We start from the raw sequence: 57,671 nt of genomic DNA on the forward strand, positions 1-57,671 counted from the left end.
CGCCGGACCTTACGAGCCCGATTGGAGTTGGTGGTGGACGGGTGGTGTTGGATTTAGTGGAGGAAGTGGATTTTCTCAAACAGTTACTAGTCTTTCAAATCAATTAGGGCTTACTTATGCTCAATCGCTGTGGTTGCAAAATAACCAATTACGTGCTGATGAGATTTACAACTTTTTACAAACCACTATAAATCCACGTGCAAATAATATTGCAATTGAGCATATAGATAAATTGATGTCAGATTTAGATTACTTAGCCTTTAATCAACAATATTTTTCTAATAGCAATAGTAACAATGTTTGGTGGGAAGATGATAATTGGTTAAACGAACCCAATAATTTTAACTTAGATTTAGATGAAAATCAAAATGGGCAATATGATAGATTAACCGCAGCAGAAAAAGCTTTAGTTAAAAAATATCCGACTCATGCATATATGATAAGTAAAAACAAACCGGTAGCTGAACAAGAGACTGTTGCAATCTTTGGAAAAAATGGCTTAAATGATAAGAGTGATGCTTTTAGACATGCTTTTTTTAATGCCATGAACAGAAGAGACTTAGGTTTAGACCCAATGACACTTGAAAATATTGCTAAACTTTTTTCTGATGCGCACGAAAGTGAAGTATCCCCTCAGCTACAAAAAGAAAAAGATATGGATTTGTGGAACAATGCTGTTGGGCATATGGTTGGAAATGTAATGTTTCCAATTTTTACATCAAATTCAAGTCTTTCATCTGATGTACTAACAAAACTCACAAATGGAGAATTAAGATATTTAAAGCCAGTTGAACCTACACCACCACCAGGAAGTAATGGAATAAATAATGATTTTTGGCATGTCAATGGTAATCCCAAATTAGGCCGACATGGAATTACTTCTGCTACCCAACTCACACCAACAAATCAATGATATATGAAAAACTTGTTAATTTTAATAATTACTATATCCAAATTATTTACTTCTTGTGGAAATCCAGAGATTAAGATTACTATTAAAAATAAGAGCAATGAATCGATTAAACAGCTGATATTTTATGTACAAGGCAATGAGTATAAGGTCGACAAAATAGAAGCGAAAAAATATTCGACAATTAGTATAAATAAAAATAACCTTACTCTAAATAGTCACGATTTTAGGATTGAATCAACAGTTATTTTAAAAAGCGGGAAAATAAATCGTGGCTTTTATTATTCTGATTTATCTAGTAGACCCAACTCAGAATATACAATTGAGGTTTATGATTCTATTTCTGTAATTAAATAGCAAATAGTAAAGTACTGCCTACAATAACTAGCCGTTCATATTGCCCGAAGGGCAAGACATGAACACCTCTGTTGTACGGAACCGGTGAATTAGATTATCTATAAATTTTTTGGGGTGTTGTTATGGAGTACAAAGCAAGCGGAGCGCTAGTTAATGATTATGGACAGGCATTATGCTTTTGCCCAGGTGGTTTTTCTTCCCTTCATTTTTAGTGTAGGGACATAAGGAACACTGCCCGGTTTAGTATAATGGCAAAGCAGGGGCAGCTTTTTTTTCCCGTAAATACTTCCGCGGTGGTCCCCGCTCTGCAAATAATTGTATGGTGATAAGTGTACCTGTTTTGCAGCAGTGACATTTGCGCAACCGGGGTATTAGGTTCTGAGTCCGGTCGCAACTGTAAAATGTGGCAGGAATTGCGTAGCCCCCGCTATACCGCCCGTTGGAAATCGTTGCCTGAGGTGCGTTAAGGCTAAGCCCGCCGCAACCAATTAAATACCCATTCCTTTACTTAAATGTACATTCAATACTGCTTCCGATACATATTCGATAAATGTTTCACTCAACAGTGTTGCACAACGCTGTAAATAGGGATAAGTATTGAAAATGTATACTAAGGAAAGCAGCAAAATGTTTGACGTTTCAAAATGGAAAGAATGTAATAAGTAAAGCAACAGGTTATGGGTAAGAGTTACTTTAGTGTTATACGTAATCCGGCACTGATCTTACAAAATTCAACCAAAACAAGACTTTAATAAAATCTATCATTGTTGTTCGACTAAAATTGGGGTTAAATAAACACCGGCAAAACTTTTAACTTACCCCAACATTAGTAAATTTTTTGTATGGTAACTCCAACTTAACCAATCCGGATGGTTCTAATGAATTTCCCTTTTTATTTATACTTTAGTTGGTCAATAGGCAATGATAGCCCAATTATAATAATATTTATGCCATTTCAAATCAACATAAAAGATAAAAGTGAAACAGGCAAGTTAATTAAGATCACACTGTTTAAGAAGGAGATTAGGAAAACTGAACCACACAAACACAATAATTATTTTGAAATCATTTACCTTTCAAAAGGTAGCGGCACTCATGCTATTGATTACACCAAATACAAAGTACAGCCACCAGTTATTTTCTTTGTGCGTAAGGAACAGGTTCATTATTGGGACTTACGCACGGTGCCTGAAGGGTATGTATTAATTTTAAAAAAAGGTTTTATTGATAAGAGCCTTGATGTAGAACTGAAAGCATTATTGACTAAAGTAAGCAGTTTTTCCAGTTTGCAGGTAAAAGATACCAGCACCATTAATCAACTCTTTCAGTTGCTTACCAAAGAAAACGATACAACCAATGAAAACCGCTTTCCTGTTGTGGAAGGACTGCTAAAAGCGCTGTTAGCAAAAATATTAGAAGTGGCTAAGCCACTTATCAATAACGTGAAAGTAAAGGCAGATCTCTTTCAATCATTCAGGGAACTACTCTCGCAAAACAAGGAAATAAAAAACAATGTAGCATACTATGCAGGCTTGTTAAATACAACTCCGCAAAACCTTAATGCAGTCTGCCGCAAAGCTGTAAATCAGTCCGCAGCAGAAGTACTTGCAGAACACCTAATCAGTGAAGCCAAACGCTTATTGATTTATACCGATAATACCGTTTCTGAAATCTCCTTTGCCTTAGACTTTAACGACCCTTCTCATTTCGTTAAATATTTTAAACGCTATACTGGGTATACTCCACAGGCTTTTCGAAGCCAGTAACCCCAGTACCATAGTATTTTCAAATATACCATACTTAATTAATTTCATGTACCATCTTTGTTAGGGGATAAATTGTTTTTCATACCCTAAAAATCTGAATGAACAATACTTTAAAATATTTATTTTACTTGTATTGTCTGTGGTAAGCAATTCATTTCTCAGATGGCTTGACTAATTTAAAAAATTAAGTTATGGATCGTAGAAAATTTATTAAATCAGCCGGGTTAGCAATGCCCATTGCAAGTAATTTGCCAATGAGTAGCTTAGTACATAGTGAACCTGATAGCCACAAATTTTCCTTAGAAGCAAAGGATGTAACACTACAAGATGAAAAAGCAGATTATACAATTCATATCGGCACAGGGTTGGTAGAGGTAGGCACACAGCATTTCATTTCTACAACCACATACAATGGCGAGTTTCCGGGTCCTTTATTGCGCTTTAAAGAAGGACAAAAAGCAATAGTAGATATTTATAATGATACAGACACACCTGAACAATTGCATTGGCATGGGCAGTTTTTGCCGACTGATGTTGATGGTGCTGCAGAAGAAGGCACCCCTTATATCCCTGCTCATGGGATGCGCCGTGAAGTTTTTGTACCTAAGCCTGCCGGTTTTAGGTTTTACCATACGCACTTGGTAGCTGGAGCTAATTTAAATGTTGGGCAATACTCCGGGCAGGTTGGTCCTGTTTATATTGAACCAAAAAATGAACCTGGCAATTATGATCGTGAAGCATTTATTATACTTAAGGAGTTCGAGCCTTACTTTATGCGGGGCGGCGATATGGCTATGGATGTCCTCACTGGTGAATCAATTCCCAATTTAGCAGCCATACAGGAGAAAGCCGAAAAGGAATCTCTAATTAAAACAAAAGGGTATGAAGTTGGGTATAATATTTTTACTATTAATGGCCGTCAGTTCGGTCATGGTGATCCTATTCGTGTTAAGGAGGGCGAAAGAGTACTATTCCATATACTTAATGGGAGTGCCACTGAAATCAGAAGCCTTGCATTGCCAGGTCATAGTTTTAAAGTGGTGGCTTTGGACGGGAACCCGGTACCAAATCCACGAGAAGTTCCTGTGTTATGGATAGGTACCGCTGAGCGAATATCTGCAATTGTAGAGATGAGAAATCCTGGTATATGGGTTATGGGCGATTTGTCTGATGATGACAGAAGTAACGGTATGGGTATTGTGATAGAATATGCAAACCATACAGGGAAACCACAATGGAAAACACCAGAACCATTTAAATGGGATTATACAATTTTTGGGAATGATTTTGGAATAGTAAGTCAGCCTGATGAGGTAATTAATTTGTTGTTTGCTAAACAAAATGCCGCTGAAAATGGGTTTAACAGATGGACCATAAACGGGGTTGCTTTTAACATGATGGACATGAAGCCTATGTTTCATCTGCAACAAGGCAAGCGGTATCGTTTGCTTATGCGCAATGCTTCAGATGATATTCATCCGATGCATCTCCACCGCCATAGTTTCGAGATTACAAGAATTGGAGGTAAGTCAACAACAGGTATTATAAAAGATGTTGTTATGTTGGGTGGTTTTCAAGAAATGCATCTTGATTTTACAGCAGATAATCCGGGATTAACTTTAATGCATTGCCACATGCAACTTCACATGGATTTTGGTTTTATGTGTTTATTTAATTATAAATAAAATAAATTTTATAACTATGTTATATAAAATCATCCATTCGGATAATGAACCTACTGCAATTATCATCCGGTTAATGGTGGGAGCAGTATTCCTTTCGGAAGGGATACAGAAATTTTTATATGCAGATGCTTTGGGCGCAGGCCGTTTCGCAAAAATAGGCTTACCCAACCCTGATTTTTTAGGTCCTTTTGTGGGCAGTTTCGAAATAATTTGCGGCACACTGGTTTTAATAGGTTTGTTTACAAGGTTGGCAGCTATTCCTTTACTCATTATCATGTTGGTTTCAATTGCAACTACAAAAGCAGAACTTTTACACAATAATGGCTTCTGGTCAATGTTGCATGATAGCCGTACTGACTGGTCAATGTTTTTGGGAAATATTTTCTTAATCATCAAAGGAGGTGGCAAATGGTCGATAGATAAACAAATTGAAAAACAAAAATGGAAATAATTATTTTATCAGTAGCGGCATTTATAATAGCTATACTTACTTTTTTTTCCGGGTTTGGGTTGGGTACTATCCTTACCCCAGTATTTATGATTTTCTTTCCTGCAGAGGTAGCCATTGCATCAGTTGGAATAATTCATTTTTTCAATAATATGCTTATCGCAGGAATGGTTGGTAAAAATGCCGATAAAACAGTTTTGATTCAATTTGGTATCCCTGCAATACTTGTATCATTCGCAGGTGCATGGCTGCTGATGAATATTTCAAATCTTCCTGACCTTTATTCCTATACTATTTCTGAACACCTATTTCAAGTAAAGCCTGTAAAATTCATCATTGCAATTTTGCTTATCGGTTTTACACTGTTCGAGATTATACCAGTTTTAAAGGCAACCCAGTTTAGTAAAAACAAGCTGCCAATTGGTGGTTTACTAAGTGGTTTTTTGGGTGGACTTTCCGGCCTCCAGGGAGCATTAAGAAGTGCTTTTTTAATAAAATCAGGCTTATCAAAAGAAGCATTCATTGCATCTGCGGCAGTGTTATCTGTTTTTGTAGATATCACAAGGCTCTCTGTTTACGCAACGCGATTTTCCGAAACCAGCCGTCATGAAAATTTGAGTTATGTTTTTGCCGCAACACTTGCTGCCTTAACCGGTTCGTTAATTGGTAAAAGAATTTTTAAAAAAATTACCCTAAAGTTTATACAGGTAACCGTAGTTATTATGCTTTTTGTTATTGCCATTGCTTTGGGCACAGGACTTTTTTTATAATTGAAATAAATTAAATATACAATGATAAAATTATATAAAAGTATAAAAATTAGTTATTGTTTGCTATTACTGCTGCTGCACCTGAAAGGTCTTGCACAACAACCACAAACAAAACTGCCGCAATTGTTGCAATTGGCAGAAAAAAACTATCCTTTACTGAAATCAAAAATGCTGGATGTTCAGGCCGCACAAAAAGGTATAAATATAAGCAAGAATACTTTGATTCCTTCTATAGATGCATCCTACCAAATGGACTATGCCACTTACAATAATATTACCGGTATGGCATATCCGCAATTTATAATGCCTATCAGTGGGCCGCCATCTTCCTCTAATAGTATGAGTGGTGTATTTGGCAGTGCTGCGAGCCTTTTACTTAATTGGCAACCCATCACATTCGGTCAAAGAAAAGCTCAGATTGATTTTGCAAAAGCAGGCTTGCAGTACGCCAATGCGGATGCCGAAAATGAAATATTTCAACACAAAATAAAAGTAATCAATGCCTATCTTGATGTAATAACTGCCACTGAGTTGGTAAAAGTGTATCAGAATAATTTACAAAGAACAGAGGTCAATTTACAGGCAGTTCGATCACTTGTTGTAAATGGTATAAGGCCTGGTGTTGATACCGAATTATTCAAGGCCGAAAATTCAAAAGCAAAAGTTGAATTGCTGAACAGTCAAAAATACAAAGAACAAACCCTTATCTATTTAACTCAGCTACTTGCAACAGATAATTATGTTACTGTTGCCGATACTTTTTTCTTTTCCAAACTTCCTGTAACAAATTTTAGTGCCGATTCAGTTAAAAATCCATTGATTCATTTATACAACTCCAATATTGTTATCGGTTTTGCCCGTAAGAAAGTACTTTCAAAAACCACTATGCCAACTTTGGGCACATGGAGCACACTTTATGCAAGAGGTTCTGGTGTTGCATACAATGGTACGGTAAAAGCTACAGATGGCCTGGGCTTTCAAAGTATGAATTATGGTATAGGTTTACAGATAAGTGTACCGCTTTTACAATCTGCAAGAATTCGACCACAGTTACAGCAACAGGACTTTCTGATACAATCAAATCAGGAAAAACTTAACGAAATTCAATTGCAATTGAAAAAACAAAATGCATTGGCCGATACTTCTCTCAATAGTGCATTTGCCATTGTAAAAGAAAGCCCTTTGTTTTTAGAATCTGCCCGGTTTTCATACAGTTCTATGCAATCCCGTTATCAGTCTGGCCTCGCTACAATTTCAGATTTCTTACAGGCCCAATATGCTTTGATAAAAGCAGAAATAGATAACAAGCTTTCATACATGGGCGTTTGGAAAGCTTTCTTGTATAAAGCAGCCGTGAATGGAGACATTAACTTATTTATTAATCAGGCTAACTAAAAACAAATTATGAATTTACTAAAAGGAGCATTACAAAAACCTGTTACTATTATAGTAGTTATTTTAGCTATCCTGTTTTTTTCATATTTGGCTATTAAAAAAATGAGGATCGATATTTTTCCTCAGTTAGGATTGCCAACTGTTTATGTAGCTCAACCTTATGGCGGATTATCACCAGAACAAATGGAAGGTTTTGTTACCTCTTATTACGAATATCATTTTTTATATGTAACCGGCGTTAAGTTTGTAGAATCGAAATCTATTCAGGGAGCAGCGCTTATTAAAATACAGTTTAATGAAGGCACTAATATGAGCCAGGCAATGGCAGAAGTGGTAGGGTATGTAAATAGGGCAAAAGCTTTTATGCCACCAGGAACTGTGCCGCCATTTATTACTCGTTTTGATGCAGGAAGTGTGCCGGTTGGAGAATTGGTCTTTACTTCTAAAACCAGAACATTAGGTGAGATATCTGATCTTGCACTATTCAGGGTACGACCCATGTTTGCTACTCTTCCGGGAGTATCTGCCCCACCTCCGTTTGGCGGCAATCAGAAAACTGTTATAGTAAATGTTGACCCAAATAAAGTAAGGGCATACAATCTTTCACCTGATGAGATAGTTCAGGCATTAGTGAAAGCAAATAGCATTACCCCTGCTGGTAATATAAGAGAGGGAGACCAAACTTTGATTACGTCTCAGAATGCAGTTGTTAATAATGTGCAGGAATTGGCAAATGTGCCCATTAGAATAGGCCCAGGGCCAACTGTTTACATTCGGGATATTTCCAGTGTAAATATTGGTTCAGATATAACTACAAGTTATGCTTTGGTAAATGGCAAACGTTCCGTTTATATCCCTGTTACCAAGCGCTCAGACGCTTCTACGTGGGATGTGGTGCAAAGAGTAAAAGCGGCTCTGCCAGATATGCAGGCAGCAGTACCAAGCGATATCAAAGTGGCTTATGAATTTGACCAGTCTGGTTATGTAATTAACTCAGTAAAGAGTCTTTCATTTGAAGGGGCTCTTGGAGCCGTCCTAACAGGGTTAATGGTATTACTTTTTTTAGGCGACCAAAGAAGTGCCTTAATTGTTGTGCTAACTATTCCTATGTCAATTCTGTCAGCGATTATATTGTTGAACTTGTTTGGTCAAACTATCAATATAATGACGTTGGGAGGGTTGGCGTTAGCTGTTGGTATTCTGGTGGATGAGGGAACGGTGACAATTGAAAACATTCACCGGCATTTGGAGATGGGTAAATCTAAATCTAAAGCTATTCTTGATGGTTGCAGGGAAATTTTTATACCCAAACTGCTAATTCTGCTTTGCATTCTTTCTGTATTTGTACCATCACTTTTTATGAGTGGGGTTCCTGAAGGAATGTTCCTTCCTTTGTCTTTGTCAGTTGGCTTTGCGATGATTTCCTCATTTCTTATTTCAAATACAATAATTCCCGTATTCTCGAATTGGATATTAAGAGGCAATCAGTTTAATCATTCAGGTAGCCACAAAGAAAGTCGTTTTGAAATATTTCGCCATAAGTATATTGTTTGGCTGGAACAATTTATTAAAGGAGCAAAATGGAAATCCCTGGCTTATGTTTTAGGTTCAATTGTTTTAGTAGTAATATTATTTTCATTAATAGGTACGGATATATTTCCAAAAGTAGATGCGGGGCAGGCACAAGTTAGGTTGAGAATGCCAACCGGAACCCGAATAGAAAGAACCGAAGGTGCTACACAAAAACTTTTGCATTTAGCCGATAGTATAACAAAAGGGAATATAGAAGCTAGTTCAGCTTTTATTGGCACACAACCTTCTAGTTTTCCTATTAACCTTGTTTACTTATGGACAAGCGGCCCGCAGGAATCTGTAATTAAATTCAACCTTAATAAAGAGGCAGGTATTGGTATTGAAAATTTTAAAGAACAAATGAGAAAAGCAGTGCACCAATCACTTCCTGATGCAACAATATCTTTTGAACCAGGCGATTTAGTAGAGCAAGTTTTAAACTTAGGTTCCAGTAACCCAATAGAAATTGCAGTATTGGGCAGAGACCTTTCTCAATCAAGATTAGTTGCGGAAAAATTAAATAATAAATTGAAAAGTATTACTTATTTAAGAGATGTTCAAATTGCAACACCATTAGATTACCCGGAAATTAAAATAGATATTGATAGAGTGAAAGCAGGCCAATTAGGGTTAACTGTTGATCAAATCAGCAAATCAACAGTAGCAGCCACTTCATCAAGCCGGTTTACGCAACCCAATTATTGGTTAGATAAAAATTCGGGGATAGCTTATCAGGTGCAGATAGAATATCCGCAATACAAAATAAACAGTAATGAACAACTGGGACTGGTACCTGTTTCGGGCAATGTTGGTAACCCGGTTTATTTAAGAGATGCTGCTTCCATGCAAAGAATTACTACACCTGGTGAATATGACCGCATTAATCAGCAACGCTTCATTACTATTACTGCCAATATTCATAATAAAGACTTAGGTACAGCCCTTAAAGAAGTAAATGTTAAAATAGCCTCTCTAAGTCAGCTTCCACAAGGTGTAAAAATAATGGTAAGGGGCCAGTCAGAATTACTCCATGAAACCATGAGTGAACTACAATCAGGGTTATTGATTGCTATTATAGTAATTCTTTTAATGTTAGCCGTAAACTTTCAGTCATTTAAACTTTCACTTACTATTCTTTCCATCATACCAACTGTAGTAGCGGGATCTATATTGTTGTTATTGTTAACTGGAAAAACGTTAAACATACAATCCTATATGGGTACTATAATGGCTGTTGGTGTAGCAGTAGCCAACGCAATTTTGTTTGTTACAAATGCAGAGCTCCACCGTAAACGAGATTTTTCATCCGGCTTTACTATCATTGCTACGTTTAACCGCTTGCGACCTATATTAATGACAAATATTGCTATGATAGCAGGGATGATACCTATGTCTTTGGGCATAGGAGAAGGTGGCGATCAGTCTGCCCCTTTGGCGATAGCAGTAATTGGGGGCTTGATATTCTCTGCTGTTAGTACACTCATATTCTTACCAATGATCTATTCTTATGTAGTTGGAAATCAACCCTACAAAAATCCTTCGTTTGACCCCGAAGACGAGAATAGTATTTATTATGAAGCAGGCAATACAAATAATTCATCTTTATAAACCAGCATTAGCATGAAAAATATTAAAGGCATATTGATTTTTACCATTGCATCTTTTACACTTGCAATGGGTTGTAAAAACAAAGAAAACAGATTGCAAATGCCAAGAGCTACAACAGATTCAGTTGCAGCTTTTATTTTGAAAAAAGAAACCTTCAACAAGGAAGTTTCCTTCCCCGGTGAATTTCTTCCATTAGAGAAGGCCGAGATATATACTAAAGTACCCGGTTATATTAAAACCCTGAAAGTAGATATTGGGGATTGGGTTCAGGAAGGACAAGTTTTAGCGGTTTTGGAAGCACCTGAAATAATTGCCAATTATGCACAAAATCATTCGGATGTTCAAACAGCAAGGTCAAAATATATGGGAAGTTTGGATGCATACAATCGTATCTTGAATGCAGCAAAAGTAGAGGGTACCATTGCAGCAGGGGAAATAGAAAGAATCAAAAGTCAGATGTTGGCAGATAGTGCCACATTAGAAGCTGCAAAATACAGGCTTAATGCTTATGCACAATTAAAAGATTACCTGATAATCCGTGCTCCCTTCAACGGTATAGTAACCCAACGAAATGTTGACCCTGGCACCTTGGTGGGAACAGGAAACACCAATCCTATTTTGATAGTAGAAAATAATAGTATCCTTCGTTTACGCTTGCCAGTACCGGAGGCTTATGTCTCAGCTAATGTAAAAGGTGCCTCTGTTAAGTTTACTGTTGATGCTTATCCAGATGTTTTATTCAAGGCTAAATTATCCAGAAAAGCAGGAGCTTTAAATCTTACTAATAGAACTGAAATCTGGGAATTTCTTTATGTAAACAAAGGAAATCAATTAAAACCAGGCATGTTTGCAAATGCTAACTTAACATTTTACAGGTCAACGCCTTCTTTTATGGTACCTTCTACTGCAATTGTAACCAATCAGGAAAAACGTTTTGTTATCCGATTGAAAGATGGGAAAACAGAATGGGTGGAAGTTCGCAATGGGATTTCTGTAGATAATAAAACGGAAATTTTCGGTAACTTATCGGAAGGTGATACTTTATTAGTTAACGGAACAGATCAACTAAATACAGGAACTAACTTGAATCCAAAATTTCAATAAAAAATATAAATAACGTGTTGTGCTATTAAAATCTGTTTTCGTTTGAAACTCATTGCCTAATGGTGTTTCAGTAAACTCTGTATAACTAATGGATGTTGAGCCAAGTTTATTGAAACTTATGCCTAGTAAGCCTTTCAGAGCGTAATAGCACAATGCGTTATAAATAATGATTTAGTGTTTGTTTAGAAAAAATAGATGTTTGAATAATGTATTAATTTCATTCGTTTATAGAGTTCGACAGATTGCCAAATAAATAGGCGTTTCTGTTTTTGTTAAAATGAATCATGTATATCTAATAGGTGTTAATTGCCATTCAAAACTATAAACCTACCATATTAGCCGGTACTACCCATTCATCAAACTGTTCAGGAGTAACATAGCCTAATGTAACGGCCATTTCTTTTAAAGTAGTACCTTCTTTATGTGCCTTTTGTGCAATTTCAGCGGCTTTGTAATAACCAATTTTGGTGTTTAAAGCAGTAACAAGCATCAACGAATTGTCTACATGCTTTTTAATATTGGCTTCAATAGGCTCAATACCCGTAGCACATTTATCATTAAAACTTACACAGCCTTCGCCAATTAAACGGGCACTGTGTAAAAAGTTGTATACCATCATGGGTTTAAATACATTCAATTCAAAATGACCGGTAGCCCCGCCAATATTAATGGCCACATCATTCCCCATAACCTGCGCCGCAATCATGGTTAAAGCCTCACATTGGGTCGGGTTCACTTTCCCGGGCATGATAGAAGAACCGGGTTCATTGTCGGGAATATGAATTTCGCCAATGCCACTCCGTGGGCCCGATGATAACATGCGGATATCATTGGCAATTTTCATTAAACTTACGGCTACTGTTTTTAAAGCGCCATGTGCTTCCACAATGGCATCGTGAGCAGCTAAGGCTTCAAATTTATTAGTGGCTGTAACAAAGGGTAATCCGGTTAGTTCTGCAATTTTTTTAGCTACCAACACATCATACCCTTTTGGGGTATTAATACCTGTGCCTACTGCTGTGCCGCCCAAAGCTAACTCGCTTAAATGCGATAAACTGTTTTGAATGGCTTTTAAACCATGCGTTAGTTGTGCTACATAACCGCTAAATTCCTGGCCCAATGTTAATGGTGTAGCATCCATAAAATGGGTACGGCCAATTTTAACCACATGCATAAATGCTTTGCTTTTTTCAGCCAGGGTATCTCTCAGTTTGGTGATACCGGGAATGGTAGTTTCCATCAGCATTTTGTAAGCTGCAATGTGCATGGCTGTTGGAAAGGTATCGTTGGAAGATTGCGATTTATTCACATCATCATTCGGGTGTAAAAATTTTTCTTTATCGGTTAATTGTCCACCTTTTAATACATGAGCCCTGTATGCAATTACTTCGTTTACGTTCATATTACTTTGTGTGCCGCTTCCCGTTTGCCATACTACCAGCGGAAATTGCTCATCTAATTTTCCGGCTAAAATTTCATCGCAAACGGTAGCAATGGCCTTGCATTTTTCTTCCGATAAAACACCCAATTCAAAATTGGCTAAAGCAGCAGCTTTTTTTAAATAAGCAAATGCCTGTATAATGGGTTTGGGCATTTGATTAATATCTCTTGCAATCTTAAAATTTTCTACACTTCTTTCTGTTTGTGCACCCCAGTATACATGTGCGGGTACTTTTACCTCGCCCATGGTATCTTTTTCAATTCTGTATTCCATGCTGTATGTTTTTTAGGATAATAAAATAACTTTTTGAAGACGGCGCAAAGTTATGACTAAGTTTTATTTGGGTTTAAAAATGTAGGATTTGTTGAAGCAAGGAAGATATTAACGTAATATTGGTATGGCTAAATGAAAATGTATTATGTTTAAAATATACTTATTCGTTTTTTTATTTGTTTTTTCAACAGTTGGCATGTCACAAACCGGTGCAAATGGTTTACAAATATTACCACTTCCTTCAAAAGCGCAGTTGGTATGGCAGGATCAGTCGTTTTACCTGTTTGTTCATTTTGGTCCCAATACATTTACCAATAAAGAATGGGGTTTGGGTGATGAGCCGGAAAATGTTTTTAACCCAACAGCATTAGATTGTAATCAATGGGCACGTATTGCCAAAGCGGCCGGTGCCAAAGGCATTATACTTACGGCCAAACACCATGATGGTTTTTGTTTATGGCCCAGTAAATTCAGTACACATACGGTGGCCCAAAGTAAATGGCAAAATGGTAGGGGAGATGTTTTAAAAGCCTGTGCTGAAGCCTGTAAAGCAAATGGTTTAAAGTTTGGGGTGTATTTATCGCCTTGGGATAGGAACCATCCTCAATATGGCACCCTGGCTTATAATACTGTATTTGTAAATATGTTGAAAGAAGTTTTTACAAATTATGGGCATATAACCGAATTGTGGTGGGATGGTGCCAATGGGGAAGGGCCTAATGGGAAAAAACAAATGTATGATTGGCCATTGTTTGAAAAAACGGTACGTCAACTTTCGCCTGAAACCCTTATTATTAGTGATATTGGCCCAGATATTCGATGGGTGGGCAATGAAAAAGGTATTGCAGGAACTACCAATTGGAACATTTTAGATACCGCCGGATTTATCCGTGGCATAGGTGCACCGCCTTCAGATACTTTACAATCGGGTAATTACAATGGTTGTTGTTTTATACCTGCAGCGTGTGATGTTAGCATCAGGCCTGGTTGGTTTTATCATGCAAAAGAAGATAGTTTGATAAAAACGCCCCAGCAATTGTTTGGTTTGTATGCAAAAAGTATTGGCAGGGGTGCTAATTTATTACTCAATGTGCCACCCAACCGGCAAGGGCGGTTTAGTACACCCGATTCAGCAGCTTTAATAGGTTTTAAAGCGTTGCTTGAAAGGGCTTTTAAAACAGAACTGCTAACAGATAATGCAATGATGAATACGGTTCATTTAAGCAAAAAATCTGTAAAAAGAAGATATCCGGGATACAACTATATTTTTAAAAAACCGGTTATGCTGAATTGTATGGTGTTAGAAGAAGACATAACAAGGGGCCAGGCCATTAGCAGTCTTAAAATTACCGTTAGTTTGCATGGTGTGGTACAGCAATCTATTACCATAACTACTGTTGGTCATCGGCGTATGGTTTGTTTCCCAAGTTGCAGTGCAACTGAAGTTTCAGTAGTAGTTACCGGCGCAAAAAATTTACCGTATATAAAAAGCATCAAAGCTTATCAAATGCCCGATGATGTATTGCAGTTGGTATTATAATTTTATTTTCCGCTGAATACCGGTTTTCTTTTTTCAATAAATGCCTGTGTGCCTTCCTGCATATCGTCTGTAGCAAAGCAAAAGCCAAAAGCATCAATTTCTACCGCATAACCATCTCTGGCTTCATCAAAGGCAGCATTTACGGCGCTAATGCAGGCGCCAATGGCCAATGGTGCTTTGGTATTGATGTTGGCTAGCAGCTTGTAAGTTTCCGGTAATAATTGTTCGGGTTCAAAAACATGATTGACTAAACCATATTGTAAGGCAGTAGTAGTATCAATCATATTACCGCTGATTAATAATTCAATGGCACGGCCTTTGCCAATGAGTTGTACCAAGCGTTGTGTGCCGCCATAGCCGGGTATTAAACCTAGGTTTACTTCAGGCTGGCCAAATTTGGCATTATTTGCTGCTACCCTAAAATGGCAGCTCATGGCTAACTCACAACCGCCACCTAACGCAAATCCATTGACGGCAGCTATAATAGGCTTGGGGCAGTTTTCTATTCTAAAAAAAGTATCTTGTCCGGCCTTGGCCAATGCTTTCCCTTCTTCAACCGATAAGCCTTTGAATTCGGTAATATCAGCACCGGCTACAAATGCTTTGGTACCTGCACCGGTAATTACTGCCGATAAAATTTCATCGTTGGTATACACTTCATCCAATGCTTTATTTAAATCATCAAACACAGCTTTGTTTAATGCATTTAGTTTATCGGGCCGGTTAATAGTAATGGTAAATATGTGGTTGTTTAATTCAGTTAAAATAGTAGTATACATAGTTTAAAATTTTCGGTGTTCAATGGTCCATTCCTGAATATAAATGGCAATTTCGCTAACAGGGGTGCCCGGGGCAAACAATTTGCCAACGCCTAATTGTTGTAAAGCTTTCATATCATCATCGGGAATAATGCCGCCGCCGGTAAGCAAAACATCGTGCATTTGTTTTTCTTTCATTAATTCTAATATACGTGGAAAAACTGTCATGTGCGCACCACTTAAAATACTAATGCCAATGGCATCTACATCTTCCTGTAAAGCTGCATTTACTACCATTTCTGGTGTTTGCCGCAATCCGGTATAAATTACTTCCATTCCTGCATCACGAAGGGCAGTGGCAATAATTTTTGCGCCCCTGTCGTGGCCATCTAATCCCACTTTCGCTACTAACACCCTAATGGGCCTGTTCATTACTGTTGTCATGCAATCGTTTGATTTGTGTTGGCAAAAGTAAGTAAAGCAACATTATTGTTGGGCATATCGGTAATAAGGCGCTTTTAACTGCGCAATTCTTTTTGCTATCCATGAGTTTAATTGCTGATTGCCGTTTTGAAAAAATATGATTTTTGTACCGTTCTCCCTGGCCAACGGATTATTCAGGGAATCGACCACTGTATGTTTTTCAAAAAACTGAAATGCGGTATCACTATTATCGGGCAAGTGTTTTCCTACCAATATTAAATTTTGAATGTGGTAATGATTGGGCATCCATAATAAAAATGAAGCATTATCACTATATACTTCGGGTAAATGATATTGCGGGCCATAATAATTCATAGCCCCTGCAAAGGCATAATTACGGCTGAAAATGAAGGTGTTGTTTTTATCCGTTGCCGATAAACTATTGTAAAAATGCGCCAGTTTAGTGGTGGTGCTTTTCCAGCCTATCATATCTGCAAAATCTTGCGGAAGGGGGTGCATTTGTTGGTCTTCCCACTTAAACAAACCCGTTTGGTTTAAATGGGTACGCGAATAATAAGCTGCTAATTTTTCCGGTGCTGCTACAGGTAATAACAGTGGCAGGGCAAATGAACCCAATAATACGGAAAATACCAATACCGGATATTTTACCCAACGTGCATGGGTTTGTGTAAATTGTTCAATAGCATAACCCCCAAATGCAAATAAAACAGGGTATAGCCCTAATGCATAATAATCTTTTCCATGCAATAGCAATAATAATGCTATCACAGTTAAATAAGCCCATCCGTATAACCTGAATTTTTTGCCTGCCGGTGAGAAGTATACCCAAATAAGGCCGGTAATCCATATATAAAAACAAGGCAGGTTCATGAATAACTGACCCATTAAAAAATCTTTGTAACTAATATGTACTAACTGCGATTGTTGTAATTCCTGCATGTGATGCATTACAGGATAACGGTGTAGGTATTGCCAGATGAGATTGGGTAAAAAAATAAGAAAGCCTATTATGGCGGCAATATAAACTGCCGTTTGGGTAAACAGCTTTCTTTGTTGCGTTAATAATAACCCAACGGTAATGCCTATAGCATAGAATAAAACAGAATCTTTGCTTAATAAACCTAAACCTAAAGCAATGCCACTCATGTAAATCCATTTGCGTTTTTCAGTAACTATCCATTGAAACCAGCAAAAGCCAATGGCTGTATAAAAAAATACTTCTAAAAAATTGGGTTGAAATAAATAAAACAAACGTAGGTAACCATCCAATACAAAAGGTAGCCAGCCTAATATAATTGCCAAAGCTTTGCCACCTAATTGAATAATGATTTTGCCTACTAACAAAAAAGTAAAACAGCCAAATAATGCGGGCCAGATTTTAATCCAAAACACACCATCACCAAAATAGTTTGAAATACACCCAAACAAAGAGAGTAAAGGTGGCGCTTCAAGATATCCCCATGCTAAATGCCTTGCTTCGGCTAAATATAAAAATTCATCGCGGTGCGGTTCATACAAGCTGCTCTGCAAAAAAAATGGAAGTAACAGTTGAATGAAGGCCAGTAAAAACAGTAGTTTATAGACAGGCTTCATCTTTTTTGTGGTAAGATAAAGCATACTACTTTTTTCTAACAATTTTTTTTAAAAAATTAGGCCTGCATGAGTTGCAGTGTATGTTTGATGCGGTGAATGGTGGCTTCTCTGCCAATAGTCGCTGCAATATCAAAAACATGTGGCCCAAATTTACCGCCTACCAGCATAATGCGAAAAGGCAACATCAGTTCGCCAGGTTTTAGCTGATGTGCTGCGGCCATTTCTTTAAAATCTTTTTCTAAATTTTCCGCATCCCAAATGGTTGCTAATTCTAATGTGCGTATCAGTTCTGCAAAAAACTGTTGTTTGGCTGCGTTCCATTTTCCGGCTATGGAGGCGGTATCTATTTGTTCAGGATGTTGAAAGAAAAAAGATGATTGGGCTACAAAGTCGGGTAATACCTGGCAACGTTCTTTCACCAATTCCATTACTTTGTACAAATAGGCATCATTAGTAATGTTAATGCTTGCGTTTTCAAAATAGGGCTTTACTTTATCAGCATATTGTTGAACGGGAAGTTTTTGTAACCAAGAATGGTTAAACCATTTTGCTTTTTCATAATCAAATTTGGCACCGCCTTTATGTATCCGTTCAATTGAAAATTTTTCAATTAATTCCTGTAACGAAAATATTTCCTGTCCGCTTCCATCATTCCAGCCCAACATGGCCAGCATATTTACAAATGCTTCGGGTAAAAAGCCGCGTTCTTTAAAACCGGTGGTGGTATTGCCGGTAGCAGGGTCGGTCCAATCCATGGCAAAAACCGGGAATCCCAATCTTTCACCATCCCGTTTACTGAGTTTACCATTGCCATCGGGTTTTAATATTAAGGGTAAATGCGCCCATTGCGGCATTTTATTCAATCCAAACAAATAGTTCCAAAGTAATATATGTACCGGAGCGCTGGGCAGCCATTCTTCTCCTCTAAAAGCATGCGTAATTTGCATTAAATAATCATCTACCACAACGGCAAGGTGATAGGTAGGCATACCATCTGCTTTCAATAAAACTTTATCATCGCATAAACTGGTATTAAATTCAACGGTTCCTCTTATCATATCATGGCAGGTAACCGTTTCATGCTCCGGCATTTTAATCCGTATTACATAAGGGGTGTTATTCGACAATTTTTCTAATACTGCTTCCGGACTTAATGTAAGCGAATTGGTGCATTGCCTGCGGGTTTGATGATTGTATTGGAAATTAGGAATGGCTTTGCGCTTTTCCTCTAATTCCGCCGGTGTATCAAAAGCATAATAGGCATGGCCTTTTTCAACCAATTTTAATGCATATTGTTTGTATATTTCTTTTCTTTCACTTTGGCGGTAAGGCGCAAATGGGCCACCGTTAACAGGACTTTCTTCCGGAACCAATCCACACCATTGCAAACAATCAAATATGTATTGCTCGGCACCTTCCACAAAACGGGTTTGGTCGGTATCTTCTATTCTTACAATAAAACTGCCCTTGTGTTGCTTGGCAAATAAATAATTAAATAATACAGTGCGTACACCTCCTAAATGCAAACCACCGGTGGGCGATGGGGCAAAACGAACCCTTACTTTTTTATTTTCCATGCTGCAAAGATAATACTGCCGCTTACTTTCTATGCACATAAATGTATTTAGAAATATCTTTGTACCATGTATTTTGTAAAAACACCGTGGTGGTTATGTAAATTGTATCCGGCATTAACCTGGCGTATTCCGGTAAAGGAAAAAACTTTATTTCTAACTTTTGATGATGGCCCGGAAATAACAGCAACACCTTTTGTATTAGATGTTTTGAAACAATACCATGCAAAAGCTACTTTCTTTTGTTTGGGAAAAAATGTTGCGGAACATATCAATATTTATGAACGCATACTTACGGAAGGACATGCCGTTGGTAACCATACCTACCGGCATTTAAACGGATGGAAAACCAATAATGAGGTATATTTCAACGATGTTTTTGAAGCAGCTAAATATATTGATTCCGGTTTATTTCGACCACCTTATGGGCGAATTACCCGTTTTCAGGCAAGTATATTGCAAAAAGCTGCTTCATCAAATATGCAACGTACATTTAAAGTCATAATGTGGGATGTGTTGAGTGGCGATTTTGATACAACTATTTCATCGGTTGAATGTTTGACCAATGTGGTTACTTATACAAAGCCAGGCTCTATCATTGTATTTCATGATAGCGTAAAGGCATTTAATCATTTACAATTTGTATTGCCAAAAGTATTGGCCTATTTTTCCGAGAATGGATTTCAGTTTAAAACCATTCCTAATTGAATAGAGAAAAGAATGGCCAGAGTATATACTCCGGCCCTGTTTATTCCGTACCCTATGAAAACAAAATTTAATTTGTTCTATTTAAATTTTTTACTGACTGACAACTGCAACACTTAAACGTTGTTGGTTGGTTTTTATTGTGAAGCAAAATATTTTTTTATGCTATTGATTGATACGCATACGCATTTATATGTGGAAGAATTTAATGCAGATAGAGATGCTGTGGTGCATCGTGCCATTGATGCAGGTATTACAAAAATGTTTTTACCCGCCATTGATGTTGGTACTTACACGGCTATGATGGATATGGAAAAAAAATATCCCGAAAATTGTATTTCGATGATGGGACTGCATCCTTGTTCAGTAGATGAAACCGTTAATGATGCATTGCAAATAGTAGAAGAATGGCTGAACAAAAGGCCTTTTGTAGCAGTTGGCGAAATTGGGCTTGATTTTTATTGGGATAAAACATTCATGCAACAACAATATCAGGCATTTGATTTGCAAATGCAATGGGCGCTCGAAAAAAAATTACCCATCGTAATTCATACCCGCAATGCCATGCAGGAAACCATCAATCGCGTAAAGCCATTTGCACAGAAAGGGTTAACCGGGATTTTTCATTGTTTCAGTGGTAGTTATGAAAGTGCCAAACAAATAATTGATATGGATTTTATGTTGGGTATTGGTGGGGTGCTCACTTATAAAAATGCGGGTTTACCTGCTGCAATAAAAAAAATACCGGTTGAACACATGGTTTTGGAAACGGATGCCCCTTACTTAACCCCGGTTCCTTTCCGTGGCAAAAGAAATGAAAGTAGTTATTTACAATATATAGCAACATATTTGGCTACCATTAAAAGCCTTACTTTAGAAGATTTAGCCACTATCACAACAGCGAATGCTGAAAAAATATTTCATGTGTAACAAGGAACAACTATTTTTGCCGCCCGGTAAATGGATTCAATTTGGTATTTTTAATACCGGCTGAGCCACTCCGGTTGTGCTGTTGTTGCGTCGCAATCCGTTCATCTGCAACAAGCACAGCAGCAAATGGCATTATACAGAGGGGTGTCCGAGTGGTTGAAGGAGCACGCCTGGAAAGTGTGTATACGGGAAACCGTATCGAGGGTTCGAATCCCTTCCCCTCTGCTATTTTCTTCTTCCACGGGTTTTAAAATTTTCTTCATCCCAAAAAAGTCATTTGATAAAATTTCTAATGGCGACCATTAGAAAAGATGTGAATAAAAAGCTTACTGGTATTGAGTTTACATTTTATAAAAGCATTAAAATTGGAGTAAGAAAATCTTATAAAAAAATGGACATTAAAATTGCTTTTACTGATAAAGAAATTACTCCGTGGTCTGGAACCCTGCTATTAAAAAAAATGCTTGACAGGATGAATATAGATGATCAGCTTGATAAATTACCTTTTCCCCTGCAGGGTTCTAACCGGGGTTATCCTCCTAATCAACTGATCAAGCAATCAGTGTTTGGGGTGGCGCCAATAAATTTGAGCATTGCGAAGTTACGCGCCACGATGAAGTGTTGAGGCAATGCTGGGGGTTTAAGCAAATGGCTGGCTGCAAATCATTTCAACGATTTTTTAATAAGCACACTACTTCCATCAATCATGATATTTTCACTCCCTTGTACCAATGGTTTTTTGGCAATCTGCAATAGGATAATTACACTGTGGATATAGACTCATCCATCTTTACCCGCTATGGCAATCAGCAAGGCAGTAAGCGAGGCTATAATCCACAAAAGCCAGGAAGAAACAGCCATCATCCGCTGTTGGCATTTATTGAAGAAACCCGGATGGTAGCCAATTTCTGGTTACGCAGCGGCAATGCCTATACGAGCAATAACTTCCAGGGGTTTTTATCAGATACCATTGAAAAACTAAATGGGAAAAACATTGGGCTCTTGAGGGCCGATAGTGGTTTTTACGGCAAAGAAGTTTTTGATTACCTGGAAGAAAATGAACTGGTAAGCAGCTATATTATTGCTGCCCGGCAATACAAACCTATCCAACAAAAGGTAGCCGGCCACACCCATTGGATAAAAGTAAGTAAGGGAATTGAGGTTGGCGAAACTACCTATCAGAGCCCGTTGTGGGATAAGCCACGACGCCTGGTAATGGTTCGTCAGTTAATCGCAGAACGTCCTAATGCCACCGGTAAATCATTAAAATTATTTGAACAGGAAGGTATTTATAACAATTACAGATATAGTTGTTTTATTACCAATCTTGCATTGCCACCCCTGCAGGTTTGGAACTTATACAAACAAAGGGCTAATTGTGAAAACAGGATTAAAGAATTGAAATACGATTTTGGTGCAGATAATTTTAATCTGAAAAACTTTGATGCTACTGAGGCCGCACTCAATTGGGTGATGATGGCCTATAACTTTATAAGTCTGTTCAGGCAGGTGGTATTGAATACAAAAGTGGAACAACGAATGAAGACCTTACGTTATAAAGTATTTGCCATTGGTGGTTACGTGATAAAAAATGGAAACCACAGAATCCTCAAACTATCACTTGCTATGAAACGAAGGGAATGGTTCTCCGGACTATGGTATTCCAATAAAACTTTTGAATTTCCTGTATTATTAAAAACCTAATGACTTTTTTGGGTTCATTAATTTTAGGTTAAATTAGAGCCTGATTGCGCTTTTACTCAATTATTTATTGTGTTTCTTATTATTAAATAATGATTAAAAAAAATTAATAATTGCTTAATACAAAAATTGCTTCTCCGGTAATTAGTGCTTATACTTTTGCGCCAAACAAAGCCATTGTTTGTGAAGAAAATTATTTTATTACTTGTTAGCGGTATCTTTTGTATAACACTATATGCACAAACCATTACTATACAGGGTAAAGTAAGCGGTAGCAAAAATGAGCCATTGGCCGGTGCTACTATCACTATTTCCGGGGATGCATCTATGGTTATTAAAACCAATATAGATGGTGTATTTTCTTTTAAAGCTGCACCCGGAAAAAAATATACCCTGCAAATTAGCTATGTGGGTTATCAGATTAAAATTATTGCCGATATAATAGCCGAGAACAATGCAGAACCGTTATCTATTCATTTAACTGATGCCAGTAACAATTTAGGCGATGTTACGGTAAAAGTTGCTTCCAGAACACAGGCCAAAGCCGAAACCATTAATAGTGCTATTCAATACCAAAAAAATACGGCAGTAGTAGCACAGGTGCTCTCAGCAGAAGCCATTAAACGTACACCTGATCGTAATACCGGCGAAGTATTGAAACGTATTCCTGGCCTGTCGGTTATTGACGGCCGTTATTTGGTGGTTCGTGGGTTGGCCGATCGGTACAATCAAGCTATGTTGAATGGTATTTTGCTGAGTAGTACAGAACCAGATCGTAAAATTTTTGCTTTCGATATTTTTCCATCTAACATCATTGATAACATCATCATTAATAAAACTTTTTTACCGGAGTATTCCGGTGAATGGGCAGGTGGCCTGGTGCAAATAACCACCAACGATGTGCCGCTGAAAAAATTTATGGAAGTACAGATAGGAACCGGCTTTAATACCCAAACCATTGGTCATGATTTTTATCAATACAAAGGCGGTAAGCTCGACTTTTTAGGATTTGACGATGGTACGCGGGCATTGCCTGCAGATTTGCCTACTAAATCTGCTTTTAATAATTTAACACCTGATCAAAAAACAGCTTATGGTAAGCAATTTGAAAATATCTGGACTTTTAATCCGCGCAATAATACCCTACAATTAATGTCTAAAAGTATTAGAATAGCCGGCGGATTTAATACAGCAATGGGTAACCGTAATAAGCTGGGTGGTGTATTTGCATTGAATTATAATTTATCGCCTCGCCGAACTTTTTTTGAAAACAGAATTTTTTCATTTTCCAATAATCAGGCAAGTATAAACTTCGATTACAGCAATAATAAATATGCCAACGATGTATTATGGGGTGCATTGGGCTCCTTAACCCTGCAATTGGGTAATTATCATAAAATATCATGGAAGAATATATTTAATGTGAATACCAGCAACTACAGTACCGCGAGAACAGGAAAAGATTTTGAAACCAATTCAACCATTGGCGATAATATTCGCGCAACTGAATTAGCTTTTAAAGCCAATACTTATTTTAATACCAACTTGTCGGGCGAACATTTTATTCGTTCCTTGCAAATAAAATTCGATTGGTTTGGCAGCTTTGCCATCTTAGATCAATACATTCCCGATCAACGGCGGGTACAATACAATCAGGATGATCCATTGGTTCCCTCTTCGCCTTATTCACTTTTGATTAGCGCATCTAAAACATCGCAACGCAGTGGCAGTAGATTTTATGGTTTTTTGAATGATTATATTTACACCACAGGTGCTAATATTACCAAATCAGTTCGTTGGAATAACCAATTACAAAATATAAAAGCCGGTTATTTCTTTCAGGTAAAAGATCGTTTGTTTGATTCACGCCCATTTGCCATTTATTTACCTGTCGATAATCCTGCGTTGCGTTTAGAACCACCTTCTGTTGTGTTTAGCCCGCAAAATTTTGGTAATGGCACCGATAATAAATTTGCTTTTAATGAAATATATGACATTCGCTACAGGTATTTAGCCAACTCTATTCTAAATGCAGGTTTTTTACAAATAGATAACCAGTTATTGCAAAATAAGTTACGGATAATTTGGGGTGCCAGAGTAGAAAATTTTGATCAGTTATTAGGAAGTGTACGCAAAACCGATCCCCGTTACTTACACACCGAAAAATTAGACATATTACCCGGCATTAATGCAACTTACAAATTAAATAATGCGGTTAATCTCCGTTTAGCCGGTTCGCAAACGGTTATACGGCCTGAGTTTAGAGAGTTAGCCTCTTTTTCATTTTATGATTTTGATTTAGGCGCTACTATCACCGGTAATCCTAACTTGCCACGAACCGAAATAACCAATATTGATTTGCGTTATGAGTTTTATCCCAAAGCAGGCGAGTTATTGAATGTAGGTGTGTTTTATAAATATTTCCAAAACCCCAGTGAGTTGTATTTTAATAACACAGGTGCAGGTAGCTCCGGTACATTCAATTATATTTCGCCGGATAATGCCCAAAGTGTAGGGGCAGAAATTGAATTTAGAAAGCGCCTGGATTTTACCACTGCTCTTAAAAACTTTACCGTTCAGGGTAACTTGTCTTACATCTACAATCGCATACCTAGCTTAGACAGGCCAATGCAGGGGCAAAGCCCGTATTTGTTGAATATTGGTTTGCAATATGATGTACCTGCATTGGGATTAAATACAACATTGTTATACAATCAAATTGGCCGCCGTATTTATTATGTGGGTGGTAGCGATAATCCGCCGGTATGGGAAGCGCCAAGACCATTATTAGATATGCAGGTAGCCAAAAAAGTTTTAAAAAACAGAGCAGAAATTAAATTAAATATTTCCGACATCATTAATCAGGAAGCAAAGTTTTATCATGATTTGAATGATAATAAAAAATATGATTCGGGTACCGATGCGTTGGCCATCAGAAGAAAATATGGAACCAATGTTTCACTTTCATTTTCTTATTCTATTCTTAAATAAAACAATCATTTCTAAACCAAATTAACATTAAGTATGAAGCAAACTATTTTATTCATGGTTACGGCACTGTTGGTGATAACCGGATGCCGTAAAATTGAGATGGATGGCGGTACAACCTCCAATCCAACACCCACACCAACACCGGGTGTGGAAAATACCATATTAGAAGGAAGAATTAAAGTAAACACCACTTTAAAAGCCAATTATACCTATAAATTGCGTGGATTGGTATATGTTACGGAAGGCGCTATTTTAACCATTGAGCCGGGTACCAAAATTGTGGGAGAATTGAATAAAGCAGGTGGTTTGGTTATTACACGTGGCTCTAAAATTATTGCAGATGGAACGGCAGATAAGCCCATTGTGTTTACCTCCGAATCGCCCAACCCACAACGTGGTGACTGGTCAGGCGTTGTATTATTGGGGCAGGCACCTACCAATGCTTCATTTAACGGACAAGCCGGTGTTGGTGAAATTGAAGGAGGTATTAACAACGCAGATGGCTTAGGATTGTACGGTTTAGGCACTAGTTCTAATCCTGCTGATAACAGCGGCATTTTACGCTATGTTCGAATTGAATATGCCGGTTATGCTTTTTTACCTGATAAAGAAATTAATGGGTTAACATTTGGTGGTGTGGGTAGTGGAACAGTAGTTGATTATGTACAAGTATCTTATGCAAATGATGACTCCTTTGAATGGTTTGGTGGTACCGTTAACTGTAAACATCTCATTTCTTTCAGAACATTAGATGATGATTTTGATACAGATAACGGTTTTCAGGGTAAAGTACAGTTTGGTATTGCTTTGCGCGATAGTGCTGTTGCCGATATTTCAAAAAGTGAAGCTTTTGAAAGCGATAATGACGCCAATGGTAGTACGTTATTACCACAAACAAATGCTGTATTTAGTAATATGACTGTTTTAGGTCCCAAAGCACAATTAAATAACAAGGGTAATAGCTTGTTTTTATGCGGTGCACAAATAAGAAGAAATTCCAGCATCAGCATCATGAACTCTATTATTGCCGGATGGCCGCAGGGTTTATTGATAGATGCCAGTAAGGGTACACCTACCGATTTAAATATAACTGCTGCTAATCCCAGCCTGTATGTGCAAAATACTATCATTTCAGGTTGTACAACACCGGTTAAATATGCTCCTTCAACTACAGCCCCAACCGGAGCAACAGATGCCACTATTTTAAGTTGGTACAATACGGCTGCCAATGGCAATGCTATTTTAGACAATAATAGTGCTGTGGCCTTGGGTGATCCTTTTAATTACAGCAATCCCGATTTTAACCCAACTGCTGCTTCTCCGGCTAAATCTGGTGCTTCATTTGTTAATCCTAAATTAAACGGATGGTTTACTTCTGTAGCCTATATAGGCGCATGTGCTGCCGGCGATACCTGGTGGAAAAACTGGACCAAATTCAATTAGTGAACAATAAATACTACAACAGCCTTGTTTTATACAGGGCTGTTTGTGTTTGTAAAATATGGAAACATTGAACATGAAACGCATAACCATTTTGTCGTGTATACTATTATTACTAAGCTGTGGCGAAAATGAAATCACCAAAGTAAAACAAGCAGATGTTGTGTTAATGCCGGTGCATTTAATGGATAGCATTCAGCATTTTTTTGGCAATGAAAACTGGCGGGTAGTAAATGGGAAAGATACATTTTATCATTATTTCAGCCGCCAAAACGATTTGTTGTTGAATGTATATCAATTTAAAATGAATAAAGGCGATTCGGTTCATTCTTCATTACAAACCATTTACTGCACACCTAAAGGAATTTTTTGGCAGCAAGCAGCCGATACATTTCAATTGCGCAGTGCTACACAGCATACCATGAGTTGGGTGCATGGAACAAATACACTTAATTTTACATTGTTGCAACCTGCTATGCTGCAGCAGCAGTATCAAAATACTGTATCTATTATGCAACCTACCATTAATCTGACCGATTTTTTAATACGAAGCCGGTACGATTTTTTACATGGTACACACTATGCGAGTGATACCGCAAAATTTAAACGCGGTGTCAGTAAGCAACTAAAATAGAAATTTTGCTTTCAAAAAATGAGTAACTATTTGCAATGCCGGTTTCTCTACACTATATTGCCGTTTTGAAAAATTAACTATGGCATTGATAAAAATATGTTGCTTGTTACTATTCACCATTAGCAGCGTTTATGCGCAACAAAATGGCCTTCGTTTTTCATTGAATGAATCGGATAGCCATTATTTTCAATTTACTTTTTTAAACCAAACCTGGCTTCGGTATAACCAAAACAATCCGGGAACTTTGGTAGAAGGAGAGGTACGGAAAAATACTTTTGATATAGGACTACGTAGAACCCGTATTCAGATGTTTGGGGAAATAGCTGAAATTTTTTATTAAATCTTTTTGAGTAGATGTATAATATTCAGTTGCTTTCTCTTCATTTTGTGCTATTAAACTTTTCTTTAGAAATGTATTGCTGAAAGGCTTAAAAATAAACACATCTCCATCTATGTGTAAAAATGGTTCCTTTTGTAATGAATAGGTATATATTTTTGGTAATGCAAATAAATCATGATGGTGAAGAATAAAATTATCATGGGATGTATAAATTTTTTATAGGGTAGTTGCAATATTTCATTAAAAAACTTTGCTGAACCAGTGTTGGCATAAAGTGCTATATCATCATAATATTTATGCAATTGTAAACAGCTTAATGTCCAGCTAATTACATTATAAAAGGGTAAATTCCATCCCATCGCTGTTTTTGTTATATTTTTGAAAGCATCTACATAAAAGGTTTGTATCAATTTCATTGATCAATTTTTTATATTTATCCAATTACTTAGTTCTTTTTCCAGTGCCGTTATTTTATCTTCTTCCGGCTTATTGATTGAATTCCAAATAATTATTCCTTTATCATTAATCAGTAGTAGGCTTGGAATGGGCATGTTGGGGTTAATGTAACTGGTTTTAATGGCGGTATTGCATACAACATTTTTCCAGTTCTCCAAATTCCATTTTATCACAGCGTTGTACCAAGCAAGCAAATCTTTATCTATAGAAATGGTTACAATTTCCAACCCTTTTGCATGGTATTTGTTATACAGTTGTTTTAAATAAGGTATTTCTTCAATGCACGGAATACACCAACTTGCCCAAAAACTGATGATAATGTATTTACCGATTAAACTATGGAGTTGAAAATTTTCCTGATTTAATCCCTTAGCTGTAAAATCAGGTGCGGGTATATTTACCATACTTTTTTGAAGTGCTTCTGCCACTAATTGGCCTACTCTGCTTTGTTGAATACGATCTGTTAATTGATAAAATAGACTGACGGCTTCAGTAGTAGCAATTTGTTGATTTATGATTAAACTGTATAACTCTGTTGCACTGATGTAGGAATCATTCATTTTTTCTATCCATTGAATGCTTGCCAGCTTTAATGCATTATGATAACTTTCAATGCTATCTAGTAAGTTGTGTAGCTGCTGATTCAGTTGAATTTTTAATGTATTATTTGTTTCTGCATTGTATAATTTCAAGATTGCTTCATATTTTTTTACTGACGGATGATTCATGAAAATCGCAGTTTTTTTTTCATTCCATTCATGTAATTCTTTGGCAATATTGCTACCTGTTAATTGGTAATCCTTAAAATTACTATTATTCAATTCTATTGTTTGCTTTCCCTTATCTATGTAAATATCTACATAATTATTGTTGATATGTGGACCTATTAAGTGACAAAAAGTGGGTTGATTCACCATCCCGGTAAAGTAAAATTCTCCGTTTTTGAGCAGGCAGGTATCTTGTTTCCATTGATTATGTATGGTTGGATATTGCAATACAATATTTCCTGTATCTCTACCAATTATTTTGCCATATAAAAAGAAAGTATCTATAAAAAAATTATGCTTTTGTGATTTACAATCTATTAGAAATTCAAACAAGAACACTAGTATTAATACTAATTTGTACATATTTAAAATATAAAAACATTATTCATTATATTATATATTCAATCATATAAAATATAATGAATAATATTTACGTTATAAATTAATATTTATTTTACCTTACACAAATCTTGTCTCCTCCTGGTACATTTGGGTTAGATGCATTTCCTGCAGGAGTACAAGTCGTACAAGTATCCGTACATAAACTTGGGTTATTTCCACAATAAATATTGCAAGAATTCCCAAAACCTGATCCTGCCTTAATTTGTTTCATGGCTGCCTTGCTCAATTGCTGCTGCAAATCAGTAAGGCTTAATTTTCTTTTTGTCATTTTTTTACATTTAAAAGTGATTGAATGTTTGCCGGGAGCTTAAAGCCTCACCCGGTGTTGGCTTATCCGGTCAGCTACTTGTACTTCGTAGCAGGCGTTCCACCGGATGTTTCTTTTAGGGAACGTTACTAAAAGAAGATTTATGTTCGGTCATTTTTTCTGCTAAAAAATTATTTAAAGCTTCCGGTGTAATATCTTTCTGAATAATTACATGATGACTATCTAAAAGAAAATTCCTAGGATAGGTATTAATTGATAATTTAAGAGCTTGAAACCCGTTGGTATCTAATAATTGTTGCCAGGGTAGTTGATACTTGCCTATCATTTTTATCCAGTTTCCTATGTCCTTTGTATTGTCCACTGAAATTCCAATCATATTAAAATTAATATTTTTATATTTATGATATATTTGTATGAATTGCGGAAACTGTTCAATACAAGGATTACAATGGCTGAACCAAAAATCAATGAGCGTAAATTGGTTTATTTTTTTCTGATTAAAAAGTTGTGTAGGATTTTTCCACATGTCTAATAAGGTTAAATTAGGAAAAATATGGTTCAGACTTAAAACGGCTGCAGCTTTTAATTTTTCACCTAAACGGATACCTGTATAACTCATTTTCACGGCATCAGATAAATACGAGTATGCAGTATCTAAATTGGGATTGTAATTGAAAGAAAGCATTCTTGCAAGTTGCCACATAGCCATATAAGATGCAGGATGTTTTTTGATATATACCTGAATGGTTTCACTTGTGTAATGTTGTTGCTTAAATTGGATCAATTCCTGCATCGTTGCATTATTCATAGCGGGAATTTCACGTATTGAATCAACATTGCATATGATGGTTTGTGTGCCGGCATCAATATAGAACAGGTCTGAAACATACTCCTTATTTCCCAGAAATAAAAGGCGGAATGATAATGGGTATGATAAGACACCACTGAATGAAAATTGGCCATTTTTTACCTTGCCTGTCGTTAAATATTGAATAGGAAGATAATTAGAACTGTCGCCGGTTAATATTAACCGAACGGAACCGGTATCACTATTTATGTAACCATTCAATATGAAGGGCAGTACAACGTTTTGTGCATGTAAAATGCCAACAGTAATAATTCCTAAACAACAAATTAATTTTTTCATATTGTGCAGTTAAAGCATTCAGTATGTTTGAATACCTATTCTATGCATTTGAGAAATATGAATGATATCAATAGTTTTTATCACAAACATTACTGCCATTGGTGTCACATTTGCAATAGGGGGCATTGCAATTACTATTGCAAGTAGCCGGACATTTGTCATTGAATCCGACTGCATTCCCTGCCTTAATTTGTTTCATTTCTGCCCTGCTCAAATGCTGCTGCAAATCGGCAAGGCTTAATTTTCTTTTTTTCATTTTTTTTCATTTTTTTTCATTTTTAAAGTGATTGAATATTTGCCGGGAGCTTAAAGCCTCACCCGGTGTTGGCTTATTCGGTCAGCTACTTGTATTGAGTAGCAGGCGTTCCACCGGATATTTTCTTTTAGGGAACCTTACTAAAAAAATACTATTGATAAAATTTCATTCAACATATATGCATATACATTTTTAATAGTTTACAATTTTTTGAGTGCTGTTTTCATTTCATTTAAATTGGAATATACATTGATGATATGGCCGGTGCTATCTACTATTAACTGCGTAGGAAAACCCATGATTTGTAAGGTATCCATTAAATATTTTTCTTTATTTGGGATGATGGTATATTTAAATGGATGATCCGCTAAGAATGCTTTAATGCTATCTGCACGATCAAATGCCATACCTAAAAAAGCAATATCCGGTCTATTCTTGTATGCATCTACCAATGCATTCAATTGAGGAAATTCAGCCACACAAGTTTTACAATGAATAAACCAACAATTAATGACATATTTTTTTTGTGGTGTTATATGATTATTAATTACTTCATTGCTTATTGTTTTGAAATTGAAGTTGGGTAGGGGCATACCGCGCATAGAATCGTAATGCCCCTCAGCAATGGCCTTATTGCGAATAACATTTCCAACTTCTGCATTATGGGCAATAGCTAATTGATATTGAATGGTACTGTCTTTGCTTTGTAATCTCACCGGAATATATTCCCCAGTTGTTAATTGTTTTAAAAATTCTTTTTTAGTGATTACACTGTCATGCTCATTATAAGCTATACAATCTGCCGACCAATTCATGTAATCACGATCATAATACAACCAGCTCATGATATTTTTTTCAATATCCGGGGCATTTACATAAGGCATATTTTTTTCATTAGATGACGTACATCCGAAAAAAAATAAAATTAAAATAAATATTAATAAGTATTTCATAGTCTTAATCTTTAAATGATAGATATGAAGGAATTATTTAATTCCTTCATATCAAAATAATGTAATCATCTAATTACATTATTTAGCATTCAACTGCTGTGGCTCCCGATACACAATCCGGACGCGCAGCTGGTTGACAAATACTACAGTTTGTAGTGCCTGACCAGCAACACATATAACCTTGTGTGCCTGATAAACCCTGATTTAATCCACCCCCAGCCATAATTTGTTTCATTTCTGTCCTGCTCAATTGCTGCTGCAAATCGGCAAGTCTTAATTTTTTCGTTGTCATTTTTTTACATTTAAAAGTGATTGAATGTTTGCCGGGAGCTTTAAGCCTTACCCGGTGTTGGCTTATCCGGTCTGCTACTTGTATTGCGTAGCAGGCGTTCCACCGGATATTTTCTTTTAGGGAACGTTACCAAAAGAAAAGCGTTTATACCAATAGTTAAATGATGATATTTTTTAAATCTTCAATCGAATAATCTTCCGGTAATCTGTACCCATTAATAAACAGGGTAGGTGTAAATGCAATACCTGCCTCACGTACCCATTTATTCATGGTATTTACTTCTTGCTGCTGGTCTTTTAAAGACGGGTTTACGGAAAACTTTTGTGAAAATTGTTCATAATCTTTTTCCACTGATAAGTACCAGGCATCTAATGCATTCCTTGTTTTCAATTCATTACCCTCTGCATAAATTCCCATTAAATGATTTACAACCATTTCTCCTTTCGAACTACATAAAAAAATAATTTTTACCTGAATATTCTTATTTGAATGGATGAGTTCTTCTAGGATGGGATGCGCTTCTGAGCAAGGATTACAATAGGGATTGCATACTTTGATAATGTTGATTTTACCTTCGGGGTTACCTATTGATATGCCAATATTTTGCCAGCCATCAGGCGCGGCAGGTTGTTGTACTAACAATGCATTGAAAATATCCGGATTAAAATGTGTTCTTCTATAAGCATGGAAATACAACGAATATTTTTTGGCATCTAGAAATATAGGTTTAAAAAAAAATAAAAAAATTATTGGTAAAATAACTGCAATTGAAACTACCACCAAAAAATTAGTGTTGACAATATTTAAAATGGATATTTTTGTAAATAGAGCAACATGTGAAACTGACCAAATCAACTCAAGTAATAAAGTTAATTGAACAATTAAACACAAGGGGCACCATTGTTTTATCACTTTCCATTGATAATAAATACTGAATATAATATAAGGACTTGCACATGCACTTAATAATGAAATAAATGCAAATTTATTATCTAAACCCAACCCGGGTAGTAATAAAATAATACATGTGCTTGCAAAGTAAATAAAGCCTAATTCACTCCATGAAACACCTGCAATTTTTGAGGCTTTACTATGTAAAATAGCATTGCAATTCGTTTTCTTCCCAATACCACATAAATTTTTTATGAATGGATTATTCTGATCAATTTCATATATCAATAATAGGCTGGTTGCTAAAATGCCCATCAGCTTAACACATACGATGGCGATGTATGGAATATAACTGTTAAATGAAATTTGCTGATTAAGTACTATTAAACCGGAAATGACCATAAAAGCTGCAATAATGGCTACCCATTGCTTTAGCCTTGTAAATAATTCTTCTTTTTTATATACTTTATATTGTTGATTGTTTTTTTGAGCTGCATTTTCTGCCAACCAAACAATTTTTTGGAATGATTCTAAAAACTGTTCTCTCGATATGGTTTTTTTGCTCAACCGGTTATGATAAAAAGTAACATTATTTTTGTTAATGTCTTGCACTAAAATAAAATCTTTACCAACATTTTCTACCTGATGAAAGGCAATAAATGGTGTTTCTATGGTTTCAATTTGTGTTGTCTCTATTTTAAAGGCAGCATTTTTCAAGTTAAATTTAGCAAAAGTATCACTTAGACTTAATAAGCTGGGATAAAATGGATGTTCTAATAGTGATTCTTTAATTTGCGATGCTGTTATTTGTACCCCTTTTAATTTAGCATATTTAATAGCTACAGCATCTAAGGATGTGTTAAAACTATATACCATACATACATTTTTTTGTAAACTTAATAATTTTATTAATATGGACTATGTAGGGGAATCCCTACAATTTGCTCAAATTGAATTTTGTAGGGAATTCCCTACACAAAAAAATTTAGCTATATATATATATATATATATATATATACTATATTTACCGAAACCTTTTGAATGAAAGTTTTTATATATCATAATCAGGCTGATGTAGTAGTTTTAGTGAGGCATCATCTCGAAGCTGGTTTTGCATCCTTATCTATTGTTTTGTTTAACGACTGTATACATTTTTTACAACAACTTCATTTTGCCAAACCATTGCCCCATTTTATTATATTGGGGTTATCCTCCAAAAAAATAGAATCATTGGCCTTAATTGAATTTATTTCTACTCATTATGCCGGATTACCCTTATTACTGGTAGTATCTGAAGTAGGTGTAAAACAAGTGAAAGATGCGTTAGCCCTTGGTGTTAGCGCTGTGGTTTTGGAAAACAATATACCACAAGAATTACCAGAAGCCGTGGCAGCAATATTCAATCATCAACTTTATTTTTCTGCCCAATTAGGCATTACTGCTAAAATACACAAAATACTTCGGGAAGAACGTTGGGCGGAACAATTGAATATGAAAAGCCTTCGTTTAACAGCCACCGAGCGTTCAATTATTAGTTTGTTGCCCGGCACATTGAGCTATAAAGAAATAGGACTTATTTTAAACAAAGAAGAAAAAACAATAGAAGTTTATATACAACGCATTTGTAAAAAATTAAATATAGAAGGAGGGCGAATGGGATTATTGATTTATTGTATTAGTAGAAAATTTATTCGAATTGGCGACGCTTCTTTTTAAAATTTAATATCCCTTTTATAACCCGTATTTTTAAAAATTGTAGGGCTTCCCCTATACTTATTATTCAAAAATTGTTTATATTTTTATACTACCTAAGCGCAAGGGTTGCCTGTATGCATGTTCAGGTATATTTTTTAACTTTTAAATTTTTTAAAAATGAAACCATTAACCAAAGATGAAATGAAATTAATTAAAGGAGGTATTGATCAAGGTTGTGTTGCAAGCATTTGTGAAGCTAAGTCTACTGAATCAAAAAAGTGTAAATGCAGCCCGGCAGGATATGGCTGTTTGTGTACAACAATAGTTGTAGAAATTTTACCTCCACAGTAAATTTTGAGTGTTGTTTTTTACTATTAGAGGCAGTTATTTTAATTGATATGAATTGTTGTGATATAAAAAATAAATTATTGCTAACCAAAGTGTCTATTTAATACTGCCTCTTTTTTATATTTTACTCAATAAACTAAATATAATGTATATAATTAAGATTATATTGATTGTATTCATTGCTAATTGTACTATATCAGTTCATGCCCATAGCTTGTTTTATAATAACAAATTGCTGAAAATGAGTTCATCGGGTGTAACTTTTGAAATAAATGATAGTGCATTTTTTATGAATGACGGTACCCCTTTTAAATTAGTATTTAAATACTATGATTCCATTGGAGTTCCACACAACATCTTTTTACATAAAGGACAAAACTTTGTTCCGCTGCAACGACCAACTCTATTTATTCAGAATAATGATCTTGTTAGAACGCCATATTTGGTTTTCCCAAATACTACAGTGCACATTCAATTAAATTGGGATGGCAGTATAACCTTCATGCATGCAGATACCGTGTTAATGTACTCAATGAATTTATTTAAATTGATGTTGGACAGTATTAATACACTTACCATCAAGTATGCCATTCCTAAATCAGCAGACTCCATGCATCGGGTTTTTTTAACTAACCAAATCAATGGTGCAATCGATTCTTTAACCAATCTACAATATGTATACCTTCATCATTTTACACGGCAACATTTTTTAACCGAGGATATTTCTGATTATTTTAAGCGTGTTATTCTATGCTTACAGCTACTTTCTAAAAGCTATCTGGCTATTGATACAAAAACCAATGCTATTTGGTTGCATCATTTATCTGACTCTCTTTTCACAAATGCATTTCCATATTCAGATAATTTTTTTCAAAAATACATTAATCCCTATTTTATAGAACTATGTAATGTGCTCTTCAATTATCAATGCTCTGGAACTTATTATAGAAAATTAAACGATTCTGCAACAATTTATACATTAGCCCATCAATTGTCTTTTATTCCATCCAAATATATTCGTAATATTTTAACTCATAACATTATACAAGATGGTTTATTCAGAGATACTACCATTATTGGAAGTAATGTTATTTTGCCCAATTTAAAAAAGGTTGATACTTCAAATTTCTTAACCTCTTTTATAAATGACAGCTTACTATCAGTTGATCTGGAAACAAAGATTTCGTTACCCAAATTATTGGATCAGTTTCATCATAAAGTAATTTTAGTAGATATTTGGGCTAGTTGGTGTGGCCCATGTAGGGCTGATATGCCTTACTTAAATAAATTGGCTGATACACTTAAATCAAATGATTTTGTATTGCTTCATTTAACAATTGATCGCGATGTATTAGCATGGCTAAAAGCAAGTGAATTAGAGCAATTGAATCGTGCATTCAATTATTGTTTTATCGAATTTGATGAAAGTGCATTCAATCAAAAATTTTCAGTTTATTCCATTCCAAGATATTTGTTTATAGGTAAAAATGGGGAAGTAATTCATTCCAATGCGCCATCCCCTTCCGGTAGTTTTCATCAGTTGGTACAATTAATTAGTACGCATTTGAAATAAGTTTCATGAAAATGAAATAGAAACAGTATATATTACATGCCGGCATTTAAACATGCCTTATATTGTTTCACTACCAGAGGAAAATTAATTGTGTATCATAAAATTGTAGTGCTTCCCCTACACCTATTATTCAAAAATTGTTTATATTTTTATACTACCTAAGCGCAAGGGTTGCCTGTATACATGTTCAGGTATATTTTTTAACTTTTAACTTTTTTAAAAATGAAACCATTAACCAAAGAAGAAATGAAACAAATTAAAGGAGGTATTACGCATTGTGGCACCTGTTCTGCTAACAGTGCTACCTGCCAAAGTTTCCCTTCCGGATGGGTTTGTACGAATTTGTATGGCTATGGTGGGTTAGCCATGCAGTGTGCTAATTTATTCACTATGGAGTTGCAATATGTTTCCTGTTAATTTTTCAAATTGCTATTGGCTAATCTTTTATCAACAACATTAGCCAATGGCTTTATCTGTTTATTACAATTACATGTGTCTATTAAAAAAAATATATTTCATTGTAATCTTATTATTCTATCACTGTGTATTATTGTCACAAACTTTTCAGATACCATTTTATTTAAATAAATCTGATAGTAACTTTTTTTATGTTACTGAATTAAATTCACCCACTTACATAAATACATCTGATAGCTTGTTGCATTTAAAAAATGGTATGGTTATTCAGCGTTATGCTGTTTTCCATAAATCTATTCAATCACAAAAGGAGCGCCATGACCAAAACGAGGTTTCTATTTTAGTTGGTATTGCACAGCAACAATTAGTAGTAGTGGCTGACCAAAATTTTAATCATTCTTTTAGGGATGATTCTGTGTATATTATACCGTTAAAAAGTGCCAATCAATCAACATCTGCATATATTCAACAACTTCCCGTCATACACCTTCGTAATTTAGCTTATACCGACACTCATCATACCGTTCATTTATTTGATGCAGCATTTCGTTGTGCGCCTGTAACTGCTTCCGGAAAGCCATTTACCGATAGTGTTCAATTACAGCAAATCGACTATTTTAAATGTACTATTATTTCTTATGCTTACTATGAATCTGTACCTTTTAGCTATAAAGGGGCCATTTATCAGTTTCGTATTTTTCCTTACGCTTTAACGGCTGCTATTTATCCTAAGCAAATACGAAACATACATGCGTATGCTGCTATTTTATTTTATGCCATAGAAAATGAACAATTACAATTAATGGCTTATAATACCTTAGATTATGTTTTACAAAATGGACAAGGTACAGCTTTTGGAAAAGATAGTATACATATTCAGTCTATTGATTTTGATCATCAAATTTTGCATTTTACCATTGATACTCCTTTAACTGCACATGTAACAATTCCTTATGCAGTTTTAGTAGGCAGCTATCTGTATCAACTTGCATTACATAAAAAAACATCCATCAACTTTCAAGAAAAGCCCTATACCATTCTTGAATTCAGTGGTACCTGGTGCAAGCCTTGTATGGCTTTACAACCCTTTATTAAACAGCTAGTACAACAACTCCCTCCACAGCTTCAGTTGATTACTATTCTAAATGAATATAGTATAGAAAATGCAGAAGCATTTTATTGGCAGCACAAGCCAACCTGGCCGGTTTATTATGAACCTTTGTATGATGCGGATAATCACACTTTGCATCATTATTTAAACATAGGGATATATCCTACTTTTATGGTTATTGATGCATCCGGAAATGTATTATTTCATGAAAATGGGATTGGTGCATTAGATAATTTATGTCGACATTTTAACATACCTTATATTGTTTCACTGCCTAGGGAAGATTAATTGTGTATCATAAAATTGTAGGGCTTCCCCTACACTTATTATTCAAAAATTGTTTATATTTTTACACTACCTAAGCGCAAGGGTTGCCTGTATACATGTTCAGGTATATTTTTTAACTTTTAAATTTTTTAAAAATGAAACCATTAACCAAAGAAGAAATGAAATTAATTGTTGGTGGTAGTGCCAGTACACCATGTACAAACAATGGAGATTGCACTACACATATTACTATTAAATGTAATGGAAAATCACAAGAAAGTGGATCCGGAAGATGTTATGATTCCGGAAATGGCATGGTATGTCACTACAGTGTTGCTTGTTAAATATTTTATCTAATATTCATAACAAAGAAAACAATGAGGTCATTATTATAATGATCTCGTTGTTTCAGTTTTTACAAATTCAGTTATGGCTAATACGATTTTACCATTTTGTCTATTAAGTGTTTTAGGTATAATGGGATGTAAAACCAGAAGTAAACTGCCGGTTATTCAGGTGCAGGTAAATGCATCTTTTCAACAACCTGTTCAAATGTCTGTTTGCGATTTCTTTTCTAACGGTTGTGCTTTAGATTATATTGATACTGCCGGTGTTAAGAAGGTGTTTCATGTCATTCCGGGTCAGCTATTTTCTATTAATAAAGATACCAATTGGTTTTTATTTGATACCGATACCATTACCATTTATAACAGAAACGGATATACTTACATCAATACTCAAAATAACGAAAACAAAAAATATAATGAATTTTTAAATAGGTGTTTTGAAATGAAGGCTTCATTTAATAATAGCTATACTATTTATTTTTTGCAACATCAAGATAGTATCATTGCTAATGAAAATTTCATTGCTCAACATTTATCTAAAAATGACAGTTTTTATAGAAAAAATGTCAATCAATTAATCAATAACTATGATTTTAATCAAAAAATTAAAGATGATTTGCTGCACTATATATTAGAAACCCAAAAATTAATAGATGAATACTATTATTTAACAGAATCTATGCCAATATTGGATAGTTTAGGATTACTAAATAATAGATTGAATGATTATATCAATCAAATTAATCGTCAAAAAATTTCCATTTTTTCCCAAGGTGATATTGCTTTATTAATTTCAAACATTGCTAAACAGCTTACCAAAACATCAATTATTAAATTAAAAACTGATTATTCAATACGTATTTATTTCGATGACATCCAGCATTATTTCAATAAACAATCTATTTGTTATGATTATCTTGTTGCCTCTTTATATGTTCATGCGCAACGTAAAAAAATCAAACTAAATGGAACTTTATATAGAACATTAAAAAGAGAAGCAGTCAAATCAATCTTTTTTAAATATATTGATAAGAGTACTCTTGCCGAAACAGATAAATTAAAGGACTCCCCAAAAAATAAAAATTTATATGATATCCAATTTCATTCGCAAGATTTTTCAGAGATAGTATCACAATATTCTGATAAGCCCTTATTGATTTATTTTTGGGCTACCTGGTGTTTACCTTGTTTAAAAAGTTTGCCTGAAATTGTTGATTTAAAAAAGAAGTATCCTGATTTAAATATTCTATTTGTATCCATTGATAAATCACAAGATAATTGGCAATCTTTTTTGTTTGAGCGGAATATGTTTGCCTCAAATCAATTTAGAAGAAATTTCGCTAATCAAGATACCATTTTTAAAAAAATTCTAACCATCCCAAAATATGGATTATTATTAAATGAGGGTTTTGATTTAAATTTATTAGATGAAATTAATGATTCTACTATGCATCGATATTTAACGAAAATTAAATCCAAATTTTAGTATAGTTATTTTTCATTTTTTTTCTTCACCTCCATTTTTGTCTTTCAAATTTACTGCAGAGGAAAACTGAACTACTGAGTTATTTACTTTTTTTGTACGAACAAATAGTCATTTTTTGAATATTTTTTACTTCAAATTGTAGGGCTTCCCCTACACTTACTATTCAAAAATTGTTTATATTTTTATACTACCTAAGCGCAAGGGTTGCCTGTATGCATGTTCAGGTATATTTTTTAACTTTTAAATTTTTTAAAAATGAAACCATTAACCAAAGAAGAAATGAAATTAATTAAAGGAGGTACTGATCCTTCTGTTTGTATTACATGTTGGTATGGCCCATTATGTGGACCAACAAAACAATGTGAAAGAGGAAAATCGGATAAAGAACTGATTTGTAATGGGCGTAGTATAGGCTGTTAAAACTGCTACAGCAGCAGAACAAATCATCTTTGTTGATATTCTTAATAGCAGAATAGTATTCTCTTAAGGAAGAACAAAGCTATGCAAATACTTATTGTTCTTCCTTTCCAAAAAGTTTAATGCATACTACCATTCAATAAATTTAATCAATGAAATTCTTTCACATTCTGATAGTTTTATTCCTGTTTACTTCTTGTGGTATAAAAATTTCAGTAGTTAAAAATGAAGCAGATTTTTATAAAAGCCATAATTTACTTATCATGGGAAATGACGGTCAGTTAAATAAACACGATTCTTTATATGCTAAATACAAAGGTTGTGAATCATTTACTGTTTGTAAATTTTATTTCAATCGGCCACAAAGTTATTACAATGAATGGCAATCTGGAAAGATTAGTACAATTGCCTACGATTCTATCAAAGAAAAATTACTTCAAGATGAACTTTTGTGCATTTGTCAAGATACCAACACGACTATTACACTTAAAATATTTTTAGGAAAGCTTTCCAATGACCAGTATTTCATTGTACCCGATAGTAATAATGATGGCAGTTTTTTCAATGATTCTGCAATTGTATTAACAAATATGAGTGTTCAACCGAATGAAAAATATCATAGAATTACATTCATTAATGTATCTGGTTGTTATAACAACCAGCTTTTGCATTTTAAATTTGAAGCATCGGTAAAGGTTAGCCCTACATCGCAAATCCAATATAGTACAATTGAGCTATCCGATACAAAAAGTTACATCGGTAACAGTAAAATTAATGGGAATAATTATTCATTTCAGTTAATTGAATTTGTTCCTATTAGGTTTAGTCAATTGGTGTTTCAAAAATTTTTATATAGCATAAGACTTGTGAATGTCAGTCAAAACATGGTTAGTAATGTATGTTTATTTTCAGATACTATATGTTTAAATAAAAAAAACTATGTTTTCAAACAAAAAAAACCTGAGGTTGGATATGTTAAGTTAAAGCGAGTTAATTCTGCTACATCAATAGATATGAAATGGAAAAGAACTAATCCAACAAAAAATATATTGAATAGCCAGCAAATAGATTTGCTTAAAAGCATTACCGGATTGTCTTTGAATCATAAAATTATTTTTACCAATTTTTGGTTTGCCAACTGCCCACCATGCATTGCTGAGTTTCCAGCGTTAAATAATTTGTATGATAGTTTAAAGCAATATCCTGATATTGTTTTTTTATCTTTTGCCATGGAGAATCAAGACACGATTAATAGTTTTAAAAAACGTTATCAAATTCGTTTTCCGGTTTATTCAATTACTTCTGAGCAAAATGATTTTTTACAAGGCGCTCCCATTTTTCCTGCAAATATAATATGGACAGAAAAATGGGAACAGGCATATATTCAACGTGGTGGTTCTAAAGATAATTTGGCTGCAAAAGAATTTTTTAAAAGTACAATATTACCAATTTTAATTCAAATAAGACAAAAAGTAAAATGAAATATATAAAAATAATTATGCAATATAAGCTAATAATTTTTTAAATTTAATAAATGATAATGTTGGTTTGAATATCAGTAAAGTTATATTTTTCAACCGTTTCGTTTTAAAAAATGAAACCATTAACCAAAGAAGAAATGAAACAAATTAAAGGTGGTGTTACGGGTGTTCCAAGCCAAACTTTAGAAGGACAGTGTACTTCAACGTGTTGGGATGCGCCTGTGGAAGGAAATGAAATTGGATCTGTTTCTGTTTCAAGTTGCTCTACAGATTATGGTGCTTGCAAAAGCCAATATCCATCAGCTGTAAAAGCTACTTGCGTTTGTAGCTAAGAATGAACAAGGTTGCCTATTTTTTATAGGCAACCTTACCTATTGATTAAATCATTTATTTAATATGAATACTATTTACTTTATGACAACAAAATTGTATCATGGTTTAGTGCCATTGCTGTTCTCTCTTTTTTTTCCTTTCATATGTTATTCCGCTGATACACAAATACCCAATAAAGGGGTATATAATGTTTATATACAAACAGTCTCATCATTTTTCAATTCTGAAATCAAGGCTATAAATATAACTTATGATATTTTTTACCCTTTTGTGGCATTAAAAAAGCAAACTATTAATCTTGTAAATCATTTTGCCAAGCAAACATATCGGTTAACAATACCAACTACCATCTTCCAAGTAGCCTATAATAAACCTATTTGTGTGAACAATAATGATACTATTTTCTTAACACTGAATAAAAATAATAAAGTGGTTTATAGTGAAAAAATCCAACACGCTATTTTTATTTTAAATATTTGAATAGGTATAATGATAGTCTTCCCATAAAATCCATTTTAACATCTTTACGTGATACTACGCTTAATTTTATGCAATATAAAATTATTTTATATCAAAAATTTCAGGCTGACTCTCTTTTTATTGTTTCGTTTTTTAACAAACGAGGGGGTGATAATGAAAAAATTTTTATTGCTAATGCTAAATGTGTATATATTGATTTATTGTACAAATATTTTGTGCATCGTTCTTTATCTTTAACCGATGATGAAAAAAATTTTTTTAAAACATTTATTCCTTTTTTAAATAGCATTGAAGCCTTAAAAGCAACCACTACTTATTACAGAATGGCATTAGATGCAGTGGTTAAAGCCAATGCTAATATTGGCGTAAATATGAGTTTTACTGTAAAACAGTTTAAAGATATTTTTTTGACGGCGAATCAATTGTTTTCTACATCTATGTTAAAGGTATTTACTTTAACCCAATTTACTACAATTACAAATTGGTACAATACTACCTATTTGCCATTAGCTACTACCATTAAAGATAGTTTATTGTATGGCACTTATAGTATAGATACAACAGATCAGCAGGCCCTGCTGATGCGTTACAACAATTTTAAAAATGCATATACTAATATGTTGCCTTATAAAAATACGTTATTCATTAATTATTCCGGCCAAAAAATATCGCTTTCGCAATTACTCAACACCAATAAACCAATTGTTATTAATTTCTGGGCAACTTGGTGTGGACCCTGTATTGCTGAGATGCCTATGTTGGATAGTTTGCAACATATATTAAAAGATAAAATTACATTGTATACCATATCAATTGATAAGAACAAGCAAGCATGGCACAATTTTCTTCAACAGCGGCCATCTATGCAAACTTATTCTTATTGTGTAGATACGATGGAGAATAATGCTTTTTTGCAACAATACCAAATAGCTAAAGTACCCCGCTTTATGGTGCTACTTTCTAACGGTGATATTCTTGCTTCTAATTTTCAAAACACTGCCAATGATCCTAATTTTGTCAATAGTTTGGATGAATTGTTAATACGTATGAAAGTGTATCATGCTAATTTAAATGCTAATGATGATTGACTATAAAAAATGGACCTTTCTTACTAACTTTCTATTATTTACCTTTCCTTTCCTATTTGCGCAACAGGAAACTTGTAAACCATTTACCATACAGGGTACTGCACAATGGCCCAATGGCACTACCATTTATTTGCAATATGTTGTAACGCCTACACAATTGGTAACAGACAGTTGTAAAGTGATTAACCACCGTTTTTATTTTAAAGGCTGCATTACAGAACCCGTTATGGCAACTTGTTCTATTGGGCCGCTAATGAATGCGGTAGTTAGTAATGAATATTGTGATATTTTTTTATCGCCTGCTTCTATGCAATTAACCATTCCACGAAACAATATCTACAACCATTCTCACTTATCCGGTTCCGTAGAAGATAGTATTTTTTCTGCAGATAGAGCAATTCATACCACATTTCTGGAATGGCGAAAGCCATTACAAGACAGTATGCTATTGTATCAGAAGACTATTCAAAAAGCTGTGCAGGAAAACAATGCTACACTGGTTACTAAATATGAATCATTGGTACGGCAGTTGCAGGAAAAATTATATGTATCTCTTCAACAAGAAAAAAACGCTGATTCATTGTTAATTTTACAACATCCATTTTCTTATTTTACATTAAGTTGGTTAGCGTCTGCCAATAATGATATGATGCCTCTTTCCACTGTTGAACAAATGTATGCAGCCTTTCCGGATGCTTTAAAAAAGAGTAAGAATGGTAGGGTTATTGCACAAATGCTTGATAATGAAAAAAAATTTGCAGTAGGTAATTCAGTTCCCGATTTTATAGTAAATGATACTAAAGGTAATACCTATTCATTTGGCTGCATACCGGCAGCAGCAATATGTTTTATTGAAGTTTGGGGTATCTTATTGCCTGCCCTGCAGGAAATTAGAACCCTATCTAAAAAATATAGATTCACTATACCGCGATCATTTAACAATTATTGGTATTTCTACTGAACATAGTGCGGCTGACTGGCATCGTTGGGTAGAACATGCCCATTTGCCATGGATTCAGATATTGGATCAAACTGTTATTCCAATCGCTGTAGATAAATACCAGAAAATTCAGGATACCTATCAAATAGTAAGCATACCTTCTATGCTGCTAATAGATAAAGAATGACGTATTGTAGCGAAATATGGCGGCTACTATACTTCACCCACTGCTTATATTCCTGCATTAAAACAGCAGCTACAGGCTGTTTTTGGGTATTAAATATTTTTATCACTACATTTTAAGTTTTACAATCCATATTCCCCTATAAAAAACCCCATACCAAACGGTATGGGGTTTATGTAATGTTGAAAAGGATGAATTATCTGGCATTAGGCATATTCAATGGTTTGTCGCGTAGTAACATATTATCGCGGTTGGCCATTTCCCAGGCAGTATAAAATATCATTTGGGCTCTTTTGCTCATTAGCTCAAAATTAATTTTATCAACAGTATCAGTAGGCTTGTGGTAATCGGCTAACAACATACCATCATAAAAGAATAATATAGGAACGCCTTTTTTAGCAAAATTATAATGGTCGCTGCGGTAGTAAATACGGTTGGGATCTTGTGGGTCATCATACTTGTAATCCAGATTCAAGCCCACATATTTTTGATTGGCTGCTTCATTAATAATGGGCAATTCGCTGCTTAATTTATCGTGGCCAATTACATATACATAATTTAAGGAATCGGCAGTTTTGCGTTCGGTATCTAAACGGCCAATCATATCTGTATTCAAATCAACAGATGTTTTATCTAATGGGAAGATAGGATGTTCTGAATAGTATTCACTACCCCATAACCCTTTTTCTTCTCCGCTTACCGTCATAAATACAATGTTGCAGCGGGGTTTATAACCTTTTTTGGCAGCAGCACTAAACGCCTCGGCCATTTGTAAAACCGCGGTAGTGCCTGAACCATCATCATCGGCGCCATAATAAATTTTACCATCATGCTTGCCTAAGTGGTCGTAGTGTGCAGTTAAAAACACATACTCGTCTTTTTTATCGGTGCCGGGTAAAATGGCAATTACATTGCTGCTTTGCAGTTCATTGGTTTTTTTGCGCATGGTAATTAGCACATCGGCATAATAGGTGCCCGCATTCATATCTGCCAACTGGCTCCAGCTTTGCGGGGTAGTTCTGCCCAATAACGCAGAGGCCATTGCTGTAGAGATGGAGGCTGTAATAAAAGGTTTACCTTCTGTAGGTTTTAGATACATGTTGCCTGTTTTTGAAACTGGCTTTTCTCTGGGATAATCATTCGAAACCAATAAAATGCCGGCTGCACCTAAACGGCGGGCGGCCATTATTTTGGCATACATTCCAAACGGACTAAAACGATTGTTGGGGGCATTGATTTTTTCCATTAAATCTTTGGGGCCGCCTTCTAATACAATTACTAATTTATCCGCTACATCTAACCCCTTGTATTGGTTAATGTTGGTTTTTTCATCTACAATACCATATCCGGCAAAAACAGTGTTTTGATAATTAAACTGCCCATCTTGCAATGCATTGATAGAAAAGTTATAATCCTTATCCCACGAATAGTTTACACCATTAATACGAAACTGCGCATCGGTTAATTCATCTTGATATACGGGATAGTATTGCTGATAGCTGTTGCCATTGCCGGGCTTTAATCCAAATTTTTTAAATTCAGATTCAATGTAAGCAGCCGCTTTCTTTTGCCCGGGGGTTGCGGTTTCACGGCCCTCCATCTCATCGCTGGCCAAAATGGTTAATTTTTCTTTTAAAGCAGAGGGATTGATGAGTTGTGCAAATTTTTGTGCAGCATCCTCACCGGTTTGTGCCTGTAACTGCCAGGTGACAAACAGCGCAACAAAGAGTAACATTTTTTTCATCATGTGCATTGGTTTAAGTTAAACAATCATTCATTGTAAACATGGTAAAATAGTGCTATATTATAGCATATTTACCATTTTAAAAAATAGGTATCGAAAATACGAAGCAGTGGTAAGTATTGAGAAAAGAATTACACTAGTGGTAATGTGCACCCATTAACCCCATTCTTCTTTTTCCTTCTTCTGCTCATCTTTATACACTTTGGCTGCCACCAGAATACTCAATTCATAGAGCGACATTAAGGGTACAAACACAATCATCATACTCATCCAGTCGGGACTAGGAGTAATGAATGCAGCAATGGTGAGCAAAATAACAATGGCATAACGCCTGCTGCGGCGCATAAACATGGGGGTTAACAAACCAATACGGGTTAATACAAAGGTTACTACCGGCAACTCAAATGCCAGGCCGCAGCCCAGAATAATATTGGTTAAGTTCTCTAAATAATCGGTAAGGGTAGGCCGGGTTTCTAACATAGAAAGCGTGCCTAATTTAAAATTTGCTAAGAAGTTAAAAGTGTAGGGCCCTAATAAAAAGAAACCAAATGCTGCACCCAGAAAGAAAAAGAAAGAAACCCAGAAAATGGCGAAACGAGTATTCTTGAGTTCTTTTGGCGTAAGCGCCGGTTTAATAAAACGCCATAATTCCCAAAATACATAAGGAGCCGATACAATGGCGCCCATAGTAAAAGCTAATGTAATACTGCCCAGAAACTGACCGCCGAAGCTGGTGGTTTGCATGTTTACCTGAACGGGCGGAAGGGTTAATCCATCGCCCATACCCAGCCAGTGACTGATTTTGTATAAAGCACGATACGTAATAAAATTGGGATTGATGGGTCCGGTAATGATATTATCAAATACCCAGTTACGGTAAATAAAAATTACGATACTGGTTACAAATATTACCAAAACACTGCGGATGATGTGCATCCTTAAAGCATCCAGATGATCAATAAAGGTCATCTCGGCGGTTTCGGCGGTTCCATTTTTTTTACGAAAATTTGCCATTGATCACGCAACATTCAATTAGGGCACAAAGTTAATGGGATGCAGTTAGCAAAAAACGAAAAATATGTATTTAACAAAATAAACCCTGTAACCTGCTAGCAACAGGGGTATTGCTTATTCTAATATTTTTAATTTTACCATATCAATGCGGGTTTCACTCACATTCAATATATCAAACTGGTAAGGACCGATGATGATTTTTTCTTTGGGCTTGGGAATGGTGGTATGCTGGTTAATAATAAATCCACTCAGTGTTTCTGATTCTTCATCATTAAATTCCAAATGGTATTTTTCGTTCAGATAGTCCAATTCCAGCCGGCCGCTGAACAAAAATTCTTTTTCGGCTATTTGTTTTTCCACCAAATCTTCGGTATCGTATTCATCTTTAATTTCCCCAAAAATCTCTTCTAATAAATCTTCCAGGGTAACAATACCTGCCGTGCCGCCAAATTCATCTACCACCCAGGCAATGGTTTTCCTTTCTTTGGTGAATTTGTTGATTAAATCGGTGGCGCTCATGGTTTCCGGAACCGCCGGTATGGGCAATAAAATATCTTTAATGGCAGCGGGTTTTTTAAACAAGTCTAACTGATGAATATAGCCCAAAATATTGTCGATGGTATCTTCATATACAATCAGCCTGCTGAGTTTGGTTTGTATGTAGCGTTCGCGTACTTCCTCTAAGGTTGCGGTGATTTCAACCGCTTCAATTTCAGTTCTGGGTACTAAGCACTGGCGTATTTTTACCATCGGTAAACTCAATGCATTTTCAAACAACTCATTGTTTACCTCGGCATTTTCTTCATCCGTATCTTTATTTTGCTGATACAAATGCTCTAAATCTACCTTGCTGAATACCTCACTTTTATCTTTCACCGGCACATTAAAAATATACTTCAAAATCCATTGAGCAATACCCACAAAAAATACGGCCAATGGTTGAAAAATATTGTGGAAGAATTTTGCCAAAGGTGCAAAAACAATCAATAAACTGTCGTTCCTGGCACGAAAAATGGCTTTAGGTATAAATTCACCAAAAATTAATACAATGAGGGTAGAGAGTAGCGTATTGAAAACCAATTTCAGGTAACTATTTTCAATGTCGAAAAAGCGTTTAAAGAAATTCCAGATACTGGAGTTGAGCAATTCATCAAACAGCAAACCATAGGCCACCAAAAAAACATTCACGCCAATTAAACAGGTGCCAATAAATTGGGTAGGCTTTTCTAAAAATTTGCCTACAATCATACCGCCGTTGCGGCCTTGCTTTTTCTTTAATTCAATACTTAACCGATTGGCGCTTAAAAAAGCGATTTCATAACCGGCAAAAAAACCGATGAACAGTAGCGTAACAATCAGCCAAATAAAGGTGTACAATTGATCCATACCCTACGAAAGTAATAAATCTTAATGATATGTACTGCATACCATTAACCACCGCCTTTGGTAATAGCTTGTAAGCATGGTTTTATGTAATTTTTAGGGATGCATGCGCACTAATGTTGCACACCCAACAGTTCTACCGTAAACACCAAAGTAGCCCCGGGCCCAATTTTTTCGCCTGCTCCTTTGTTGCCATAAGCCAAATCGGAGGGAAGATAAATTTTCCATTTGCTGCCTATGGTCATTAATTGCAGGGCTTCTTGCCAGCCTTTTATCACACCGTTCAATGGAAATGTTACCGGCTCGCCTCTATCAACCGAACTATCAAATACGGTTCCGTCAATGAGGGTACCGTGGTAATGGCAGGTTACTTTATCAGCCAAGGTAGGTTTTATGGTATCGGTACCGGCTTTCAGTACTTCATATTCCAAGCCATCGGGTAGGGTAACTACACCAGGACGTTTGCCATTGGCTTCCAGAAATTTTTTGCCGGCTGCTATATTGGCCTGAGTTTTTAGCTCCTGCATTTTGGCTGCATAAGCAGTAATAATATTCATTACCTGCGCATCGGTTAGCTGAACTTTTTTCTTTTCAGTAATTTCTTTTAAGCCTTTCAAAAATAATTCGGTATTGATGTTGGATAAGTTTTGTGCTGCTAACGATTGCCCCACACTAATACCCAATGCATAACTGGCCGAGTCTTTTTCGGTTTTCAGTACAAGGGTATTGGGATGTGCCGTGCTGTGTGCCGGCATGGTTTTTTTGGTTTGTGCCTGTACGAGGGTGCCACACAATAAAATAGCAATAGGAAGGAATAATTTAGTCATATATTGAGCTTAATAGAATGCGATGATTGCATATAATACGTATAACTTTCGTCGGTTGTTTTGTTCACCACAATTTTTATTTCTTTGGCAATGATAAGCAACAAATTTGAATGGAAATACAGACTGCTGGTTTTTTATACTGCCGGAACTATGTTTTTAACAGATTGATACTTTTACCCTTTGGCATCGGCCAGCAATTGAGCAATAGCCTGTGCTGCTTTTTCAAAACCAAATCCGGCTATTACGGTATCCATTTGGTGTTGTATTTGCGGGTTACACAAATTACCTATACTGCCTTCATGGGTATGGTGCAATTGGGTGCTGTAGGTAAATTGCCCGGCTTCAATTTGCCGGCCAATTTGTTGATAGGCTTCGCGAAAAGGTACGCCCTGTAATACTAATTTGTTTACTTCTTCCACACTAAACATATAGCGGTATTTTTCATCGATAATAATATTATCCTTAATGTGTATATTTTCTAGCATCAGCGTGGCCATTTGCAGGCATTGACGTAGTATGCCGAAGGCAGGAAAAAGATGTTCTTTCAACAACTGTAAATCGCGGTGATAGCCCGATGGCAAATTAGTGGTTTGCACAGTAATTTCATTGGGTAAGGCTTTGATGCGATTGCAGTGCGAACGTATCAACTCAAATACATCGGGATTTTTTTTATGCGGCATAATGCTGCTGCCGGTAGTTAATTCGGCAGGGAAGGATACAAAATCGAAATTCTGGTTCAAGTACAGGCATATATCCATACTTAAACGCGCTAAAGTATCGGCTACATTGGCCAATGCCTGTGCCGTAATGCGCTCTGCCTTACCCCTACCCATTTGTGCATATACCACATTGTAATTCAAATCATCAAAACCTAAAAGGGTGGTGGTGAATGTGCGGTTAATGGGAAAAGAAGAACCATAGCCGGCGGCACTACCTAATGGATTTTTGTTGACTATTTTGTAGGCCGATTGTAGGGTAATACAATCATCCACCAAACTTTCGGAATAAGCGCCAAACCATAAACCAAAAGAAGAAGGCATGGCCAATTGCAAATGCGTATAACCGGGTAATAAATGATTTTTGTAACGCTCACTTTGTTGTTGCAGTAAGTTAAAAAATTGATGAACAGCAGTAACGGTGGTAGTTATTTCCTTGCGTAAAAACAATTTAATATCTACCAATACCTGGTCGTTTCTACTGCGGGCACTGTGTATTTTTTTTCCTGTTTCGCCCAAAGTTTGAGTGAGTAGAAGTTCTATTTGCGAATGAATGTCTTCTACATCATCGGCCAACTGAAAATTACCGGCTTCAATGGCAGTATAAATATGTAACAGTTCCTTTTTCAATAATTTGGCTTCATCCTCTTTCAATAATCCAACGGATGCCAGCATAGTAATATGCGCCATAGAACCCAAAACATCAAAAGGTGCCAGGTACATATCCATAGCACGATCGTTGCCTACTGTAAACTGTTCTACTGCCTGCAATGCACCGCTGTTTTTTTGCCAGAGTTTCATGTTGTTGTATATACGTGGTTAACAATTATATGATTCTATTTGCCTTTACCTTTTACTCATGTTAGGAAACAGGCAACAATACTTTATTCAATAATTCAATGTACAATGCAATACCGTTAGTAATTTCTTCCACAAAAATAAATTCATCTGCACTATGGCTTCTGGCGCTATCGCCCGGCCCCATTTTCAATGTTGGGAAGGGCATTAGCGCTTTATCGCTGGTAGTGGGTGAGCCGTAACAGGTTCTGCCTAAGCTCAGCCCAGCCTGAATCAGCGGATGTTCTACCGAAATTGAAGTTGAACGTAAACGGCAACTTCTGGGCTGAAACTGACTTTGTATGTTTTGTTGAATTACTGCCAATATTTCTTCAAAAGTATACAATTCATTTACCCTTATATCTACTACAAACTGGCATTGTGCCGGCACTACATTGTGTTGTTTATTGTCGGTCTGAATAACGGTAACACTCATTTTAACCGGCCCTAATAAATCGCTCACTTTTTCAAATCGGTATTGGGTAAACCATTCAATATCTTTCAGGGCTTTTAGTATGGCATTATCGCCCTCTTCTCTGGCTGCATGTCCGGGTTTACCTTGTGCTGTGCAATCAATCACCAATAAGCCTTTTTCAGCCAGGGCCATATTCATTAATGTTGGTTCGCCAACAATACCGCAATCTATTTTAGGTAAACGAGGCAATAATATTTCAACGCCATTGCTGCCTGAAATTTCTTCTTCTGCCGTTGCGGCCATAATGAGGTTATAAGACAGATTTTCCTGCTGGTAAAAATGTAAAAAAACAGCTATTAAAGAAACTAAGCATCCGCCGGCATCATTACTGCCTAAGCCGTATAATTTGCCATCTTTTTCAATAGGTTCAAATGGAGGCAGGGTATAGGCTTTATTGGGTTTTACCGTATCGTGGTGCGAGTTTAACAGGATAGTGGGTTTATCGGGATTAAAATATTTATTTTTTGCCCAAATATTATTCAAGAACTGATGGGTGGCTACTCCTTTGCTTTCTAAAAATGTTTGAATAATTTCAGCCGTTTCTTCCTCTTCTTTGCTGAAGGAAGGGGTGGCAATTAATTTTTTTAAAAGCCGGGTTGCATCTTTTGCTAAATATGCTACCGTTGTAACCGATTCGTTTGATTGCATAAAGAATTTTTTTATGTTCCCAAAGTAAGGGTGGTACCGGAAGTACCCTGCAATAGTTTGGATAATACGTTTGCTTTGCCAATTATAACACGCTGTACCCCCTTTTGCAATGCGGTAAACGCATTCTCTAATTTGGGCAGCATGCCATCTGCAATAATTCCCTGTGCTTTCAGTTGTGCATATATTTGGGGTGTGATCAATGGAACCACCGATGTATCATCATCTACATTCATTAATACGCCTGCTTTTTCAAAAAGATAAATTAACGATACTGCATAGTGTGGTGCCAGCGCTGTTGCTATTTCCTGCGCAATGGTATCGGCATTGGTATTCAGTAAATGTCCATTGCCGTTATGGGTAATAGGCGCTACTACTACACTGCTATTGTTGTTGAGCAATTGTTGTAATAATGCGGTGTTAATACCATCTACATCGCCCACAAAACCATAATCAATAGTTGGGTGTATGCGTTGGTGGGCTTGTATTAAATTGCCATCGGCGCCGGTTAAACCTATTGCATTACATTGAAAAGATTGCAATTGGGCTACTATATTTTTATTAATGTAGCCGGCATACACCATGGTAACAATTTTAAGCGTTTCTGCATCCGTAATTCTGCGTCCGCCCACCATTTGTTGTGGTATTTGTAATTGTGCTGCCATGCGGGTAGCCAGTTTACCGCCGCCATGAATCAATATTTTTTTTCCTGCTATTTCGGCAAAGGCCTGCAGGAAAGCAGCGAGTTGCTGTTCGTCATCAATAATATTGCCGCCTACTTTTAAAATAAATACCTGTTCCATTAGCCTTGTTTCAGGGTTTGTAAAATATTGGCCAATACTGCCTGCGCGGCCCATACGCGGTTACCTGCTTCTGTCGTTACCAGGCTGTTGGGGCCATCTAATATTTCATCACTCAATTCTACATTTCTTCTAACCGGCAGGCAATGCATTACTTTGGCATTATTGGTAAGTGCCAGCCTTTCATTGGTCAACATCCAGGCCGGGTCGTTTTCATATACTTTGCCATAGTCGTGGTAGGTGCTCCAGTTTTTTACATACACATAATCGGCATCTTGTAATGCTTCTGTTTGGTTATGCGTAATGGTGGCACCGTTGGTAAATTGGGTATCTAAGGCATAATCTTCCGGATGCGTAATTACAAAATCGGCCTCACCCCATGCATTAACCCATTGTGCAAAGCTATTGGCTACACATTGCGGTAAGGGTTTTACATGCGGTGCCCAGGTAAGTACTACTTTTGGTTTTTTTTGTGCGGTACCGACTTTACGCAGTAAATCTTCCTGTATGGTAATAATATCGGTGAGCGATTGTAAGGGGTGTAGGGTAGCGCTTTCTAAACTAATAACCGGTACACCGGCATAGCGAATAAACTGGTTGATGTATAATTCGCTGTAATCATCTTCCCGGTTTTTTAATGAGGGAAAGGTGCGTATGGCCAACACATCAAAATAGCTGCCCAAAATGGGTGCAGCATCTTTAATATGTTCAACCGTATTGCCACTCATAATGGCACCTTCTTCAAACTCTAATGCCCATCCTTCTTTGTCTACATTAAACACAATACTTTCCATACCCAAATTAGCGGCGGCTACCTGTGTGCTTAAACGGGTACGTAAGCTGGGGTTAAGAAACAACATACCTATACGTAAGTTCTTGCCTAAATGTTGATCTTTTAACGGATGGGCTTTATAAGCCAATGCCGCTCCTACCATGTTGTTGATGGCAGTGCCGGTGTGTTGCATCTCCGGCGTTAATACATCATATACATTGATAAACTGTTTCATGTAATGTAGTTGAAAGGGTATGATGGGTAATTTATTGTTCGGTTTTTTCCAATAAGCCTTGCTCTTCTTTTACTGCATCAATGGCTTCCCGTAAGGTTTCTAAAAATTCGTCGGCTTGTTTGCGGGTTAAAGCCAATGAGGGCAATAAGCGAATGGTATTAGGTTTGGCTTCACCGGTAAAAATGTTGAATTGGAATATCAGTTTCTTACGCAATTCTTTTAAATAATCCGGCACATCAAATCCAATCATCAATCCACGGCCACGTACATTTTCCAATTCAGGAAATTCTTTTAATTTATTCATGATATACATGCCGCGTTGTTTGGCCATTTCAATCAGGTTCTCCTGTTCCATTACTTCCAAAACACCTAAGGCTGCTGCACAGGCTAAAGGATTACCGCCAAAGGTAGTACCCAGCATGCCATATTTGGCAGGTATATGCGGAGCTATTAAAATACCGGCAACGGGAAATCCGTTACCCATGCCTTTGGCCATGGTATAAATATCGGCGGCTACATTAGCATAATCATGTGCAAAAAAGCGGCCGCTGCGGCCATAGCCACATTGTACACTATCGGCAATAAAAACGGCATTGTGGGCAGTACATTGTGTGCGAATAGTTTGTAAAAATGCTTCTGAAGCCATATTGATACCGCCCACACCCTGAATGCCTTCTACAATTACTGCAGCTATGTTTTTCCCATTTTCTGCAAAATAGTTTTCCAATGCGCTTACATCATTAAAGGGAAGAAATACCACATTGTCGGTTTCATTCACCGGTGCTACAATAGCCGGATTGTCGGTTACTGCTACAGCAAGGGAGGTACGTCCGTGAAACGATTTTGAAAAGGCTACCATCTTTTTCCGGCCAGTATAAAAAGAGGCTAATTTCAAAGCATTTTCATTGGCTTCAGCGCCACTATTACACAGAAATAATTGGTAGTCGGGTTTGCCGCTGATTTTACCCAGTTTATCGGCCAGCTCTTGTTGTATGGGTAAATGTACGGAGTTGGAGTAAAAAGCAATTTTTTCTAATTGTTGTTCTATTCTTTTTACCCAATGCGGGTGGGTATGTCCAATGCTGATAACGGCATGGCCGCCATACATGTCTAAATATTGTACACCCTGGTCGTCCCAAACATAAGCGCCTGCTGCCCGTGTTATGGCAATATCATACAATGGGTACACTTCAAAAAGTTTCATGGGATTACTTGTTTAATTTTTTTTATGCAATTGTTTTATGCTGTTACAGCCTTTTGGCTGTGTTGTTGTTTTTTTTGTGATGTACTATACTATACCGTTATGCTATGCGTTCCTGTTGCTTTTATCTATTTAAAATGCCGTTGCTTTCAATTGTAAACCGGCTGTTTCCGGAAATCCGAACATCAGATTCATATTTTGTACGGCTTGTCCCGATGCGCCTTTCAATAAATTATCTAATGCACTGTGTACCACTAATTTATTGCCCTGTTTTTCTAAATGGATGAGGCATTTATTGGTGTTCACTACCTGTTTTAAATCGATCATGGTATCTGATACATGGGTAAAGACTGCTTCGCAATAATATAGTTGATACATTTCTTTTAATTCGTTTAAAGGAAAGGCGCAATCTATCATTGAGCTTACGTAAATACCCCTTGTAAAATCGCCCCGCCAGGGTATAAAATGAACGGCAATCCCATCATTGCCCTGCAATTGTTCTAAAGTTTGTCCTATTTCATGAATGTGCTGGTGCTGTAGGGTTTTGTAGGCGGAAATATTATTGGAGCGCCAACTGAAATGTGTAGTAGCCGAGGGACTTTGTCCCGCACCGGTAGAGCCGGTAATACCGGTTGTGAACACATCGCCCAAAATACCCGCATTGGCCAAGGGCAGTAAACCCAACTCAATGGTACTGGCAAAACAACCCGGATTGGCAATATTACGGGCCGATTGGATGGCTTTTTTATTCATTTCGGGTAAACCGTACACAAAGTGACGTTCGCCCATTGACGCATGTTGTTGTAACCGAAAATCCTGCGATAAATCGATGATGCGAATGGAAGCATCAATGGTGTGTTCTTCCAAAAATTTTCTGGCAGCGCCATGGCCTACGCATAAAAAATATACATCGGCATCCTGCTTTAATGCATTGGTAAATTGAAGGTTGGTATCGCTTTCCAGATCGGTATGTACAGCACTAATTTTTTGATGGGCGTGGCTGTTACTGTGCACAAAATGAATGGTTGCGAAAGGGTGGTGCAACAGCAATCTAATTAATTCGCCACCGGTATACCCTGCACCGCCAATAATGCCCACTTTTATTTTATTCTGCATGGTGCTGTTCCTTTACTTTATGATAGATAGATATCTGGTTGCCAAAAATTTTGCTGAAGCCTCTTACATCTTCGCCAGTAAAACCGGTATTCATCTCACCGTATTTTCCAAATTTACTGTTCATTAAATCAAATGGCGATTCAATACCGATAACCTGAAAGCGATAAGGCATTAATTGTACAAACACTTTTCCGGTAACCTGTTGCTGGCTATTGGTTAAAAAAGCTTCTATATCTCGCATCACGGGGTCTAATATCTGGCCCTCGTGTAACCAGTTGCCATAAAAAGCTGACAATTGATCTTTCCAGTTTAACTGCCATTTGGTGAG

General features: G+C 36.1%; 56 protein-coding genes, 1 tRNA gene and 1 pseudogene (1 of these 58 running past the window's edge). 34 read left to right on the forward strand and 24 right to left on the reverse strand.

Annotation, left to right across the window (positions count from 1 at the left end; translation table 11 throughout):
* The 10 genes from A0F92_RS08810 to A0F92_RS08850 all read left to right on the forward strand — a co-directional run.
* The coding region (locus A0F92_RS08810) for a DUF6973 domain-containing protein (RefSeq protein ID WP_068244454.1) at positions 1-913 on the forward strand (913 nt) is incomplete at its 5' end.
* Positions 914-916: 3 nt separating this feature from the next.
* Positions 917-1,267 (forward strand): hypothetical protein, encoded by a 351-nt coding sequence (locus tag A0F92_RS08815; protein ID WP_068244457.1) that lies wholly within the window; start codon positions 917-919, stop codon positions 1,265-1,267.
* Between the two features lie 329 nt (positions 1,268-1,596).
* On the forward strand, positions 1,597-1,734 hold the full coding sequence (locus A0F92_RS16060) for a DUF4113 domain-containing protein (protein WP_167516954.1): 138 nt from the start codon (positions 1,597-1,599) through the stop codon (positions 1,732-1,734).
* Between the two features lie 480 nt (positions 1,735-2,214).
* Entirely contained in the window at positions 2,215-3,033 is an 819-nt protein-coding gene (locus tag A0F92_RS08820; protein WP_068244655.1) for an AraC family transcriptional regulator, read from the forward strand.
* A 191-nt stretch (positions 3,034-3,224) separates the two neighbouring features.
* Positions 3,225-4,718, forward strand: a complete 1,494-nt coding sequence (locus A0F92_RS08825) for a multicopper oxidase family protein (RefSeq protein ID WP_068244460.1) — start codon at positions 3,225-3,227, stop codon at positions 4,716-4,718.
* A gap of 16 nt (positions 4,719-4,734) precedes the next feature.
* Positions 4,735-5,169: a DoxX family protein gene (locus A0F92_RS08830; protein WP_068244658.1), complete on the forward strand. Its 435-nt coding sequence runs from the start codon at positions 4,735-4,737 to the stop codon at positions 5,167-5,169.
* Positions 5,160-5,936 carry a sulfite exporter TauE/SafE family protein gene (locus A0F92_RS08835; RefSeq protein ID WP_068244463.1) on the forward strand — a complete coding sequence of 259 codons (777 nt, stop codon included), beginning with the start codon at positions 5,160-5,162 and terminating at the stop codon, positions 5,934-5,936. Before A0F92_RS08830 ends, A0F92_RS08835 begins: the two co-directional genes overlap by 10 nt.
* A 21-nt stretch (positions 5,937-5,957) precedes the next feature.
* Positions 5,958-7,331: a TolC family protein gene (locus tag A0F92_RS08840; protein WP_068244465.1), complete on the forward strand. Its 1,374-nt coding sequence runs from the start codon at positions 5,958-5,960 to the stop codon at positions 7,329-7,331.
* Between the two features lie 9 nt (positions 7,332-7,340).
* Positions 7,341-10,511, forward strand: coding sequence for an efflux RND transporter permease subunit (locus A0F92_RS08845; RefSeq protein WP_068244467.1), 3,171 nt, complete (start codon positions 7,341-7,343; stop codon positions 10,509-10,511).
* Between the two features lie 12 nt (positions 10,512-10,523).
* A complete protein-coding gene (locus tag A0F92_RS08850) occupies positions 10,524-11,615 on the forward strand; it encodes an efflux RND transporter periplasmic adaptor subunit (RefSeq protein WP_068244470.1) in 1,092 nt (363 codons plus the stop codon).
* Positions 11,616-11,934: 319 nt separating this feature from the next.
* Here the strand turns inward: A0F92_RS08850 and fumC are convergent, their stop codons facing one another.
* On the reverse strand, positions 11,935-13,329 hold the full coding sequence (gene fumC / locus A0F92_RS08855) for a class II fumarate hydratase (protein WP_068244472.1): 1,395 nt from the start codon (positions 13,327-13,329) through the stop codon (positions 11,935-11,937).
* A gap of 196 nt (positions 13,330-13,525) precedes the next feature.
* Here fumC and A0F92_RS08860 point away from each other — a divergent pair, with 196 nt between their 5' ends.
* Positions 13,526-14,869 (forward strand): alpha-L-fucosidase, encoded by a 1,344-nt coding sequence (locus A0F92_RS08860; RefSeq protein ID WP_167516955.1) that lies wholly within the window; start codon positions 13,526-13,528, stop codon positions 14,867-14,869.
* A 2-nt stretch (positions 14,870-14,871) separates the two neighbouring features.
* On the opposite strand, the gene A0F92_RS08865 is transcribed toward A0F92_RS08860, so the two are convergent.
* From A0F92_RS08865 to gltX, 4 genes are read right to left on the reverse strand one after another with little or no spacing between them, the layout of a single operon-like run.
* A complete protein-coding gene (locus A0F92_RS08865; protein ID WP_068244478.1) occupies positions 14,872-15,648 on the reverse strand; it encodes an enoyl-CoA hydratase/isomerase family protein in 777 nt (258 codons plus the stop codon).
* A gap of 3 nt (positions 15,649-15,651) precedes the next feature.
* Positions 15,652-16,071: a cobalamin B12-binding domain-containing protein gene (locus A0F92_RS08870; RefSeq protein WP_068244481.1), complete on the reverse strand. Its 420-nt coding sequence runs from the start codon at positions 16,069-16,071 to the stop codon at positions 15,652-15,654.
* A 42-nt stretch (positions 16,072-16,113) separates the two neighbouring features.
* Positions 16,114-17,688 (reverse strand): ArnT family glycosyltransferase, encoded by a 1,575-nt coding sequence (locus A0F92_RS08875; protein ID WP_167516956.1) that lies wholly within the window; start codon positions 17,686-17,688, stop codon positions 16,114-16,116.
* Between the two features lie 32 nt (positions 17,689-17,720).
* Positions 17,721-19,241, reverse strand: coding sequence for a glutamate--tRNA ligase (gltX, locus tag A0F92_RS08880; protein WP_068244487.1), 1,521 nt, complete (start codon positions 19,239-19,241; stop codon positions 17,721-17,723).
* Positions 19,242-19,307: 66 nt separating this feature from the next.
* Between gltX and A0F92_RS08885 the strand changes: the two genes are divergently transcribed.
* The 9 genes from A0F92_RS08885 (at position 19,308) to A0F92_RS08920 (ending at position 27,979) form a co-directional block, all read left to right on the forward strand.
* A complete protein-coding gene (locus A0F92_RS08885) occupies positions 19,308-19,946 on the forward strand; it encodes a polysaccharide deacetylase family protein (protein ID WP_068244490.1) in 639 nt (212 codons plus the stop codon).
* A 159-nt stretch (positions 19,947-20,105) separates the two neighbouring features.
* Positions 20,106-20,873, forward strand: coding sequence for a TatD family hydrolase (locus A0F92_RS08890; protein ID WP_068244661.1), 768 nt, complete (start codon positions 20,106-20,108; stop codon positions 20,871-20,873).
* 138 nt (positions 20,874-21,011) lie between these two features.
* Positions 21,012-21,098, forward strand: a tRNA-Ser gene (locus A0F92_RS08895).
* Positions 21,099-21,165: 67 nt separating this feature from the next.
* On the forward strand, positions 21,166-21,498 hold the full coding sequence (locus A0F92_RS15580) for a hypothetical protein (protein WP_167516957.1): 333 nt from the start codon (positions 21,166-21,168) through the stop codon (positions 21,496-21,498).
* Between the two features lie 143 nt (positions 21,499-21,641).
* The gene (locus A0F92_RS08900; protein WP_167516958.1) at positions 21,642-22,577 is read left to right on the forward strand and encodes an IS1380 family transposase; all 936 of its coding nucleotides are present in this window, start codon (positions 21,642-21,644) and stop codon (positions 22,575-22,577) included.
* Positions 22,578-22,757: 180 nt separating this feature from the next.
* Entirely contained in the window at positions 22,758-25,565 is a 2,808-nt protein-coding gene (locus A0F92_RS08905; protein WP_167516959.1) for a carboxypeptidase-like regulatory domain-containing protein, read from the forward strand.
* A gap of 33 nt (positions 25,566-25,598) precedes the next feature.
* A complete protein-coding gene (locus tag A0F92_RS08910; protein ID WP_068244496.1) occupies positions 25,599-27,008 on the forward strand; it encodes a hypothetical protein in 1,410 nt (469 codons plus the stop codon).
* A 73-nt stretch (positions 27,009-27,081) separates the two neighbouring features.
* Positions 27,082-27,639: a hypothetical protein gene (locus A0F92_RS08915; RefSeq protein ID WP_167516960.1), complete on the forward strand. Its 558-nt coding sequence runs from the start codon at positions 27,082-27,084 to the stop codon at positions 27,637-27,639.
* A gap of 103 nt (positions 27,640-27,742) precedes the next feature.
* Entirely contained in the window at positions 27,743-27,979 is a 237-nt protein-coding gene (locus tag A0F92_RS08920) for a hypothetical protein (RefSeq protein ID WP_167516961.1), read from the forward strand.
* Here the strand turns inward: A0F92_RS08920 and A0F92_RS08925 are convergent.
* The 8 genes and pseudogenes from A0F92_RS08925 to A0F92_RS08955 all read right to left on the reverse strand — a co-directional run bounded on the left by A0F92_RS08925 (position 27,926) and on the right by A0F92_RS08955 (position 34,287).
* Positions 27,926-28,395, reverse strand: a pseudogene (locus tag A0F92_RS08925) (DUF6734 family protein). The gene A0F92_RS08920 and the pseudogene A0F92_RS08925 sit on opposite strands and share 54 nt — an antisense overlap.
* A 3-nt stretch (positions 28,396-28,398) precedes the next feature.
* Complete coding sequence (locus tag A0F92_RS08930; RefSeq protein WP_068244509.1) at positions 28,399-29,565, reverse strand: TlpA disulfide reductase family protein; 1,167 nt, start codon at positions 29,563-29,565, stop codon at positions 28,399-28,401.
* Positions 29,566-29,656: 91 nt separating this feature from the next.
* On the reverse strand, positions 29,657-29,872 hold the full coding sequence (locus A0F92_RS15585; protein ID WP_167516962.1) for a hypothetical protein: 216 nt from the start codon (positions 29,870-29,872) through the stop codon (positions 29,657-29,659).
* Between the two features lie 115 nt (positions 29,873-29,987).
* Positions 29,988-31,019 (reverse strand): TlpA disulfide reductase family protein, encoded by a 1,032-nt coding sequence (locus tag A0F92_RS08935; protein WP_068244512.1) that lies wholly within the window; start codon positions 31,017-31,019, stop codon positions 29,988-29,990.
* Positions 31,020-31,086: 67 nt separating this feature from the next.
* Positions 31,087-31,275, reverse strand: a complete 189-nt coding sequence (locus tag A0F92_RS08940; RefSeq protein ID WP_068244515.1) for a hypothetical protein — start codon at positions 31,273-31,275, stop codon at positions 31,087-31,089.
* Positions 31,276-31,475: 200 nt separating this feature from the next.
* Positions 31,476-32,228, reverse strand: coding sequence for a TlpA family protein disulfide reductase (locus A0F92_RS08945; protein WP_167516963.1), 753 nt, complete (start codon positions 32,226-32,228; stop codon positions 31,476-31,478).
* Positions 32,229-32,310: 82 nt separating this feature from the next.
* Entirely contained in the window at positions 32,311-32,520 is a 210-nt protein-coding gene (locus tag A0F92_RS08950; protein ID WP_068244521.1) for a hypothetical protein, read from the reverse strand.
* 156 nt (positions 32,521-32,676) lie between these two features.
* Positions 32,677-34,287, reverse strand: coding sequence for a vitamin K epoxide reductase family protein (locus tag A0F92_RS08955; protein ID WP_068244524.1), 1,611 nt, complete (start codon positions 34,285-34,287; stop codon positions 32,677-32,679).
* A 165-nt stretch (positions 34,288-34,452) separates the two neighbouring features.
* Here A0F92_RS08955 and A0F92_RS08960 point away from each other — a divergent pair, with 165 nt between their 5' ends.
* The 14 genes from A0F92_RS08960 (at position 34,453) to A0F92_RS16065 (ending at position 45,581) form a co-directional block, all read left to right on the forward strand.
* Complete coding sequence (locus A0F92_RS08960) at positions 34,453-35,127, forward strand: LuxR C-terminal-related transcriptional regulator (protein WP_068244526.1); 675 nt, start codon at positions 34,453-34,455, stop codon at positions 35,125-35,127.
* Between the two features lie 156 nt (positions 35,128-35,283).
* Positions 35,284-35,457, forward strand: coding sequence for a hypothetical protein (locus A0F92_RS15590; protein ID WP_167516964.1), 174 nt, complete (start codon positions 35,284-35,286; stop codon positions 35,455-35,457).
* 238 nt (positions 35,458-35,695) lie between these two features.
* The gene (locus A0F92_RS08965; protein ID WP_068244530.1) at positions 35,696-37,027 is read left to right on the forward strand and encodes a TlpA family protein disulfide reductase; all 1,332 of its coding nucleotides are present in this window, start codon (positions 35,696-35,698) and stop codon (positions 37,025-37,027) included.
* Between the two features lie 222 nt (positions 37,028-37,249).
* Positions 37,250-37,444 carry a bacteriocin gene (locus tag A0F92_RS08970; RefSeq protein WP_068244533.1) on the forward strand — a complete coding sequence of 65 codons (195 nt, stop codon included), beginning with the start codon at positions 37,250-37,252 and terminating at the stop codon, positions 37,442-37,444.
* A 238-nt stretch (positions 37,445-37,682) separates the two neighbouring features.
* Positions 37,683-38,843 (forward strand): TlpA family protein disulfide reductase, encoded by a 1,161-nt coding sequence (locus A0F92_RS08975; RefSeq protein ID WP_167516965.1) that lies wholly within the window; start codon positions 37,683-37,685, stop codon positions 38,841-38,843.
* A gap of 134 nt (positions 38,844-38,977) precedes the next feature.
* Entirely contained in the window at positions 38,978-39,166 is a 189-nt protein-coding gene (locus A0F92_RS08980) for a hypothetical protein (protein WP_068244541.1), read from the forward strand.
* Positions 39,167-39,251: 85 nt separating this feature from the next.
* Positions 39,252-40,655, forward strand: coding sequence for a TlpA family protein disulfide reductase (locus tag A0F92_RS08985; protein WP_167516966.1), 1,404 nt, complete (start codon positions 39,252-39,254; stop codon positions 40,653-40,655).
* Positions 40,656-40,910: 255 nt separating this feature from the next.
* The gene (locus A0F92_RS15595) at positions 40,911-41,075 is read left to right on the forward strand and encodes a hypothetical protein (protein ID WP_167516967.1); all 165 of its coding nucleotides are present in this window, start codon (positions 40,911-40,913) and stop codon (positions 41,073-41,075) included.
* A 149-nt stretch (positions 41,076-41,224) separates the two neighbouring features.
* Positions 41,225-42,553, forward strand: coding sequence for a TlpA family protein disulfide reductase (locus tag A0F92_RS08990; RefSeq protein WP_068244548.1), 1,329 nt, complete (start codon positions 41,225-41,227; stop codon positions 42,551-42,553).
* A 113-nt stretch (positions 42,554-42,666) separates the two neighbouring features.
* A complete protein-coding gene (locus tag A0F92_RS08995; RefSeq protein WP_068244551.1) occupies positions 42,667-42,885 on the forward strand; it encodes a bacteriocin in 219 nt (72 codons plus the stop codon).
* A 64-nt stretch (positions 42,886-42,949) separates the two neighbouring features.
* A complete protein-coding gene (locus A0F92_RS09000; RefSeq protein ID WP_167516968.1) occupies positions 42,950-43,366 on the forward strand; it encodes a hypothetical protein in 417 nt (138 codons plus the stop codon).
* Between the two features lie 68 nt (positions 43,367-43,434).
* Entirely contained in the window at positions 43,435-44,454 is a 1,020-nt protein-coding gene (locus A0F92_RS09005) for a TlpA family protein disulfide reductase (protein WP_068244556.1), read from the forward strand.
* Positions 44,444-45,415: a DUF4369 domain-containing protein gene (locus tag A0F92_RS09010; protein ID WP_167516969.1), complete on the forward strand. Its 972-nt coding sequence runs from the start codon at positions 44,444-44,446 to the stop codon at positions 45,413-45,415. The genes A0F92_RS09005 and A0F92_RS09010 overlap by 11 nt, the downstream gene beginning before the upstream one ends.
* Positions 45,306-45,581 (forward strand): TlpA family protein disulfide reductase, encoded by a 276-nt coding sequence (locus A0F92_RS16065; protein ID WP_394330969.1) that lies wholly within the window; start codon positions 45,306-45,308, stop codon positions 45,579-45,581. Before A0F92_RS09010 ends, A0F92_RS16065 begins: the two co-directional genes overlap by 110 nt.
* Before the next feature lie 193 nt (positions 45,582-45,774).
* On the opposite strand, the gene A0F92_RS09015 is transcribed toward A0F92_RS16065, so the two are convergent.
* The 11 genes from A0F92_RS09015 to A0F92_RS09065 form a co-directional block, all read right to left on the reverse strand.
* Positions 45,775-47,325: a M28 family peptidase gene (locus A0F92_RS09015; RefSeq protein ID WP_167516970.1), complete on the reverse strand. Its 1,551-nt coding sequence runs from the start codon at positions 47,323-47,325 to the stop codon at positions 45,775-45,777.
* Between the two features lie 153 nt (positions 47,326-47,478).
* A complete protein-coding gene (tatC, locus tag A0F92_RS09020) occupies positions 47,479-48,336 on the reverse strand; it encodes a twin-arginine translocase subunit TatC (protein ID WP_068244563.1) in 858 nt (285 codons plus the stop codon).
* A 114-nt stretch (positions 48,337-48,450) separates the two neighbouring features.
* The gene (locus tag A0F92_RS09025; RefSeq protein ID WP_068244566.1) at positions 48,451-49,722 is read right to left on the reverse strand and encodes a hemolysin family protein; all 1,272 of its coding nucleotides are present in this window, start codon (positions 49,720-49,722) and stop codon (positions 48,451-48,453) included.
* Between the two features lie 110 nt (positions 49,723-49,832).
* A complete protein-coding gene (locus A0F92_RS09030; protein ID WP_253810312.1) occupies positions 49,833-50,546 on the reverse strand; it encodes an FKBP-type peptidyl-prolyl cis-trans isomerase in 714 nt (237 codons plus the stop codon).
* A gap of 173 nt (positions 50,547-50,719) precedes the next feature.
* Positions 50,720-52,063 (reverse strand): argininosuccinate lyase, encoded by a 1,344-nt coding sequence (gene argH, locus A0F92_RS09035; protein ID WP_068244572.1) that lies wholly within the window; start codon positions 52,061-52,063, stop codon positions 50,720-50,722.
* Positions 52,064-52,124: 61 nt separating this feature from the next.
* The gene (locus tag A0F92_RS09040) at positions 52,125-53,222 is read right to left on the reverse strand and encodes a M20 family metallo-hydrolase (protein WP_068244576.1); all 1,098 of its coding nucleotides are present in this window, start codon (positions 53,220-53,222) and stop codon (positions 52,125-52,127) included.
* Between the two features lie 11 nt (positions 53,223-53,233).
* A complete protein-coding gene (gene argB / locus A0F92_RS09045; RefSeq protein ID WP_068244579.1) occupies positions 53,234-54,022 on the reverse strand; it encodes an acetylglutamate kinase in 789 nt (262 codons plus the stop codon).
* Positions 54,022-55,026, reverse strand: coding sequence for a Rossmann-fold NAD(P)-binding domain-containing protein (locus A0F92_RS09050; protein ID WP_068244581.1), 1,005 nt, complete (start codon positions 55,024-55,026; stop codon positions 54,022-54,024). Before A0F92_RS09050 ends, argB begins: the two co-directional genes overlap by 1 nt.
* 31 nt (positions 55,027-55,057) lie before the next feature.
* Positions 55,058-56,230 (reverse strand): aspartate aminotransferase family protein, encoded by a 1,173-nt coding sequence (locus A0F92_RS09055; RefSeq protein ID WP_068244584.1) that lies wholly within the window; start codon positions 56,228-56,230, stop codon positions 55,058-55,060.
* 129 nt (positions 56,231-56,359) lie between these two features.
* The gene (gene argC / locus A0F92_RS09060; RefSeq protein ID WP_068244587.1) at positions 56,360-57,343 is read right to left on the reverse strand and encodes an N-acetyl-gamma-glutamyl-phosphate reductase; all 984 of its coding nucleotides are present in this window, start codon (positions 57,341-57,343) and stop codon (positions 56,360-56,362) included.
* Positions 57,333-57,671, reverse strand: partial view of an argininosuccinate synthase gene (locus A0F92_RS09065; protein WP_068244591.1) — the end only. It continues 867 nt past the right edge of the window; 339 of the gene's 1,206 nt are visible here — the last part of the coding sequence; its start codon lies off the right edge, out of view; the stop codon is at positions 57,333-57,335. The genes argC and A0F92_RS09065 overlap by 11 nt, the downstream gene beginning before the upstream one ends.

Source organism: Hydrotalea flava, from assembly GCF_001623405.1.
GTDB classification, from domain to species: Bacteria; Bacteroidota; Bacteroidia; order Chitinophagales; family Chitinophagaceae; genus Hydrotalea; species Hydrotalea flava.

Excerpts from the sequence above, each read along its gene's own strand:
- argB (WP_068244579.1), bottom strand. The coding sequence starts at position 54,022 with ATGGAACAGGTATTTATTTTAAAAGTAGGCGGCAATATTATTGATGAC.
- A0F92_RS08875 (WP_167516956.1), bottom strand. The coding sequence starts at position 17,688 with ATGCTTTATCTTACCACAAAAAAGATGAAGCCTGTCTATAAACTACTG.
- argC (WP_068244587.1), bottom strand. The coding sequence starts at position 57,343 with ATGCAGAATAAAATAAAAGTGGGCATTATTGGCGGTGCAGGGTATACC.
- A0F92_RS08960 (WP_068244526.1), top strand. The coding sequence starts at position 34,453 with ATGAAAGTTTTTATATATCATAATCAGGCTGATGTAGTAGTTTTAGTG.
- A0F92_RS09055 (WP_068244584.1), bottom strand. The coding sequence starts at position 56,230 with ATGAAACTTTTTGAAGTGTACCCATTGTATGATATTGCCATAACACGG.
- A0F92_RS09040 (WP_068244576.1), bottom strand. The coding sequence starts at position 53,222 with ATGCAATCAAACGAATCGGTTACAACGGTAGCATATTTAGCAAAAGAT.
- A0F92_RS08910 (WP_068244496.1), top strand. The coding sequence starts at position 25,599 with ATGAAGCAAACTATTTTATTCATGGTTACGGCACTGTTGGTGATAACC.
- gltX (WP_068244487.1), bottom strand. The coding sequence starts at position 19,241 with ATGGAAAATAAAAAAGTAAGGGTTCGTTTTGCCCCATCGCCCACCGGT.
- A0F92_RS08890 (WP_068244661.1), top strand. The coding sequence starts at position 20,106 with ATGCTATTGATTGATACGCATACGCATTTATATGTGGAAGAATTTAAT.
- tatC (WP_068244563.1), bottom strand. The coding sequence starts at position 48,336 with ATGGCAAATTTTCGTAAAAAAAATGGAACCGCCGAAACCGCCGAGATG.
- A0F92_RS08980 (WP_068244541.1), top strand. The coding sequence starts at position 38,978 with ATGAAACCATTAACCAAAGAAGAAATGAAATTAATTGTTGGTGGTAGT.
- A0F92_RS09025 (WP_068244566.1), bottom strand. The coding sequence starts at position 49,722 with ATGGATCAATTGTACACCTTTATTTGGCTGATTGTTACGCTACTGTTC.
- A0F92_RS09015 (WP_167516970.1), bottom strand. The coding sequence starts at position 47,325 with ATGATGAAAAAAATGTTACTCTTTGTTGCGCTGTTTGTCACCTGGCAG.
- A0F92_RS15580 (WP_167516957.1), top strand. The coding sequence starts at position 21,166 with ATGGCGACCATTAGAAAAGATGTGAATAAAAAGCTTACTGGTATTGAG.
- A0F92_RS08950 (WP_068244521.1), bottom strand. The coding sequence starts at position 32,520 with ATGACAACGAAAAAATTAAGACTTGCCGATTTGCAGCAGCAATTGAGC.
- A0F92_RS08935 (WP_068244512.1), bottom strand. The coding sequence starts at position 31,019 with ATGAAAAAATTAATTTGTTGTTTAGGAATTATTACTGTTGGCATTTTA.
- A0F92_RS08870 (WP_068244481.1), bottom strand. The coding sequence starts at position 16,071 with ATGACAACAGTAATGAACAGGCCCATTAGGGTGTTAGTAGCGAAAGTG.
- A0F92_RS08885 (WP_068244490.1), top strand. The coding sequence starts at position 19,308 with ATGTATTTTGTAAAAACACCGTGGTGGTTATGTAAATTGTATCCGGCA.
- A0F92_RS08965 (WP_068244530.1), top strand. The coding sequence starts at position 35,696 with ATGAGTTCATCGGGTGTAACTTTTGAAATAAATGATAGTGCATTTTTT.
- A0F92_RS08830 (WP_068244658.1), top strand. The coding sequence starts at position 4,735 with ATGTTATATAAAATCATCCATTCGGATAATGAACCTACTGCAATTATC.
- argH (WP_068244572.1), bottom strand. The coding sequence starts at position 52,063 with ATGAAACTCTGGCAAAAAAACAGCGGTGCATTGCAGGCAGTAGAACAG.
- A0F92_RS15585 (WP_167516962.1), bottom strand. The coding sequence starts at position 29,872 with ATGACAAAAAGAAAATTAAGCCTTACTGATTTGCAGCAGCAATTGAGC.
- A0F92_RS08990 (WP_068244548.1), top strand. The coding sequence starts at position 41,225 with ATGAAATTCTTTCACATTCTGATAGTTTTATTCCTGTTTACTTCTTGT.
- A0F92_RS09010 (WP_167516969.1), top strand. The coding sequence starts at position 44,444 with ATGATGATTGACTATAAAAAATGGACCTTTCTTACTAACTTTCTATTA.
- A0F92_RS08915 (WP_167516960.1), top strand. The coding sequence starts at position 27,082 with ATGAAACGCATAACCATTTTGTCGTGTATACTATTATTACTAAGCTGT.
- A0F92_RS08970 (WP_068244533.1), top strand. The coding sequence starts at position 37,250 with ATGAAACCATTAACCAAAGAAGAAATGAAACAAATTAAAGGAGGTATT.
- A0F92_RS08930 (WP_068244509.1), bottom strand. The coding sequence starts at position 29,565 with ATGTACAAATTAGTATTAATACTAGTGTTCTTGTTTGAATTTCTAATA.
- A0F92_RS09030 (WP_253810312.1), bottom strand. The coding sequence starts at position 50,546 with ATGACTAAATTATTCCTTCCTATTGCTATTTTATTGTGTGGCACCCTC.
- A0F92_RS08840 (WP_068244465.1), top strand. The coding sequence starts at position 5,958 with ATGATAAAATTATATAAAAGTATAAAAATTAGTTATTGTTTGCTATTA.
- A0F92_RS08860 (WP_167516955.1), top strand. The coding sequence starts at position 13,526 with ATGTCACAAACCGGTGCAAATGGTTTACAAATATTACCACTTCCTTCA.
- A0F92_RS08825 (WP_068244460.1), top strand. The coding sequence starts at position 3,225 with ATGGATCGTAGAAAATTTATTAAATCAGCCGGGTTAGCAATGCCCATT.
- A0F92_RS08835 (WP_068244463.1), top strand. The coding sequence starts at position 5,160 with ATGGAAATAATTATTTTATCAGTAGCGGCATTTATAATAGCTATACTT.
- A0F92_RS08820 (WP_068244655.1), top strand. The coding sequence starts at position 2,215 with ATGCCATTTCAAATCAACATAAAAGATAAAAGTGAAACAGGCAAGTTA.
- A0F92_RS08945 (WP_167516963.1), bottom strand. The coding sequence starts at position 32,228 with ATGAAATACTTATTAATATTTATTTTAATTTTATTTTTTTTCGGATGT.
- A0F92_RS08995 (WP_068244551.1), top strand. The coding sequence starts at position 42,667 with ATGAAACCATTAACCAAAGAAGAAATGAAACAAATTAAAGGTGGTGTT.
- A0F92_RS09050 (WP_068244581.1), bottom strand. The coding sequence starts at position 55,026 with ATGAAACAGTTTATCAATGTATATGATGTATTAACGCCGGAGATGCAA.
- fumC (WP_068244472.1), bottom strand. The coding sequence starts at position 13,329 with ATGGAATACAGAATTGAAAAAGATACCATGGGCGAGGTAAAAGTACCC.
- A0F92_RS15590 (WP_167516964.1), top strand. The coding sequence starts at position 35,284 with ATGAAACCATTAACCAAAGATGAAATGAAATTAATTAAAGGAGGTATT.
- A0F92_RS08850 (WP_068244470.1), top strand. The coding sequence starts at position 10,524 with ATGAAAAATATTAAAGGCATATTGATTTTTACCATTGCATCTTTTACA.
- A0F92_RS09000 (WP_167516968.1), top strand. The coding sequence starts at position 42,950 with ATGAATACTATTTACTTTATGACAACAAAATTGTATCATGGTTTAGTG.
- A0F92_RS08815 (WP_068244457.1), top strand. The coding sequence starts at position 917 with ATGAAAAACTTGTTAATTTTAATAATTACTATATCCAAATTATTTACT.
- A0F92_RS08985 (WP_167516966.1), top strand. The coding sequence starts at position 39,252 with ATGGCTAATACGATTTTACCATTTTGTCTATTAAGTGTTTTAGGTATA.
- A0F92_RS08955 (WP_068244524.1), bottom strand. The coding sequence starts at position 34,287 with ATGGTATATAGTTTTAACACATCCTTAGATGCTGTAGCTATTAAATAT.
- A0F92_RS09005 (WP_068244556.1), top strand. The coding sequence starts at position 43,435 with ATGCAATATAAAATTATTTTATATCAAAAATTTCAGGCTGACTCTCTT.
- A0F92_RS15595 (WP_167516967.1), top strand. The coding sequence starts at position 40,911 with ATGAAACCATTAACCAAAGAAGAAATGAAATTAATTAAAGGAGGTACT.
- A0F92_RS08940 (WP_068244515.1), bottom strand. The coding sequence starts at position 31,275 with ATGAAAAAAAGAAAATTAAGCCTTGCCGATTTGCAGCAGCATTTGAGC.
- A0F92_RS08845 (WP_068244467.1), top strand. The coding sequence starts at position 7,341 with ATGAATTTACTAAAAGGAGCATTACAAAAACCTGTTACTATTATAGTA.
- A0F92_RS08865 (WP_068244478.1), bottom strand. The coding sequence starts at position 15,648 with ATGTATACTACTATTTTAACTGAATTAAACAACCACATATTTACCATT.